Origin of the sequence: Lysinibacillus sp. AR18-8, from assembly GCF_001705465.1 — a bacterium.
In the GTDB taxonomy this organism is placed as follows: domain Bacteria; phylum Bacillota; class Bacilli; order Bacillales_A; family Planococcaceae; genus Lysinibacillus; species Lysinibacillus capsici.
In genome coordinates this window covers 115,343-173,013 of the sequence record NZ_MDGU01000006.1, presented here as the reverse complement: position 1 = coordinate 173,013, position 57,671 = coordinate 115,343, and the positions used below count along the sequence as shown (strand labels likewise).

At 37.0% G+C, this 57,671-nt stretch carries 48 protein-coding genes and 2 riboswitches (1 of these 50 cut by a window edge); of the genes, 33 read left to right on the top strand and 15 right to left on the bottom strand.

Annotation, left to right across the window (positions count from 1 at the left end):
• The first annotated feature begins 203 nt into the window (after positions 1-203).
• The 9 genes from BFM98_RS05525 (at position 204) to BFM98_RS05485 (ending at position 11,874) form a co-directional block, all read left to right on the top strand.
• The gene (locus BFM98_RS05525; protein WP_048392829.1) at positions 204-374 is read left to right on the top strand and encodes a hypothetical protein; all 171 of its coding nucleotides are present in this window, start codon (positions 204-206) and stop codon (positions 372-374) included.
• A gap of 391 nt (positions 375-765) precedes the next feature.
• Complete coding sequence (locus tag BFM98_RS05520; RefSeq protein WP_066036776.1) at positions 766-2,475, top strand: putative bifunctional diguanylate cyclase/phosphodiesterase; 1,710 nt, start codon at positions 766-768, stop codon at positions 2,473-2,475.
• 368 nt (positions 2,476-2,843) lie between these two features.
• A complete protein-coding gene (gene proS, locus BFM98_RS05515; RefSeq protein ID WP_066036775.1) occupies positions 2,844-4,280 on the top strand; it encodes a proline--tRNA ligase in 1,437 nt (478 codons plus the stop codon).
• A 426-nt stretch (positions 4,281-4,706) separates the two neighbouring features.
• On the top strand, positions 4,707-5,780 hold the full coding sequence (locus BFM98_RS05510) for a hypothetical protein (RefSeq protein WP_066036774.1): 1,074 nt from the start codon (positions 4,707-4,709) through the stop codon (positions 5,778-5,780).
• Positions 5,781-5,794: 14 nt separating this feature from the next.
• The gene (locus BFM98_RS05505; protein WP_066036773.1) at positions 5,795-6,481 is read left to right on the top strand and encodes a Dph6-related ATP pyrophosphatase; all 687 of its coding nucleotides are present in this window, start codon (positions 5,795-5,797) and stop codon (positions 6,479-6,481) included.
• 290 nt (positions 6,482-6,771) lie between these two features.
• Positions 6,772-7,098 carry an ArsR/SmtB family transcription factor gene (locus tag BFM98_RS05500; protein ID WP_048392816.1) on the top strand — a complete coding sequence of 109 codons (327 nt, stop codon included), beginning with the start codon at positions 6,772-6,774 and terminating at the stop codon, positions 7,096-7,098.
• Positions 7,095-7,505: an SRPBCC family protein gene (locus BFM98_RS05495; protein WP_066036772.1), complete on the top strand. Its 411-nt coding sequence runs from the start codon at positions 7,095-7,097 to the stop codon at positions 7,503-7,505. The genes BFM98_RS05500 and BFM98_RS05495 overlap by 4 nt, the downstream gene beginning before the upstream one ends.
• A gap of 103 nt (positions 7,506-7,608) precedes the next feature.
• Positions 7,609-10,779, top strand: coding sequence for an ATP-binding cassette domain-containing protein (locus BFM98_RS05490; protein ID WP_066036771.1), 3,171 nt, complete (start codon positions 7,609-7,611; stop codon positions 10,777-10,779).
• 144 nt (positions 10,780-10,923) lie between these two features.
• Positions 10,924-11,874, top strand: a complete 951-nt coding sequence (locus BFM98_RS05485; RefSeq protein ID WP_066036770.1) for a nucleoside hydrolase — start codon at positions 10,924-10,926, stop codon at positions 11,872-11,874.
• Here the strand turns inward: BFM98_RS05485 and BFM98_RS05480 are convergent, their stop codons facing one another.
• The 3 genes from BFM98_RS05480 to BFM98_RS05470 are packed head-to-tail and all read right to left on the bottom strand — an operon-like array spanning position 11,875 to position 15,647.
• A complete protein-coding gene (locus BFM98_RS05480; RefSeq protein ID WP_066036769.1) occupies positions 11,875-12,999 on the bottom strand; it encodes a Ger(x)C family spore germination protein in 1,125 nt (374 codons plus the stop codon). It lies immediately after the preceding gene.
• A complete protein-coding gene (locus BFM98_RS05475; protein WP_066036768.1) occupies positions 12,986-14,107 on the bottom strand; it encodes a GerAB/ArcD/ProY family transporter in 1,122 nt (373 codons plus the stop codon). The genes BFM98_RS05480 and BFM98_RS05475 overlap by 14 nt, the downstream gene beginning before the upstream one ends.
• A gap of 16 nt (positions 14,108-14,123) precedes the next feature.
• Positions 14,124-15,647 carry a spore germination protein gene (locus BFM98_RS05470; protein ID WP_066036767.1) on the bottom strand — a complete coding sequence of 508 codons (1,524 nt, stop codon included), beginning with the start codon at positions 15,645-15,647 and terminating at the stop codon, positions 14,124-14,126.
• 419 nt (positions 15,648-16,066) lie between these two features.
• Between BFM98_RS05470 and BFM98_RS05465 the strand changes: the two genes are divergently transcribed.
• From BFM98_RS05465 to argH, 4 genes are all read left to right on the top strand, one after another.
• A complete protein-coding gene (locus BFM98_RS05465) occupies positions 16,067-16,948 on the top strand; it encodes a GNAT family N-acetyltransferase (protein WP_066036766.1) in 882 nt (293 codons plus the stop codon).
• A gap of 184 nt (positions 16,949-17,132) precedes the next feature.
• Positions 17,133-18,428: a helix-turn-helix domain-containing protein gene (locus tag BFM98_RS05460; protein WP_054550140.1), complete on the top strand. Its 1,296-nt coding sequence runs from the start codon at positions 17,133-17,135 to the stop codon at positions 18,426-18,428.
• Between the two features lie 291 nt (positions 18,429-18,719).
• Positions 18,720-20,291: an APC family permease gene (locus BFM98_RS05455; RefSeq protein WP_048392799.1), complete on the top strand. Its 1,572-nt coding sequence runs from the start codon at positions 18,720-18,722 to the stop codon at positions 20,289-20,291.
• A 32-nt stretch (positions 20,292-20,323) separates the two neighbouring features.
• Positions 20,324-21,640, top strand: a complete 1,317-nt coding sequence (gene argH / locus BFM98_RS05450) for an argininosuccinate lyase (protein ID WP_066036765.1) — start codon at positions 20,324-20,326, stop codon at positions 21,638-21,640.
• Between the two features lie 258 nt (positions 21,641-21,898).
• Here argH and BFM98_RS05445 read toward each other — a convergent pair whose 3' ends face one another.
• Both BFM98_RS05445 and BFM98_RS05440 read right to left on the bottom strand, forming a co-directional pair.
• Complete coding sequence (locus BFM98_RS05445) at positions 21,899-22,756, bottom strand: PhzF family phenazine biosynthesis protein (protein ID WP_066036764.1); 858 nt, start codon at positions 22,754-22,756, stop codon at positions 21,899-21,901.
• 166 nt (positions 22,757-22,922) lie between these two features.
• Positions 22,923-24,131: an MFS transporter gene (locus tag BFM98_RS05440; protein ID WP_066036894.1), complete on the bottom strand. Its 1,209-nt coding sequence runs from the start codon at positions 24,129-24,131 to the stop codon at positions 22,923-22,925.
• Between the two features lie 133 nt (positions 24,132-24,264).
• Here BFM98_RS05440 and BFM98_RS05435 point away from each other — a divergent pair, with 133 nt between their 5' ends.
• Positions 24,265-24,819, top strand: coding sequence for a helix-turn-helix domain-containing protein (locus tag BFM98_RS05435; RefSeq protein WP_066036763.1), 555 nt, complete (start codon positions 24,265-24,267; stop codon positions 24,817-24,819).
• Between the two features lie 380 nt (positions 24,820-25,199).
• Here BFM98_RS05435 and qoxD read toward each other — a convergent pair whose 3' ends face one another.
• Genes qoxD through qoxA form a run of 4 tightly spaced genes read right to left on the bottom strand, consistent with a single transcriptional unit; the run spans position 25,200 to position 28,939 of the window.
• Positions 25,200-25,484: a cytochrome aa3 quinol oxidase subunit IV gene (qoxD, locus tag BFM98_RS05430; protein WP_066036762.1), complete on the bottom strand. Its 285-nt coding sequence runs from the start codon at positions 25,482-25,484 to the stop codon at positions 25,200-25,202.
• Position 25,485: 1 nt separating this feature from the next.
• The gene (gene qoxC, locus BFM98_RS05425; RefSeq protein ID WP_048392792.1) at positions 25,486-26,082 is read right to left on the bottom strand and encodes a cytochrome aa3 quinol oxidase subunit III; all 597 of its coding nucleotides are present in this window, start codon (positions 26,080-26,082) and stop codon (positions 25,486-25,488) included.
• Positions 26,079-28,028 (bottom strand): cytochrome aa3 quinol oxidase subunit I, encoded by a 1,950-nt coding sequence (qoxB, locus tag BFM98_RS05420; protein ID WP_066036761.1) that lies wholly within the window; start codon positions 28,026-28,028, stop codon positions 26,079-26,081. Before qoxB ends, qoxC begins: the two co-directional genes overlap by 4 nt.
• 20 nt (positions 28,029-28,048) lie before the next feature.
• The gene (qoxA, locus tag BFM98_RS05415; RefSeq protein ID WP_054550145.1) at positions 28,049-28,939 is read right to left on the bottom strand and encodes a cytochrome aa3 quinol oxidase subunit II; all 891 of its coding nucleotides are present in this window, start codon (positions 28,937-28,939) and stop codon (positions 28,049-28,051) included.
• A 352-nt stretch (positions 28,940-29,291) separates the two neighbouring features.
• Here qoxA and pdxR (BFM98_RS05410) point away from each other — a divergent pair, with 352 nt between their 5' ends.
• Entirely contained in the window at positions 29,292-30,722 is a 1,431-nt protein-coding gene (pdxR, locus tag BFM98_RS05410) for a MocR-like pyridoxine biosynthesis transcription factor PdxR (protein WP_066036760.1), read from the top strand.
• Between the two features lie 1,021 nt (positions 30,723-31,743).
• Positions 31,744-33,273 (top strand): DHA2 family efflux MFS transporter permease subunit, encoded by a 1,530-nt coding sequence (locus tag BFM98_RS05405; protein WP_066036759.1) that lies wholly within the window; start codon positions 31,744-31,746, stop codon positions 33,271-33,273.
• Positions 33,274-33,401: 128 nt separating this feature from the next.
• On the opposite strand, the gene BFM98_RS05400 is transcribed toward BFM98_RS05405, so the two are convergent.
• Positions 33,402-34,310, bottom strand: a complete 909-nt coding sequence (locus BFM98_RS05400; RefSeq protein WP_066036758.1) for a C40 family peptidase — start codon at positions 34,308-34,310, stop codon at positions 33,402-33,404.
• Between the two features lie 539 nt (positions 34,311-34,849).
• Here BFM98_RS05400 and BFM98_RS05395 point away from each other — a divergent pair.
• The gene (locus tag BFM98_RS05395) at positions 34,850-35,458 is read left to right on the top strand and encodes a DUF4304 domain-containing protein (RefSeq protein ID WP_066036757.1); all 609 of its coding nucleotides are present in this window, start codon (positions 34,850-34,852) and stop codon (positions 35,456-35,458) included.
• 47 nt (positions 35,459-35,505) lie between these two features.
• On the opposite strand, the gene BFM98_RS05390 is transcribed toward BFM98_RS05395, so the two are convergent.
• Positions 35,506-36,108, bottom strand: a complete 603-nt coding sequence (locus BFM98_RS05390; RefSeq protein ID WP_066036893.1) for a YczE/YyaS/YitT family protein — start codon at positions 36,106-36,108, stop codon at positions 35,506-35,508.
• 127 nt (positions 36,109-36,235) lie between these two features.
• Between BFM98_RS05390 and paiA the strand changes: the two genes are divergently transcribed.
• Positions 36,236-36,754 carry a spermidine/spermine N(1)-acetyltransferase gene (gene paiA, locus BFM98_RS05385; protein WP_066036756.1) on the top strand — a complete coding sequence of 173 codons (519 nt, stop codon included), beginning with the start codon at positions 36,236-36,238 and terminating at the stop codon, positions 36,752-36,754.
• 45 nt (positions 36,755-36,799) lie between these two features.
• Here paiA and BFM98_RS05380 read toward each other — a convergent pair whose 3' ends face one another.
• Entirely contained in the window at positions 36,800-37,417 is a 618-nt protein-coding gene (locus BFM98_RS05380) for an FMN-binding negative transcriptional regulator (RefSeq protein ID WP_066036755.1), read from the bottom strand.
• A 166-nt stretch (positions 37,418-37,583) separates the two neighbouring features.
• Between BFM98_RS05380 and pdxR (BFM98_RS05375) the strand changes: the two genes are divergently transcribed.
• Together pdxR (BFM98_RS05375) and BFM98_RS05370 are read left to right on the top strand one after the other, a co-directional pair.
• Entirely contained in the window at positions 37,584-38,999 is a 1,416-nt protein-coding gene (gene pdxR / locus BFM98_RS05375; RefSeq protein WP_066036754.1) for a MocR-like pyridoxine biosynthesis transcription factor PdxR, read from the top strand.
• A gap of 69 nt (positions 39,000-39,068) precedes the next feature.
• A complete protein-coding gene (locus BFM98_RS05370; protein WP_066036753.1) occupies positions 39,069-39,500 on the top strand; it encodes a DUF2935 domain-containing protein in 432 nt (143 codons plus the stop codon).
• A 79-nt stretch (positions 39,501-39,579) separates the two neighbouring features.
• Here BFM98_RS05370 and BFM98_RS05365 read toward each other — a convergent pair whose 3' ends face one another.
• Positions 39,580-39,945 carry a hypothetical protein gene (locus BFM98_RS05365; RefSeq protein WP_066036752.1) on the bottom strand — a complete coding sequence of 122 codons (366 nt, stop codon included), beginning with the start codon at positions 39,943-39,945 and terminating at the stop codon, positions 39,580-39,582.
• 347 nt (positions 39,946-40,292) lie between these two features.
• Between BFM98_RS05365 and BFM98_RS05360 the strand changes: the two genes are divergently transcribed.
• The 4 genes from BFM98_RS05360 (at position 40,293) to BFM98_RS05345 (ending at position 45,534) form a co-directional block, all read left to right on the top strand.
• A complete protein-coding gene (locus BFM98_RS05360) occupies positions 40,293-43,340 on the top strand; it encodes a sensor histidine kinase (RefSeq protein ID WP_066036751.1) in 3,048 nt (1,015 codons plus the stop codon).
• The gene (locus BFM98_RS05355) at positions 43,337-44,443 is read left to right on the top strand and encodes a response regulator (protein ID WP_066036750.1); all 1,107 of its coding nucleotides are present in this window, start codon (positions 43,337-43,339) and stop codon (positions 44,441-44,443) included. Before BFM98_RS05360 ends, BFM98_RS05355 begins: the two co-directional genes overlap by 4 nt.
• A gap of 71 nt (positions 44,444-44,514) precedes the next feature.
• A complete protein-coding gene (locus tag BFM98_RS05350; protein WP_066036749.1) occupies positions 44,515-45,018 on the top strand; it encodes a GNAT family N-acetyltransferase in 504 nt (167 codons plus the stop codon).
• Positions 45,019-45,087: 69 nt separating this feature from the next.
• Positions 45,088-45,534, top strand: a complete 447-nt coding sequence (locus BFM98_RS05345) for a DinB family protein (protein WP_254659989.1) — start codon at positions 45,088-45,090, stop codon at positions 45,532-45,534.
• Between the two features lie 27 nt (positions 45,535-45,561).
• On the opposite strand, the gene BFM98_RS05340 is transcribed toward BFM98_RS05345, so the two are convergent.
• Positions 45,562-46,302 carry a DUF3888 domain-containing protein gene (locus BFM98_RS05340; protein ID WP_066036747.1) on the bottom strand — a complete coding sequence of 247 codons (741 nt, stop codon included), beginning with the start codon at positions 46,300-46,302 and terminating at the stop codon, positions 45,562-45,564.
• Positions 46,303-46,392: 90 nt separating this feature from the next.
• On the opposite strand from BFM98_RS05340, the gene BFM98_RS05335 reads away from it, so the two are divergent.
• Complete coding sequence (locus tag BFM98_RS05335) at positions 46,393-46,812, top strand: hypothetical protein (RefSeq protein WP_066036746.1); 420 nt, start codon at positions 46,393-46,395, stop codon at positions 46,810-46,812.
• 31 nt (positions 46,813-46,843) lie between these two features.
• Here BFM98_RS05335 and BFM98_RS05330 read toward each other — a convergent pair whose 3' ends face one another.
• Positions 46,844-48,325 (bottom strand): Lsa family ABC-F type ribosomal protection protein, encoded by a 1,482-nt coding sequence (locus BFM98_RS05330; RefSeq protein ID WP_054550161.1) that lies wholly within the window; start codon positions 48,323-48,325, stop codon positions 46,844-46,846.
• 564 nt (positions 48,326-48,889) lie between these two features.
• A riboswitch (cobalamin riboswitch) is annotated at positions 48,890-49,069 on the top strand.
• A gap of 174 nt (positions 49,070-49,243) precedes the next feature.
• Here BFM98_RS05330 and metE point away from each other — a divergent pair.
• From metE to BFM98_RS05290, 8 genes are all read left to right on the top strand, one after another.
• Positions 49,244-51,541: a 5-methyltetrahydropteroyltriglutamate--homocysteine S-methyltransferase gene (gene metE, locus BFM98_RS05325; RefSeq protein ID WP_066036745.1), complete on the top strand. Its 2,298-nt coding sequence runs from the start codon at positions 49,244-49,246 to the stop codon at positions 51,539-51,541.
• 147 nt (positions 51,542-51,688) lie between these two features.
• Positions 51,689-51,880: riboswitch (cobalamin riboswitch) on the top strand.
• A gap of 149 nt (positions 51,881-52,029) precedes the next feature.
• Positions 52,030-53,646: a nickel ABC transporter substrate-binding protein gene (gene nikA, locus BFM98_RS05320; RefSeq protein WP_066036744.1), complete on the top strand. Its 1,617-nt coding sequence runs from the start codon at positions 52,030-52,032 to the stop codon at positions 53,644-53,646.
• A 71-nt stretch (positions 53,647-53,717) separates the two neighbouring features.
• On the top strand, positions 53,718-54,671 hold the full coding sequence (nikB, locus tag BFM98_RS05315) for a nickel ABC transporter permease (protein ID WP_066036743.1): 954 nt from the start codon (positions 53,718-53,720) through the stop codon (positions 54,669-54,671).
• A gap of 2 nt (positions 54,672-54,673) precedes the next feature.
• Positions 54,674-55,483, top strand: coding sequence for an ABC transporter permease subunit (locus BFM98_RS05310; RefSeq protein WP_066036742.1), 810 nt, complete (start codon positions 54,674-54,676; stop codon positions 55,481-55,483).
• Between the two features lie 13 nt (positions 55,484-55,496).
• On the top strand, positions 55,497-56,267 hold the full coding sequence (locus BFM98_RS05305; RefSeq protein WP_066036741.1) for an ABC transporter ATP-binding protein: 771 nt from the start codon (positions 55,497-55,499) through the stop codon (positions 56,265-56,267).
• A 9-nt stretch (positions 56,268-56,276) separates the two neighbouring features.
• Complete coding sequence (locus BFM98_RS05300) at positions 56,277-57,083, top strand: ABC transporter ATP-binding protein (protein ID WP_066036740.1); 807 nt, start codon at positions 56,277-56,279, stop codon at positions 57,081-57,083.
• 190 nt (positions 57,084-57,273) lie between these two features.
• Positions 57,274-57,639: a DUF2089 domain-containing protein gene (locus BFM98_RS05295; RefSeq protein WP_004229931.1), complete on the top strand. Its 366-nt coding sequence runs from the start codon at positions 57,274-57,276 to the stop codon at positions 57,637-57,639.
• Positions 57,640-57,651: 12 nt separating this feature from the next.
• Positions 57,652-57,671 carry the start of an SHOCT-like domain-containing protein gene (locus BFM98_RS05290; protein ID WP_016991732.1) on the top strand. Its footprint extends 367 nt past the window's final position, so 20 of the gene's 387 nt are visible here — the first part of the coding sequence; the start codon lies at positions 57,652-57,654; the stop codon falls past the right edge of the window.

The following is a 57,671-nucleotide window of genomic DNA, read 5'->3' as shown; positions in this document are numbered from 1 at the left end:
ATGACGGAAGCCGCCGTGAATATTTTATGAAAAGCCCAGCCATACTAAATAAAATGGTCTGGGCTTTCGTGATTTCAGCAAGAAATTTCAGATAATTCATTGACAAGTACAGTAGTCTGTTATATATTTTTAAACAAATAATATTTCTGTTATATAACAAAAAATCAGACGTAAAATAGGGAATGTGAAAGGAAGTTATGAGGATGACAGATTATCGAGAAGGTTATGAATTTTATCGTCAAGTATGTGAGGAGCATGGGCTAGAGCCTATTAATTTTCACTATTACATTTCAAGTTTATCCCAAGAGCAATTAGATGCCTACAACATGCAGGCGAAATCAATAGGGGGTTCAATAGAATATGAGGTCTCTTAACATATAAAATGCCTTACTTCCTATGTGGGACAGTAAGGCATTTTACTTTAACAAAAATTTTACAAGACACTCAAACATATTATATAAAACTTTTATATTTTGTATTAAAAAGATAAATAGCCTAAATAAACTATTTAATATAGTTCAAAAGTATTGAATAACAATATATTTAGACAATTACAAGGAGGTTATATCCACTAATTTTTGTCTATTTTATTAAAAACTATCAAATGCAGCTTTGAATGTTTTTGAGATTTGGGTTGAATTAACTGCTTTTCTAAGACTATAATATAATTACATAAAAAAGGGCGATATACCACAACTTTATACCTCGCTGTAAGATAAAGCAAAAGTACCAAACCCTTCATATTTTAATGAATGGAGAATGAAAATGATGAATATCACGCCTAGTAGTGTTAATCAAATGAACTACAGTCTAAAAGAATTACAAGATATCTTTTCCGCCATGAATAGTTCCATCATTGTAGCGATTACAGATCGTACCGGAAAAATTACTTTTGTTAATGATCATTTTTGTAAAATTTCGAAGTATACGCGTGAAGAATTAGTTGGTCAAGATCACCGTTTACTAAATTCAGGCTTTCATCCCAAATCTTTCTTTAGAGAGATGTGGAAAACAATCGGTAATGGCGATATGTGGAATGGCGAGGTGTGCAATCGTGCAAAGGATGGCAGTTTATATTGGGTGAAAACAACGATTTTTCCGTTCCTAGATGAACGAGGAAAGCCTTATCAATATATTGCCATTCGCGTAGATATTACAGCGCAAAAGGACATTAAAAAAATTACTCATATTGCCTATCACGATGAACTAACAGGGCTACCAAATCGTCGCAAATTAGAACAGCGTTTAGAAAATGAATTTCATCAATCTCGACGTACAGGAGAGAAGTTTGCGTTATTTTTCATTGATGTGAATCGTTTCAAACACATTAACGACGGACTTGGTCATATTATTGGCGATATGTTTTTAGTGGAAATGTCCAATCGTCTGCGCAATATTGATCATACTTCGAATTCTTTTTATCGCCACAATAGCGATGAATTTGTCATGATTCTAAATGATGTCAATCGCATTGAGGAAATGGCTAAGGAAATTATTGGCGTCTTCAATGAAAGCTTTATTGTCGACACCTATGAATTTTATGCGAGTATTAGTATCGGCATCAGTGTATTCCCAGATCATGCAAACTCTGTGGAAGAATTATTGAAAAATGCGGATATTGCCATGTATGCAGCAAAATCTACACGAGGTAATCAATATCGCCTCTATCGCGATAATATGGACGAGGCTAACGATAAATGGCTTTTACTGGAAACGAAATTGCATCAAGCATTAAAGCAAGATCGTCTAGAATTACATTATCAGCCTAAGATTGACTTAAAAACGGATTCTGTTATTGGTATGGAGGCATTGCTACGCTGGTATGATCCTGAATTAGGTCATATTCCGCCAGATCGTTTTATTCCATTTGCAGAGGATTGTGGACTGATTAATGATATTGGTGTATGGGTTTTACGTAAAGCCTGTGCTCAAGCTCGTCAGTGGAATGAATCACATGATTTATCATTGCGGGTAGCTGTAAATATTTCACCAATTCATATTAGTACAGGTGGCTTTGTAGATATGGTGCGTAGTGTCATTGCAGAAACAGGCATTGACCCTAATTTATTAGAAATTGAAATTACCGAGATGAGTATGCTTGATTATACGGAAGATTTAATTGATACCATCAAGCAATTACGAGAACTAGGTATAACTATTTCATTAGATGATTTCGGGACAGGCTATTCATCGTTAAATTACTTAAAAAAATTCCCGGTGGATGTGCTTAAAATTGATCGTGCCTTTGTCCGTGATATCGTACCTGAGAAGTCTGGAATCGCTATGATTTCAGCCATGATTTCTTTAGCACATGCCTTAAACCTACAAGTAGTAGCTGAGGGTGTAGAGGAGGAAGCTGAATTAAATGTTCTGCGTGAGCATGGATGTGAGTATGTGCAGGGCTATTATTTCAGTAAGCCTTTATCTGTAGGAGATTTTACGAATCTTATTGTTAATACTAAATCCAGTTATTAATTGCTATTCCTGAATGATTTTGCTAAAGTGGGATAAAGTAAAACTGTTAACATGATAAACCATTTGATGATGTGGCCAAGTAAGTAAGAATTGTGAAACAGAAAATATAGCACCTGCTGAGAGCTATATCACCGCTTCTTGACTGAACACCTACCACGGAGATGTTATGCAAACATAACCGAGTCGTTTTCGTTATCAAACGTGAGAGGGCTTTATATTCTACGTAAAGCTAAATCAAGGTGGTACCACGTCATTCCAGCACAAAGACGTCCTTATTCAGAGGACAGCTTTGTGCTTTTTTTCTTGCTTCAGCTAAATCTTCATTCAGGTTGAACAAGTATTCATTTAACAAAATAGGAGGAGAACACATGTCAAAACAACTAGAAGATTTTTCGAAATGGTATATCGAGACCATCCAAAAAGCCGATTTAATGGATTATACACCTGTTCGAGGCTGTATCGCCTTTAAGCCAGACGGCTATGAAATTTGGGAGCATATTCAGGAGGAAATGGATCGTCGCTTTAAAGAGACAGGACATCGTAATGCCTATTTCCCAATGCTTATTCCTGAATCCTTCTTTCAAAAGGAAAAGGATCATATCGAAGGGTTCTCACCTGAGCTTCCTTGGGTAACCGAGGCAGCAGGAGAACAATTAGAAGAACGGCTAGCCCTTCGTCCAACATCTGAGACGATGATTGGTCATCTTTACTCTAATTGGATTAAAAGCTACCGTGACCTACCAGTGCTGATCAACCAATGGGCAAATGTCTTCCGTTGGGAAAAGAAAACACTGCCTTTTATTCGTACCTCAGAATTTTTATGGCAAGAAGGGCATACAGCGCACGTGGACGAAGCAGATGCTCGGCAGGAAACAATGCAAATGCTAGACATTTATAAAGAAGTCGTAGAACAGGTGCTAGCAATTCCTGTCTATGACGGACAAAAAACCCCTTCTGAGCGTTTCGCGGGGGCTGTCGATACGTACTCTATTGAGGCAATGATGAAAAACGGCAAGGCTGTGCAAGCAGGAACATCCCATTATTTAGGAACAAAATTTGCTGAAGCCTTTAATATCAAGTATTTAAATAAAGCGAACCAGCACGAATACGTACACACAACATCTTGGGGTACTTCCACACGTTTAATTGGTTCGGTTATTATGGTGCATGGTGATGAGCAGGGACTTGTTTTACCTCCACGCATCGCACCAACGCAAGTCGTTTTAATTCCAGTAGGGCCATGGAAAAAGAACCCTCAAATCATGGAGCATTTAGATGAGATTTTTGCAGCCTTAAAAGCGAAGGGTATTCGTGTACGTCTGGATGATTCAGACCAATCGCCAGGCTATAAGTTCAATGAATGGGAGCTAAAAGGCGTGCCTGTTCGTGTTGAATTAGGGCCACGTGACCTAGAAAACAAGCAAGCTTTACTGAAAGCGCGTGATGAAGAAGAAAAACAAACTGTTGATTTAGCTACAATCATCACAGCTATTGAAGAAGAATTAACAACCATGCAAACGCGCTTATTAGAAAAAGCTCGTCAATTCCGTGAAGCAAATGCTCACACAACAATTGACACACTTCCACAATTACAGCAGCACATTGACACAGCAAAAGACAATGGCACTATCCCAGGCTGGGTACTTGCTGGATGGTGTGGCGAGGATGCATGTGAGGAAAAAGTAAAGGAAGAAACGAAATACACATCTCGCAATATTCCATTCAATCCACCAACAACGAAAACCACATGTATTGGCTGTGGAAACGAAGCAAAACATACAGTTTGGTTTGCGCAAGCTTATTAATTAACAAAGCATGAACAGAACGCCCGAACAATTATGAGGCACACTAGGTTGTTTTATAATTTAGTTCGGGCTTTTCATGTTAAGATGGTGAACAATAACTCCCTGTGCTTTCTTAATGAGTCGTAAATCTAAATTTAACTCTCTGCTTTGACCATCTAACGCTTATAGTTACCTATTTACCTGTTCTGCTAAAAAGAAAGCTCTTTATACAAAAGATTTCATCTCCATTTGGATAGTTAAAATTCTCGCTCCTTGTTTCTCCATGGCTCCTCCAGATAACCTAAAAATAGGCATTGATTCAACGAGCTGTCTTAATCACTCATAATGGTGTTTCCACCTTAGCATCTATCGCCAAGTTCTCATCATGATTGTGATAAAATGAAGGGACGTTTGCTTCTGAAAAATCCTAAAGAAATGGGGATATGAATGACAGTATTACAAGAAGTATTTGATAACTACCTTAATATCAAATTTAACCGGGGATTACCAGCTGTTCAAATGAAGGACTTCGAATATGTTTTATTAGAAGATACTAGCGCAGAGCTCTTTTTTATTGATCACGAACAGGGGACATTTTTGGAATGGGCAGAGGCATTTCAACCACAAAATCCGCATTATGTTCAAAAGCCAGACTGGCAGCCTATGCTTACATCTTGTTTCAAGCAGCTAGATGTTTATGATGAGCAAGTTTGCTATTATTTGCTCTACACAATAAATGCAACGACTAGAATAATTCCACGGAACCCGTATAACAAGATGAATGATTTTATGAAAAACTATTGCTTCTTTCAGCTTGCTCAATTAGAGCATGTTACGATACTCAGCAAAGAGCAGAAACAACAGTTAAAGGACTTTTTATTCTTTTTCTATCTGTATAGCCATCCAGTGAACGAAGAAACGCTTTATGCTTTTTCGTTCAAAGAAGGAACTTTAATTCATGCTAAAACGAATATCAATATGGAGCAATATTTTTCTCAATATCATGCTTATATTTGTAAGCATAAGCATGACAGAACATTATTAACACCCCATGAGATAAATGCTTGCAAGAAGCTGACAATCGAACTATTGAGAAGCATCGAAGGAAAATCAAAAAGACTCGTTATGCCTTTTGAAGATGGCATAGAGTACCTACATCTAATTAACAATGTAGATGTTTTTTTACATATGTTTAATCAAAATAATAAGGCATTCTATCAATTGCTTCATAGCTTTCTATTCGATCATCAATCGAATCCTTATCGTGAGCATTGCTTTAGTATGCTATTACAGAATTATGTCACTTATATTTTGACTTTTCACTTTGATGACCTTATTCAGTTAATAGCGTATTTCCGTGACTTACCATCAATAGGTAGGATGATTATCAATAAAATTTTTGTCGATACCATCTTTATGCAAAAGATTTTGAAAGAGGCCAATATTAACATTAATAATTATCCATCGATTATAGAGTTTTTTGACGAGGATGCTAGAAGCATATATCTTGATGAACAGTAAAAGGAGACAAGGATATGACCAACACAACAGGCTGGAAACAGAATGCACAAAATCGCACATTTATTGCTTCATTTAGTGGTGGCAAGGATAGTGTTTTAGCTTTATATAAAGCATCACAGGTGGGCCAAGCAATGGGGCTCATAGTGATGCTGGAGGAAGAAGGGAAACGTTCAAGGTCCCACGGGATGCCACCTGCGCTTATCCAGGCACAAGCTGACTCTATTGGGCTGCCAGTCTATACTGCTGCAGCAAGCTGGGCAGATTATGAAGAAGTATTTGTAGGTTTATTAGTAAATGCAAAGCAGCAGGGAGCTGAAGTATTAGTAACAGGAGATTTAGATATGCCTGCACATGGCTGCTGGCACGATAAAGTCACTAAAAAGGTAGGTTTAAAGCTAGGCATGCCATTGTGGGAGATGAACCATCGTGAGGCTGTCGATGAATTTATTCACTTAGGCTTTATTACAATGATTGTCACGGTCAACCTATCCTTGGGCATGACGGAGGACGATTTAGGGCGTGTGCTTACCCCTGAATATGTAAAGGAGCTTGAAGCCCGTAGCATTGACCCATGCGGAGAAGGCGGCGAATTCCATACGACCGTCATTGATGGCCCTCTTTTCCAGCAGCCAATTGCGGTGCGCAAAGGTTCCGTTATAAGAGATGGAGACTACGCCTTTTTACCCTTAGAGCTAGCATAAATTCACATCAGAAAACCTTTATTGGGATGCGCAATTCATGACAATAAGGGTTTTTCTTTTGAGGCGTATTGTTATTCTGTTACATGTCTCCATAACAAATGAAGATACCAAATGAATAATTACCTGAAAGTACATAGGCTCCTCCTCTGTACTTTTTTTGTATTTCAGCTAGTTTTTCCTTGTAGGTATAGAACTCCTATCACTTTGACCAAAATAATATTTGACTGGACACTAATTGGTGTCATATAATTAAGACACCAATTAGTGTCCTATTAGAAAGGGTGGTGGTTTTGAATAACAATCATCAAGAGCGTGACGTTTATGTAGCCATTGCTGACCCTACAAGACGAAAGTTGATCCGTTTATTGGCAGAGGTAGATGAGTTACCGCTTCACGAATTAACCGCTCAATTTGATATGGGGCGTACTGCTGTCTCGAAACATTTAGCCATTCTGAAAGATGCTGGCCTCGTTCTTGCACGCAAGGAAGGTAGAGAGACGAGATATCGATTGAATGCAGCTCCATTGAAAGAAATACAAGATTGGGTATCGTTTTATGAAGGTTTTTGGAAAGAAAGAATTGCGAAATTACATCTATTATTGGAGGAAAAAAAATGAAACCAGATGTATCATTAGATTTTAAATTTACAAGCTCCATCAAACAAGTATGGCATGCTTTAACTGACTCAGATACGCTAGCAAAATGGATCTGGAGCAATGACTTCCAACCAATTGTAGGGCATAAATTCCAATTCCGTGCTGAACCAAATGAATGGTGGGACGGTATTGTAGACTGTGAGGTACTGGAAGTGGAAGAGCCTCACAAATTATCTTACACTTGGACAAGTGCTGGCGAAACAACAACAGTTACGTGGACATTAACAAAGGAAGCAGATGGCTCGACTCAGCTTCATCTTGATCAAGGTGGCTTCAGCGAAGAAACGAAAGCGCGTCAAGGTGCAATCGAGGGAGCAAAATATGCTTGGACAAATATGAGTGCACAGCTTGAAAAAGTATTAGCGTAGTGTAAATTAAATGACAGCAAGGAGAGCGCAATTCCGTAGCAAGAATTGTGTTCTTTCATGTTTAGTCCCATCTTTTAATTTTCTTAAATGGAAGGATAACTAAATGAAAATTAATGAACTAATTGCCAATAATATTAACCGTCTAGATGTCGTTTTATCCGACGATCAATCTTTAGCAATAGCAGGTTTGTCTGGCTCAGGGAAAACGACATTTTGTCAAACGATTGGAGAAGAATCCAAAAAACGTCTTGTTTCTTTATTGCCAAAGGCTGAATATCAATATTTGTTTCCAAACATTATGGAAACGAACTTCAGTGCCATTAAAATGGAGGACATGCCCCTTGTACTTTTTCTAGGAAAATCCTCAATCTCTAGCAATCCACGTTCCACAATTGGTACACATACAGGTGTTTTTAAAGAAATTCGTAATCGACTGGCAGATGAGTTTCAGCTATCTCCAGAGATGTTTTCCTTTAACAATGCGTTAGGCTGGTGTCCTGCATGTAAGGGACGAGGCACGACAAAAAATGTAGAATGTAAAAAATGTTTGGGTAAGCGCTATTGTCCAGAAGTAGAGCAGCATAAAATCACTTTATGGAATGAACCCTATAGTATTTCTGATATTCATCATTTAAGTATAGAGGCCATCTATTCCTTATCAAAAGAATTAAATATCAGTGAAGAAAAACAGCATATTCTGCATAATATTATGCAAATGAATATTGGCTACTTAACCTTAAATCGTATTATGGGGACTTTATCAGGTGGAGAATTAACAAGGCTGTACTTAGCAGAATTCATGGCAACAAGCGAGAACACCGTGATTATTGTTGATGAAATTTCTGTAGGTCTTGACCATAACACCTTACTAAAAATTTTAGAGCAAATTCAACAACTGGGCGTTAAAAACCAAATTTGGTTGATTGATCATTCTGATACGGTGTTAGACAAGGCAGACGAGCATCTATTCTTTGGACCAGGTAGTGGAAAATACGGAGGAAAAATCGTTGAAGAATCTCCACGACCGAAGCCTATCTATTGGGGACGAAATCCAGCAGCACCAACATCCTATTATCAATTCCGAGATTTATATTGCCGTAATATCCAAATGGATGCAATAGACATTCCACAAAATCGACTTGTTACTTTTACAGGAGAGTCTGGTTGTGGGAAATCAACGCTTGTTAATGGGTGTATTGCTAAAGATTTTATCAAACGCTATCCAAAGGACAAACTCGTGATGGTTGGGCAAGATCGTAACCAATCCATTACGAGTCGTTCCACTGTCGCGACATTCCTCGATATTAAAAAGAAACTAACAAAATATAGTGAGGACATTGATGATATTTTCCAGCGCTCGATTGAAGATATAATCAACGAACTACCTAATGAGGATATCGCACATAAACGCTTAAGCTTATTGATTAAGCTTGGACTAGGCTACTTAACGCTTGAGAGAAAAACGCAATCTCTATCGACAGGTGAATTCCAATGTGTGCATCTAGTCTCAGAGTTATTTGCCAACTCTCGTAATCCCCATACATTATTTATTTTTGATGAGCCTTCTAAAGGGCTATCTCAGAACATTTTAAACCAATTCATCGATAGTGTAAGGGACATCCTAGAGGATGAATCTATCTCCATCATCATGATTGAGCATAATGCCTATATGCTGGAAAGCTCTGATTTTGTTGTTGACTTCGATAAAAGACAGCAGGAGCCTGTAACACATCTAAATGTTGTTAGCCATGAAGATTATTTTAATCAGGATAATCATTCAAGGGTTTCAGCTCCATTACAAATCACATCGACGCTCGCATTAAGGAATGGCATTCAATACTTAGAAGACAACCATATTAGCTATTTCAAAAATGCGGAAAATATATATAAGGGTGGTATCTTAAAAAGCTTATCTTCCATGGCTCGTCTGATTTACGGTGAATTTGAATCGAACAAAATTGCCCCAGTTGTTGCCATTGATTTAGAAAGACATTTATATAGCCAATATAGCTTCCTGTATGAAATAGGTGGTCTAATCAATCATATTGTGGCTGCTCATCCAACAAATAAGGATACGAGAAGCTTTGATTTTTATAGCCAAGAAAATCATTGTCCTAGCTGCTCTGGTCGATTGGAAATTGAAAAATTCGATTTTGATCTTGTGGTACAAGACAAAAACGTGCCATTTTGGGACGGCCTACTACATCCCGATATAATGGAGGTTTTAAAATACTATCAACATTCTAAATTAGAATTTCTCTTTGAGCAGATTAAAATTGAGCTGGGTCAGGACATTAGTAAAAGCTATCATGATATGACTGAGGAAGAAAAGCATACATTTTTATATGGTTATTGGGATAAGTCCTTTTATGATAAGGCAACGAAATCCTCGAAAAAGTGGGAGGGCTTTAATTTTATCATTGGTCGTTATATCGTGATTTCAAAATCCATTATTAAAGAGCAAATGAAGGAAACAAGAGAAATGGTACCATGCCCAATTTGTCATGGGACTGTGCTCAACCACCAAAAGAAATTACGATTTGGGGACACAGATATTCGTGACTTAATTCGCCAACCGCTTGATGAAGTCATCAACATTGTAGGCAACTTGCCACAACTAGAAAAAATCAAAGCCATCGTGGGCGGAGACATGTCACTGCTACAGGATGTTTCCTTATTGCCAAGGGAAACACAGGTATCCCTAAAAATGCTGGAATTAGAGCTAGCAAGCTTTGTCGGCTATGAAATCGTACTACAAAACGCTTTTCCTTTTTGGGCCAAAATCAAAGATAATCTAGAGCGCATCAGCCATAAAAATCAAGTGACCATCTGTGATTTTGCCAATATACAGGAGACAAGAGAAACCATCATCGATCAATATTTTACGAATGGTAAATATAAAAAACTAACATATGTATATGAAGCATTTGGCTACAAGAAAATCGTAACCCAAATCAATAAAGTCAAAGCCAGTCATTCCTGTCCATTCTGTAAAGGGAAAAAGGTGCTCTCTGAAGATGGACTGCATGATGGAGTCCATAAATTAACCGTGCCCTGTGTAAGCTGTGGCGCAAGTGGCATTAATGAGGAGGGACGCAAGCAAATCGTTGATGGCATTGATGTAGAAACATGGCTAACTGGTACTGTAAGCGATGTTGTTACAGAGGGCTCCCATCTTGAGGCCGTTGCCAATATTCCTATTTTTAATCGTATACGCGAATTGAATAAACAGGAAATGATGGCAGTCTATCAGTTCCTACAATCAAATAACTAATTCATCAAACTCATGTGCTTCGGCATATGGGTTTCTTTCGTTGGACTAGAATTACTCACTAATTTTTCCACAAAAATTCATAATTCGTGTCATCTTTGATTACTATAAAGATAACAGTAATGGTAGTAAAAGGGAGGACATGGTTTGGTAAAAAAAGTGCTGTTATTCGGGGATATTGGCATTGATGATACGGTGGCATTGATCTATGCAAGGCTTAATCAAGAAATAGAAATTGTGGGACTCGTTGCAGATTACGGCAATGTATCGCGAGAGGATGCTGTGTCCAATATTTATTATGTCATGAAATTGTTCGACTTCCCTCAAGGAATTCCTGTGATTTTAGGAGCAGAAGTACCCTTAACAGGAGAGCAGCCGACCTATTACCCAGAAATTCATGGTGAACGAGGACTTGGACCCATCATACCAAATGATGATCACGAATTAAAAATTGAGAACTTTTTTGAAATCGTCAACATTATTGAAAGGTATAAGCATGATGAGCTAATTATTGTCAATATTGGACGATTAACCTCACTAGCCACGATGCTTATCCTTTATAAAGAGCTTATGAAAAATATCAAGGAATTTTATATTATGGGTGGAGCATTTTGGGTGCCAGGTAATGTAACGACAGTGGCTGAAGCGAATTTCCATGGTGATCCCTTTGCCGTTAATATTGTGCTTACCTATGCAACAAATGTGACCATCATCCCTTTAAATGCGACACAAAAGGCCATTGTCACACCTGGGATGGTGGACTATATTGACTCCTTTGGCAAAACCAAAATTCTAAAGCCCTTAATGGAATACTATACACGTTTTTATAAAGAACGGGACCCCTCACTTCTAGGCAGTCCCGTGCATGATGCGTTAACACTAATGGCGGTCATTTATCCTGACATGTTTATTTATGAGTCCTATCCTGTAACCGTTGTCGACAAATTAGAAGGACCTGCAAGGGGACAAAGTATTGCCGAGACAAGACCTTATGAGAGTAAAAATGGCATAAAAAAGCACCGAATTGCCTTTGATATTCATTATGAACATTTTTTCCAAAACTTTTTATCAGTTATGACAGGGCAACCATTTCACTAGTTATTCAAAAACACCATCCCTTAAAATTGTAAAATCAACATGGACATTTACCTTCATGTCTTTATATATTTTTTGCCATTTATCCTTTGTTAGCTTAGAATGTCTTACTTCGCTTCGATATTTTTCACCAAAGCCAAAAATATCAGACTCAACTTCCTGACTATGAGCAATCACTCTACGTATTTCTTTTGACAATTTTTTCTCGATTGCTTTTTCCAGTGCCGCCACACTTTTTGGGTCCCCTTGATTGATATCAGGGTACACCTCTAATACTCTTGATTTGATTTTGATGTTCAGGTCAAATGTTGGTGTATCCGCATCAACTAACTTCATTTCTCGATTGGAATGGATTGCATCAAAGGCTACCGTTATTTTATTGGCAGGCTTTTGAAGAATCTCGGAAGGTACATCTTCATTTTCAAGAATGGTTTCATATAAGCCTACTTTAAAGGTATCTCTAACAATCTTTACGTAAAAGCTATCTTTAGCTGGAAGGGTACTGACCATTTTGCTGCCTTTAAAAAGAGCTATCCCACTTAATTCCACCAGCTCGTCATCTCTTTTAATAATAGGCATGGCAAATTCTTTTCCAGATGAATAATAATCATGGGCAATTTGATGAAGTGTAGAGGAAATCATATATTCCTGCTTGACATTTTGTTCAATTAACCTAAAAATATGCTGCCCAATATCCTCAATATTTTGATATTCGTATTTCAGTAATGTTTCTGTTTCACCTTCCACAATAGCCATAAAGATTCCATTGCTGACACTTGCATTTTCTAGGTTTGTATCAATATAATAGCGAAGGTCTTTTTTTGCCAGTTCCTCTCCAAATAGGATGACTCTCATTTGACCAACCATGATTTTTTTCGAAAGCTTACGATTGGCTTCCATCCGATTTCCTTTACTTGTATCGTTTTCTGTAGACAGAACTTCCACATTGCTTTGAAATTCGGGATTTACTTCACGAATAACAGCTGTTGTCTTTATTTTATCCTCTGTTCCTACATCATAGCCGACTAAAGTAGTTAATCCAACTTTATCCAAAATATTGGTTTGTGCACATCCATATAAAAAAACAAAGGATAGAAGAATCATCCATCTTCCTCTAAGTTTGTTCATTCTTTTTCACCTTCTTTGATGTGAAGTTCTTCTTTAGTCGTGCTATTGGCCAAAGTAAAATAGGGTAGACAAAGATTACGTAAAAAGCAATCTGTCCAAACACCGTGTTAATTGTATTAATCTGTGTCCGTGTTTGAACCAATAATGTTCCAATTAAAACGATGAATGAAAATAGCCAAACAAATGTCTTTTCACTTATCGGGAATAAACGAATTGCTCCGCGGTACGCAGCCCATAAGTATAGACATAGATTCGGTAAAATGATTAGCATCCAAAAACAAACCGCCACAAATTCAAAGCGTTCCATAAAGGGGAAGCTGATAAAACTAAATAATGTCAAGGTTGCCCATATCGTTTTCAATAGCTTGCCCTCACTATAATAAGCAATGGACACCAGCATCACGGCTAAATAAATGATGGTTGTAGCTAATAGTCCTAAATGAACAGGTTTTCTGATTTTTTTCTTGTCTTTTACAAAGGGGTAAATCACGTTTAGGATTTCAAAGCCGATAATAGTAAAGGTCATTGATTGTGCCCCTTTTAAAACGGAGCGAATATCATTTTCTAAAATAGGGAGAAGACTTTCTACTGTAGCGTATTTCATCGGAAATGCTAGCATTGGGAAAATCCATAAGGAGAGAATGATACTAAAAAAAGACACGCCTACAATGACACGAAGCCCTCCCGTAAAGGCATAAATAATAATTATTAATAAAGTTGCTGACAGGAACCAGGTCTCGATGCTAGGAAAAATCCATGCTTGTATAACTTCAATATAATTTCGTAAAACAGAAAAGAACGCCACGGAGCAATAGATGACATAAATTGCATTTAAAAAATTGCCAATCCATGTGCCCAAAATATCAATTTGAATTCCGTAAAGGTCATCAGAGCCGTAAATTTCTAACGTTTTAATCATACAAAACGTAACAAGATGTGTGGCAATCCCAGCCAGTAGAACAGAAATCCATGCATCCTGTCTAGCATCCTGATAGATAATGCGTTGAAATCCCTGTATACCAACCCCAATTTGAGCACCGTGTACCACAAAAAAAAGCAAATAAGCATTAATCATATCTTTAGGGCTAAGTTGTATAGGTTTTGCCATTTATTTCACCTTCAGTTCAACTTTTATCAGGTTTCACTGGCTCTGGCACAAATTTATGTTCATCCTTTGGTCTTGTCAAAGCAGGTCTTTTTGATGTTAATGGGACAGGCATTCTAATAATACTATCCCGCATTTCCTTCAACCTCGGTGGATAGAAGGGAGACATATACGGAGCACCCAAGCTTGACTGACGTAACAAATGAATCAGAATAAAACAAAAAGCCAACATGATACCATAAAAACCCCAAAATCCTGCAAGTATAATAATAGGGAAGCGAATAAGACGAATCACATTGCCCATCATATAACTTGGCGACGTAAAAGAGGCTAGGGCACTTAACGCAATGATAATCAGCAATATATTACTGGTAATCCCTGCCTGTACAGCTGCTGTTCCAATAACGATACCACCAACGATACCGATTGTTTGTCCAATTTTAGTTGGTAATCTTGCTCCTGCTTCTCTCAGTAGTTCAATAATAAATTCCAGCAGCAAAGCCTCAAATATGGGCGGGAAAGGAACTAAAGCCCTTGATTCACTTAATGGTACGAGAAAGGCTTGTGGAATCACTTCATAATGAAAGGTAAGAGCTGCCACATAAAATGGTGTTAAATAAACAGATAAAAAGAAGGCAGCCAGTCGTAATAAACGAAGAAAAGTAGCAATTTGCCATCTTAAATTTTGATCTTCTTGACTTTGAAAAAACTCAGTAAATCCTTGAGGGGAAACGATAGCCATTGAACTACCATCTACGAGAACCCCAATTTTTCCATCTAAAATGCCATCACAAAATCTGTCAGGTCTTTCTGTCAATAGCATTTGTGGAAAGACAGATAGTGAATTATCATCAATCATTTCAGCTAATACGGCACTATCGATAAGCTCATCGATATAAAGATCTTTGATTCGTTGACGCATTGTTTGAACCATTTGATCATTGGCAATGCCTCGCATATATAAAAGAGAAACAGAGGTACTTGTCCGTGTACCAATTTTTACTTTTTCATTACAAAGATTAGGACTCACTATGTAGCGACGAATCAAGGAAATATTGGTAGATAGACTCTCATTAAATCCAACCTGTGTACCAATTACCTGCGATTCATTCTCAGGTGCTGACAATGCTCTAGACTCTCTGCTAGCGATATTGGCTAAAATAGTCTGCGGGAAGCCACCTATGTGAATCACAACATGACCATTGACCATCAATTCTACGGTTTCCCTTAGTAGACTGGATTGACTGACTTCTGCAATAGAAAGGGCCATCTCAATTGCCTCGGGTGTATCGTGAGGCTTGCTCTGTAAATTAGCAATAATATCATTATTTAAAGTCTGATCATCGATCAAATTATCGATGTAAATAAGGGTGACGTTTGGTGGAAGAGATTTAATGATTAAATCGGCTGGATGATTCGTTGCATTTTTAATGGATTGAATAAAATGATCTGTGGCATGTGCAACTCTCACAAGATTTTCTTTAGGCGCCTCTTGAACTGGTTGTTGTTGTTGTTGTTTGTTGAAAGGTAGTTTAAATTTCATAGTAAATGGTAGGCTCCCTTCATTGCTAACTTCGTTTATAGAATAGGCTTTAAAGGGGTATTCTATACTTATTTCATTTATTTTCATCATGTAGACATATCTAACAAATAACGGTAATATAATAGTAATCTTAAAAACAGAAGGGAGATTAGCCTTTTTTATGCTAAAACTAATTATCGCAAATTAAATTCCAATGAATTTAATAAAGGGGTTATTCTATAATTTTTTTAAAAATTATAGGGTCTATTTAGTAATGCCTTTTGCGATAAAAGAGAAGCATAATGATGTCTAATCCACAGTTATATTTTATATAACAAAGGACTCTATGAGCTTGTTCTCATAGGGTCTTTTTCTGTTTTTAGGAGGTGATGATTCCCACAAAAATTAGCGATTAAAACATAAAATAGGAGGGAATAGACGTGGCAAAATATGAATTAGTTAGTGATTATCGTCACAATGAAAAATTAAAGGCAAGTTTTAATGATTTAGCTATGAAAACATTTGGTTTGGACTTTCGAGGCTGGTATAACAAAGGCTATTGGAATGACCAATATATTCCTTACTCATTTGTACAAGCAGGAAAAGTAATTGCGAATGCTTCTATTTATAAGATGTCGATTCGCGTAAATGATGAGCGATTAAAGGGAATTCAGATTGGTACAGTGATGACGGATGAACATTATCGTCATCAAGGCTTGGCAAAGCAGTTGATGCTGCATCTCATGAAAGAGTACGAAGATGCCTGTGATTTCATGTATCTCTTTGCCAATGAAACAGTACTAGATTTTTATCCGAAGTTTGGCTTTACGCGAATCCATGAAAGTGAATACAGCTTAGATCTTACCACAAGACCTATTCAACCAAAGCAGACCAGCGTCCAACAGCTGACAATTGAGCAGAATCTAGCACTTCTTGAAGAGTATGCAAAAAATCGTTATATCCATTCTAGTATGATTGCTGTTGAGGAAAATGAAAGTTTATTAATGTTTTATTTTACGTTAGTTTTCCCTCATGCTATTTACTATTTAGAAGAATTTGACACAATAGTATTAATGGAGGAGGAGGAAGGGGTATTAAATATTTATGATATCATCTCTTTACAGGCAACCAATGCAGAGACTGTATTAGCAAGCATTATTAAGGATACAACAAAAAAAGTAGTATTCTATTTTACACCTGACTTTACAATCGAAGGTATGACAGCCACCATCACCACAAATGATGACGATGCCTTATTCATTCTCTCGAAAAAGCCCTTCTTACAAGGGCACTTTATGTTTCCTTTAACATCCCATTGCTAAGTTGGGTTTCAGAAGGCTGTATCAGAGCGTTGTGAATTAAAGAATGGGCGCGCTTTTGAATAAAATATGAGCGACTCCTGTCCCCTTGTCCTTTACCAAAACAGACTTTTTTAATTGACACTATAAATATTGGGCAATTCTCTATAGAATGGTATATATAAAGTAATTTTACTAGGAGGAAAAAATGTATACAGTTGGAGTCATTGGCCCTAATTCATCTGTAGAGCGCATCATTCAATTAGGCAAAGAATACGAAATGACTATGAATTTCGTAGCATTTCCCTATCATGATTTTCATGAAACCGTAAATATCGTAAAGGATAATCATCACGCTGTTGATGCATGGTTTTTTTCTGGCCAAATTTCGTATATGGTTGCGAAAAATACGTTACAATCAGGTGAAAACTTAGTTTATATTCAACATACTGAATCCGGCATTTATAAATGTCTATTGCATATGGGCTTTTATCAGGGAGAATTTTTGAACAAGGTAAGCATTGATGAAATCACGACTTCACACTTGGAGCAAGCCGTCAAACAGCTAGATTTTGCGCCTAAAGAAATCTATGTGAAAACCTTTGATGTAAATACCAGTACAAAAGAATTAATGGATTTTCATATCGACTTATGGAATCAACAAAAAACAGCAGGTGCTTTGACTTGCTTTGAAGCTGTTTATCGCGGGCTGAAAGAGGTAGGTGTCCCTGCTTATCACATTTCCACTACAGATATGGAAATCCGCCAAACATTACGAATACTGGAAGAAAAACTTAGAGCCTTCTATTTTAAGGATACACAGATCGGTGTGCAAATTATCGAAATCGAACATTTTGATAAAATCTCTGAAAAAGCGAAGAGCTCCTATCACTTACAGTATTTGGAATTAAAATTAAAGGAAACGTTATTGCGATTTTGTGAGCAACTAGATGGCTCCTTATTAGAAAAAGGAAATGGCCGCTATATCATTTTTAGTTCGAGAGGAGCCATTGAACGTAAAATCAAGGATTTACAGGATACCATCTATCAGCTATCACATGAATCCCATACAACAGTCACTGTCGGAATTGGCTATGGGGTAACCGTTCACTCTGCGGAAATCAATGCGCAGCGAGCCATCCAGCTCTCCAAGGAGAAATCGGAGCAACCAATCGTAATTGTCCAAGAAAATGGAACGATTACTGAATCGGCTGGTGAAGAAGATGAAGTGAGCTTTTCATACCGTATTAATGATGACATTTTATTAGAGAAATTAAAAAAAGCAAAAATTAGTTTAAAAAATTACAGTAAATTATACACACTTATTAAAAAAATGAATTGGCAGGAATTCACCATTAAAGATTTAGCAGCACATCTCTATTGGGATGAAAGTAATGCTAGACGCATTTTAGCCAGTTTATGTGAGGTTGATCTCGTCGAATACACAGGGAAAGACGCACAAATATCCAGAGGACGACCAAGTAAAATTTATCGTTTGAAATAACCATCTAAGTGAGATGGTTATTTTTTTTGTAAAAAAGTGTTGAAAAATTCAAACGATTAAAATAAAATCATTTTAAGGTAAACACCTTTTAATAACCTTTAATTAATGGTGCATGAAAAATGTGTGCAATGTTTCATCATCTAGAAAGGAGCACAATCTATATTAGTCACCTACACTACATTGCACTGCAGAGTAAAATATGTAAATTTTTTCTGTCAAAACGTCATTTTATTGAAGCGTCCAAATTAAAAGGGTCATACCAATATTCTCTTTTCAGAGAGGGGAACATTCATGAGTCAAGAACAATATTTGAAAAAGAAAATGGGGTTTTGGTCACTTACAACATTATCTCTAGGGGGAATAATAGGATCTAGTTGGCTCTTTGGACCATGGGTAGCTGCTAAATTAGCAGGCCCGGCAGCCATACTTTCTTGGATTATTGGTGCGTTTGTTATCACACTCATAGCGCTTGTTTATGCTGAATTAGGAAGAGTAAAACCTGAAACAGGAGGCCTAGCAAGATATCCGCTTTATTCTCACGGAAAAATGCTTGCTACCGTTACTAGTTATTCAATCTGGTTTGGCTATTGTGCTACAGCTCCCGTAGAATCATCAGGTGTTATTCAATATGCCAATCAGTTTTGGCCAGGGTTATATGATGTAGGAAAAGAACAACTGACAACATCAGGTATTCTTGCAGCGATGGTTTTAATGATATTCTTTGTTGTTTTCAATTATTTTGGGGTGAAATTATTCGCAGTCACGAACAATATCATTACAACAATTAAGTTTATAGTCCCTGTACTAACAATCATTGCATTTTTTATGACAGGCTTTCATCCAGAGAATTTTTCAAGCCAAGGATTTGCACCAAATGGCTATAGCGCTGGTTTAAGTGCCATTTTAACAACCGGAATATTTTTTGCTTATACTGGGTTTGGAAACGTCATCATGATGAGTGGGGAAGTCGTCAACCCTAGAAGAAATATTCCACTTGCCCTCATTACATCATTAGGTGTTGCGGCAGTATTATATGTGTTACTTCAAATTACATTTATCGGCGCAGTTCCAACAGAAATGTTAGCGAATGGTTGGAGTGGCATTAAATTTGATTCACCATTTGCTAATTTAGCAATGATGGCTAATATGGTTTGGCTATCTTGGATTATTACAGCTGATGCGATGGTTTCGCCAACAGGTTCAGCTCTTACTTATACAGCTGGTACGTCAAGACATGTATTTGGTATGGCGAAAAGTGGATTCCTACCATCTTATTTTGGAACAATTAATAAAAAATTCGGTGTTCCAACACGTGCACTTGCACTCAATTTCCTAGTAGGATTATTATTTTTATTCCCACTGAAAAGCTGGACAGCTATCGTTGCGATTGTAGGAGCTATCGGTATTTTTAAATATGCTTCAGCATGTGTAACGGTTATGGTTTTCCGTAGAGTAGGTCTGACAAAAAATAATGGGCTACCTGGTATGCAATTCATTGCGCCAATGGCATTCGTTTTTGCCACACTGCTTATTTATTGGACAAATTGGAGTAAGGTACAGCTAGCCATTACTGGATTAATAATAGGTATTGTTTGTTATTTAGTAATTTTCTTTATTCAAAAACACCAATCAGTTGAATTTTTTGGTGGTATCTACATTATTATTTATATTTTAATGCTTGTATTGATGTCTTTCTTAGGGAATTTCGGTGGGAAAGGTATCATTCCTGACCCTTATATGTCCGTAATTGTCGCTATATTTGGCTTAGCCTTTTACTATTTTGCTGTTTACAATGGTGTCTGGTATATGCGTAAAAGAGGAAATATTGAGGAATTACAGGAAAGCATTTCTGAAATATCATAACGTTTAATAGATTGATTGAAGGAGAATGAATGATGAAGCTTTGGGGCGGTCGCTTTAGAAAAGAAGAAAACAAATTAATGGAAGATTTCAATAGTTCATTAAAGGTGGATCAAAGACTTTACAAAGAAGATATTAAAGGCAGTATTGCCCATGTCCATATGCTAGTACAATGCAATTTATTGACTGAGAGGGAAGGTCAAGATATTGAGAATGCACTTCTTTCCATTTTAGAGGATATTGATAATGGCACATTACAAATTGAAGGAAATTATGAAGATATTCATAGTTTCGTAGAGTCGAATTTGACTCAACGGATCGGTGACACAGGGAAAAAACTTCATACAGCGAGAAGTCGTAATGACCAAGTAGCAACAGATATTAGACTTTATGCAAAAAACAAGGCGTTTGAGGTGATTGCCTCAATTGAAGCGTTACAACAGAGCTTAGCACAAAAAGCAAAAGACAATAACGTTATGATGCCAGGATACACACATCTTCAACGTGCGCAGGTTGTAACGTTTCAACATCATTTGATGGCTTATTATCATATGTTAAACCGCGATAAAAAAAGAATTGTGAAAGCGATAGAAATTATGAACGAAAGCCCGCTTGGATGTGGAGCATTAGCAGGAACTACTCATGCGATTAACCGTGAGATGACAGCTAATGAGCTAGGCTTCTCTAAGCCTGTAGATAATTTCTTAGATGGAGTAAGTGATCGCGACTATTTATTAGAGTTAATGTCAGATTTTTCAATCATTATGATGCATTTAAGTAGATTAAGTGAAGAGCTCATTTTGTGGAGTAGTCAAGAGTTTAGATTTATTACGATTGATGATGCCTATTCTACTGGCAGCAGTATCATGCCACAGAAGAAAAACCCTGATGCCGCTGAGCTGATACGAGGCAAAACAGGACGTGTATATGGTTCACTGACTTCACTCTTAACAACAATGAAGGGCTTACCACTTGCTTACAATAAAGATATGCAAGAAGATAAGGAGCCATTTTTCGATGCATTGGACACCGTATTATCTTGTCTACAAATTATGTCAAAAATGATCGCTACGATGAAGGTGAACAGTGAAAACATGAAAAAAGCAGTCAAAGGAGGTTTTCTGAATGCAACAGAGGTCGCTGATTATTTAGTGAGCAAAGGCGTTGCGTTCAGAGATGCACACAGCATCGTGGGTTCCATCGTTATTTATTGTGAAGATCATGACAAAGCCATTGAAGATTTAACAATGGATGAATTGAAAGAATTAAGTTCGTTCATCGATGACGATATCTATGACTATATTGACTATCAAAATATTTTAAATAAGGGGATTAAAGTAGGTTTATTATGATAATGAAGCAGGGAAAACGACTTTGTTGAAATGCATGACGGGCTTCTAGGGTGGAAAAAAGGCAAGGCATTCATTGAGGATGTGCCACTTAAGCAACGGAAACGAATCGGTTATGTCCCACAAGATCATAAAAGGTAGCAGAAATTGAAGACAAACACATTGTTCAATTATAAAAATGTGTTTGTCTTTTTATCTATTTTTCTATTTTTAAATTAAAATTCAAAAAATCTACAGTCTGAGGTTGAGAAATTAAATTGTTCACACCATATCTTCTACATTTAAATATTTTGTTTCACAGTAATAGCCTTTGCCGCCAACATAAACTTTTTCTATTTCATTCTTGCTATTGGTTGCTAATTTAACTAATATTTCGGAAGGAGAGTGTAAAGAATAACCTTGTTCAAATATATAGACTTCCTTTTGTAAGTGGTGCTGTTCATAAAGGTAGCAAGCTAATGCACCGTTAGAAGTTCCAGTCGCTGCTTCTTCATTGATGTCGTATAGTGGAGCAAAATTTCTACATATTATTCGATTGTCATTAAACGTATACAGATGCGTCCCAACAACATGATAATACTCGCTGATTTCTTTTATTTTTTCAAAATTAGGTTGCAGTGCATGTAATTGTGTTTCGCTTGTTATCGGAATTAAAATATCTTTTAAGCCAGTGGAAACAATTTGTATTGGGTATTTATTGTCTATATCTTTAATGTCAAAACAATCGATAAAGTCGTTTGGAGAAATAATATCATAGAATATCGGTTTGTTTTGTTCCATGAAAATGATGTCATCTTTTATGGTAATAGTAAGAACACCGCTGTTTGTTTCAATCGTATAGCGATCCTTGAAAAGTTTATTTAAATGCATCAGTATCGTGAAAGCGCCAATTGTGGCATGACCACATAAATCAACCTCTTCTTTTGGTGTAAAATACTCTAATTTATAATCAGCCATTTCAGATGCTGATATAAATGCGGTTTCCGCATAGCCCAATTCTTTAGCTATCGCCATTTTTTGAGTAGTGGTCAATGTATCCTCATTAAATACCACTCCTGCTTTATTCCCGCCTTGATGATCCTTGCTAAATGCACTTGCAACATAAACAGATATTTTCATAAAACATCTTCCTTCCTCATTTATAGTGAATTGTAGCATAAAAAGAACTACGTAAAAATGTTGTTGGGTAAATTTGCTAAAAAGCAAGAGACAAACTATTTTAGCATCTGACATTTTCAAAAATAGAATGTCTACTGTTTGAAACACGGTTTAAAGACGCCTTACTTCATCTACTAGGAAGAACGCGAATAGTAGCTGATTCCATCTTTGTTTTAACCTTTAACGTCAGCACCATGATAATGATGATGATGAATAATAAGGTGATAAGGGCAACGTCAAATGTATTCGTCATATCTTTGATGACACCAACAAGCATAGGAATGATGCCGCTAATGATATAGCCACCGAATTGAATCATCGCTGTCCATTCACTTGCCTCTTTTGGTGTCGTCGTAGCATCTAAAGGTAAAATCATTGCTAATGGGAACAAACCACCAGCACCGATCCCTGTTAACGTCGCACAGAAAATGGGCGAGATGCCGCCCAGAATTAACATCAAAATGCCAATAAAGGAGCTTGAAGCACACAGTAGCATCCAAGGCTTTCTCTTCATGCTGTTATTAATGATAATGGGAATAATAAAGCTACAAATCATTTGCATGACAGAAAAAATAGTGACCGTTGTTGCGGCGTAGGCATCACTATATCCCATATCCTGTACTTTTGGAGCGAGCCATGTCGCGAGGGAATAATAAACGCCAGATTGTAAACCGAACATGACCATAAGGAGCCAAACATATCGGTTTCCCCAAGGTAGTCGACTTTTTTGACTTGCAGATTTCTCTAATGGCTCTTGAGTTTGTTTGGATTTTTTGATAATTGGAATCCAAACAATAATACCCATAAGAGCGAATACCGACCATATCGCTAAAGCTGCGTTCCAGGATTGATGAAAAGCATGCATAGCAGGCACAACTAAACCAGCACTCAAAGACGCTCCAATTCCCATACCCGCAGAATATACACCAATCATCGTAGAAGAATATTTAGGAAATTCCTTTTTGATATAGCCTGAAATCAGTGGGCCTGTAATAGCAATACCTATCCCACTAAGAATAGCTGTTACTAATAAAAATAAAGGAAAAGTCGCCACTAACCGTAAAGCTGTTGATACACCAATTAATAAAACGGATAGCCCAATCGTCCATTCGATACCCCATCGTTCACTTAGTTTACCAGCCAATGGCGCAAAAATCCCCATACAAAATACAGGAAGTGCTGTTAATAAACTTACAACAACACTTGTCATCTGCAAATCCATTTGAATATTTTTCAATACTGGCGAGATAGATGTGATCGAAGCTCGTAAATTCATAGATAGTATAAACAAAGAAAAAACGCTCCAAATAATCGGAAAGTTTTTTGATTTCGCCATCACTGAAAACACCTCTTTTAGTTATTATTTGATATACTATAGTTAACTTTTAAATTTAAAAATAAACTATAATTAATCGATTCGTATACTATAATATACTATTTATACAAAGTCAATGGGAGGGGTGCGCAGAATGCAGGAGGAAAATATCGACTTATCTGGACAAGTTGGAGGAAATTTGCGAGAAATTCGAAAAAGCAAAAGGATGAGTTTAGAGGAGCTGGCGAAAGTCAGCAATGTTAGTAAATTGACGTTAGGGAAAATTGAACGAGGGGAAACGAATCCGACTGTCAATATTCTTTGGAAAATTTGTAGAGGACTTAATATTCCGCTTGTCGCTTTACTATCTTTTGAGGAAAATATAGAGGTTCATCGTTTTGGCTCAGACTACCAATTCGTAGGTCATAATAACGACTGGTTTGTTGATCCATTATTCAAAACAAATGGGACTGAGTGGTTTAGAGGTCGTCTTGAACCGAATAGTGAATACAGCGAGTGTCACCTAGCAGGCTCCGAAGAAATTGTGCTCGTATTAAATGGGCAATTGGAGCTAAAGGTCGGAGAGAAAACCCATCAGCTAAACCAATGGGATGTCATTAAATTCAAAGGTGAAGAACTTCACACGTATATCAATCACTCGGATGAAAAAGTACATTTAATGCTGTCATTAACGTATACAACCCCATGATTGTTCAACAAAAACCCAGCAGAAGATGATACTATTTTGGGAGGAAAAAATAATACTGATTATCGATTTCATCATTTATTATTTTCATGAATATCAATAAAAGCTTGTAAAGGATGTGCTATACGCCAATCATTTAAAAGAAGAAATCGATAAAATTGGCATTATAAAAATAAACATTGATAAAGGCAATCCTATATTTATCCCATTCAATCAATCTCAACAATGATTACTTGATATCACAATGAATGAAAGTGTGGACTCTTACTTTGATGGTGAAAATTTCAAAGAATTGTTTACCCTCATTGTCTTTTGACTATATATCATGCGTTTCCATACAAAAATCGTCCTTACTAAGTTAAGTAAGGACGATTTTTTTCTATTTAGATATAACCCCAAATCATACATAATAATGTTCCGAAAATGGTCACGAGCGCAATGATTAAGCCATAATAAATATTGGTATAGATGGCTGGTTTATCATTTGTTTCACCAGCATGCATAAAGACAACTAACTGCAAGCCTGCCTGAATAAATGCTGTGACTAATAAAATAGTCATGGTAATTGGAAAAGATAGATTGAAAAAATATACACATGCCGCAATGATCGTAAGGATTATGGACCCACCAAACCCCATGACTTGTTTCATCGGGAATAAATCACTCATGTTACACCATTCCTTTCAAGTAAATGAAGCTGAAAATAAAAATCCAGACCACATCTAAAAAGTGCCAGTATAAAGAGAAGATAAACGATTTATTGGCTGTTTCTGGTGTTAAACCACGTTGGATGAGCTGATAGACGATGAACATTCCCCAAAATACCCCAAAGGTAACGTGTGCACCATGTGTTCCTAATGTTGTTAAAAGGGCAGCCGTAAAGGCACTCGTCTGTAAGCTCGCACCAACATGAATATAGTGCATAAACTCGTAAACTTCAAAACCAATAAATACGACACCGAGTACTAATGTCAAAACATAAAACCATATCATTGCTTTCGTATAGCCCTTACGCATAGCATGTATACCTAAGCCAATGGTAAAGCTACTTGTTAAAAGAATAAACGTTTCAAATAAAACAGGTGTAATTTCAAAAATCTCCGCTCCTGTTGGACCATTCCCAGTACGGTCTACTAAAACAAAATAACCTGCGAATAATGTGCCGAAAAGCATAATTTCAGCACCAATAAACACCCAGAAGCCTAATATATTCAATTGATTTTGCTGAGTACTATATTCTAAAGGAAGTGATTGATCGATTTTCATAATTGACTACCTCGCAATTTCGATTCCGTTGCTTTCACTTTTTCGACAGGTACATAGTGTCCTGGATCTTTTTCCAATGAACGGTGAGCCATGCAGATAAAAATACCAATGGTTGTGAGAATTGTTGGTATCCACATACCAAAAACAAAGGAGAAGCCCCATGCAAAGAAAATACAGCCTAATATAAAAGGTACACCGCTATTATTCGGCATATGAATCTTTTCATATGGCTCTGGGAACAGTTCATGCTGATGATATTTTGCATCCCATAACGCTTCTGTTGAAATTACGTGTGGAACCTTGGCAAAATTATAATAAGGCACAGGGCTTGGTGTAGCCCACTCTAATGTGCGAGCGTCCCATGGATCCGACCCAACATTCCTTGGTGAATAACGAATACTGTAAATAACATTGTAAACAATTAAGATAAAACCAATTGTTAAGCCAATTGCACCGATAAACGAAATCATATTCCACAGCCCGAAACCAGTAGAGGCAGAATAAGTGTACATACGGCGTGCTTGTCCATCTAAGCCAGAGACAAACATTGGCATAAAGGCTAGCAGCGTACTGACGGCAATAATCCAAGCCGTCCACTTGCCGATTTTTTCATTCAACATAAAGCCAAACATTTTTGGCCAATAGTAATGTAAGCCAGCTAGCATAGCAAAGACAACACCAGGAATAATCACCATATGGAAGTGGGCAACCAAGAACATTGTGTTATGGTATTGATAGTCAGCGGCTGACATGCCAAGCATTACACCCGTTACGCCACCTATTGTAAAGGTAGGAATAAATAACATGGAGTAAAGCATTGGCGTTGTAAAAACAATTTTTCCTTTCCAAAGGGTGAATAACCAGTTAAAAATTTTAACCCCAGTTGGGACGGCAATAGCCATCGTTGTAATCGAGAAAATACTATTTGTTAAAGCACCTTGTCCCATCGTAAAGAAATGATGTGTCCATACTAAAAACGAAAGGAAGGAAATGATTACCATGGAGCCGACCATTGATTTATAGCCATAGAGATTGCGTCCTGAAAAAGTAGAAATAATCTCACTGTAGATTCCAAACGCAGGTAAAATCAGGATATAAACCTCAGGATGCCCCCAGACCCAGAAAAAGTTTGCCCACAGCATATCCATACCACCATCGGATGTTGTGAAAAAATTAGTAGCAAATAGACGGTCAAAAGTTCCCATCGTTAAAGCTACCGTTAAAACTGGAAAAGCAAAAACGATAATCACGTTTGCTACTAATGAAGACCACGTAAACATCGGCATTTTCATAAGTGACATGCCTGGTGCTCTCATTTTAAGTATCGTCACAATCATATTAATACCAGTAATTAATGTGCCAAGACCTGAAATCTGTAAGGCAAATAAATAATAGTTTGTTCCTACAGATTGGCTAAATTCATTATTTGCTAGAGGGAAATAATTCGTCCAGCCAGCATCAGGGGAGCCACCTATAACAAAGGATATATTTAGTAGCATGGCCCCCATGAAAAATAGCCAAAAGCTTAATGCATTCAATCGCGGGAAAGCAACGTCTCTTGCACCGATTTGTAAGGGCACAATATAATTCATAAAGGCCATAATAAAAGGCATGGCCATAAAAATAATCATGACTGTTCCATGTGTTGTGAAGATTTCATTATAATGCTGCGCATCAAGTAATGTATTGTCAGGTACAGCCATTTGGGCGCGCATCATAATAGCATCTGCTCCACCACGGAAAAGCATCAGAAGGGCAGAAATTAGATACATAATACCAATACGTTTATGATCAACGGTTGTTAACCATTCACGCCAAAGGTAGCCCCATTTTTTAAAGTAGGTTAAGCCAACTATAATTGCTATCACCGTCAGTCCAATCGCAACCATCGATGCATAGATAGCTGGGCTTGGATGGGGTATAGCAAATCGTTCGAAGTACTCCATATGACTATGTCTCCTTTTAATTAATGATCGTTTTGTTGAGAAGCATGATCTTTAATGTGTGATGTACCATGCTGATGTCCACCATTCTCACCCTCAGGGGCTGGCAGGAATGTTAAATGTGTACCAGTGTAGGTTGATTGGCCAACGTGTCCTGGTTCTAGCAACGTATTAAATTTTTCTTCTGTTAATGGTTCAGCTGTTGCTTTTACTTCCTTCACCCAATCATCAAACTCATCCTGAGTCACTGCTGTTACGTTAAACGTATTTTCAGCGAACCCTTTACCATTAAAGTTTGCATTTCTCCCCATATACTCCCCAGGTAGATCCGCAGCCAGATGCAATGTATTCACCATATCGGCCATTGCATATTTTTGACCACCCAGTTGAGGAATCCAGAAACTTGTAATTGGTCCGTAAGAATAAAGTTTAAATTCGATAGGACGCTCTGCAGGAATATACAAATAATTCACCGTTTCAATATCTTCCTCTGGATAGCTAAAATGCCATTTCCAGTTCGATGTTGAAGCATAAATGATTAACGGCTCTTCCTGTTTGTATTTCTCTGGTGTAGATTCCACCTTATAGTTACTTTCAACAGAAATAAAGGATAGGTACGCTACAATTAAAACGGGTATACCTACACAAATGATTTCCACCTTTGTACTCCCTTTAATGTGGGGAGGCTTATAGTCAGGGCTTTGCTTAGATGCACGAAATTTCACTAACATATAAGCTAACAACACAAAAACAATGAGTACGATAAAGGACATAATCCCTATCGAAAGCATAATATCTTTGGCTTGCACTTGAGCTTGAGGTCCTTTTGGATCTAATACTAACAATGGGTCACAGCCTGTTAGCATAGTGACAATAGTGGAAAGACCAATTAATCTGAGCCAACTTTTTTTCATAAACAAACCCCTTTAACTGTTTCATTGAAGTGCTATAGGCTACTACGGGTTTGTATGGAATTCGATTCACAATTGATTTTTATAATAGGGGGACTTCTTTTGAAAGACAAGGCGTTTTCCAAGATAACACAGAATGTTCTCAAACGAGAAAAATAATTTCAGTATAATTTTATAGAGGGAAATGCGCATCAAATAAGGGCTTTTATCAATTAGAATGGATTGAAATTGAAAGTGGATGGTGAAAGTAATAAGGAAATGGATGGTTAGTTTCAAATATTGTTATAGTATGATTGTCTTTTTAGCTTATTTACTAGAGCTAAGAAAGGATAAGGCATAACTGAGGTGAGTAAACATGGATTGGAAACCTGATCGAACAGTAAAAAAAGCGATTTATAAGCAGCTCGCAGAATACATTGAAAAGGGGATTGCAGATGGGACATTCCCGCCCGATAAACCCTTACCATCTGAGCGCTATTTAGCAAACGCTTTGAGTGTAAACAGAAGTACGGTAGTTAATGCATACGATGAATTGGAAGCAATGGGGCTGATTGAACGAAATCGTGGAAGTGGCACAACCATTAGCAAAGACATCTGGGGCATTACGAGGAAACGAATTCCTAGCTGGAATCGCTATATTGAGGCAGGTTCCTTTTTACCGAACCTTCCTGTTACCCAAAAAATTAGAAAAGAGGCTATTGAACATAAATTAATTAATCTAGCTACTGGCGAATTATCCGAGGATCTTTTTCCCAAAAGCGCCTTGAGAGAAATTACCGCAACGCGTTCATTTATCGGTAGCCTTGGGTATGACCATCCTTTAGGGAGTGACATATTACGGACAACTCTTTCACGGCATATTAAAAAAAGCAGAGGAATTGAGACAAAGCCTTCCTCCATACTGATTACTTCAGGAGCACAGCAAGCCCTACATTTGATTGTCCAATGCCTGTTAAAGCCTGGAGATGCAGTCGCCATAGAAGATCCTTCTTACAACTTTAATCTGCCTATATTTAAAACAGCAGGCTTACAAATCCATTATCTTTCTGTCAATAAGGATGGCATTAACCCGGATGATTTGCAAGTATTATATAAAAAACATCGAATTAAAATGATTTTTCTAAATCCTGATTTTCATAATCCTACGGGATCTTCCTTAGATTTAAAGAAAAGAGAAGCTATTCTAGACATATCCTCTAAACTAGGTATACCAGTAGTAGAAGATGACCCCTATAGCCTAACAGCTTTTTCGGGGGATAAAATGCCTACGCTTAAATCGCTCGATAAGAACGGGAATGTTTTATATATTAGCTCTTTGTCCAAAATTGTAGCCTCAGGCTTACGAATAGGATGGATTGTTGGTCCTACATCTGTAATCGAACGACTATCCGATGCCAAGCAACAAATTGACTTTGGGCATTCTAGTTTCACGCAATGGATTGCCAATGATTTTTTAGAATCCCCTAATTTTAATTTGCATATTAAGCATTTAGTGAAGGAATTAGAAACACGACGAGATACCATTGTACAGAGCCTCGATATGTATTTAAAGGACGAAGTGACGTTTTCCATTCCTCAAGGTGGGATACATTTATGGTGTCATGTTCTCAAGGAATATAACGAAACGCAATTACTTGAGGAATCCATTAAGCGAGGCGTCATTTATGTTCCTGGATCTACGATGGGCTCCAAAAAGGGTTTTGTACGCTTCACTTATGCGAGGGAGGATGTTCATTCAATCAATGAGGGGATTAAAAGGTTTGCACAAGCTCTAAATAGCTTCTAGTAATTTTGTAAATTATAGCCAAGTGGATGGCTGAGAAAGTGCTTAAGTGGATGGTTTAAATTCGCTAGAAAGTATTTAAGATAGAGTCATGGATAACAACTATCCATCAAGGCTAACTACTATCATGGCAGTGTGGATTGATTCACAATTATTCACACAAGTAATGAAATTTTTTATGATCTGGAAGGTGATAGGACAAACCTATTAGTAGCAAGAGAAAGATATCAGTGAAGAGGTAGTTCACTTGATTCGCTATAAAAATAGGCAAACACTTTAATCAAGAGATTTAAAAAATTCACAACAAGTATCGTTGGTTTTCTCAGTTTTACCTGTTCAAACAGTCTCAATCGTTAGCTTTAGGCTGCTGATGAGAAAACATCAAGGCAGTCACACCTTATTATATTTTAATTCCCACAAAGGTATAGTGGGGAAATAGGCACCCCTTCTATACGGACACTTAAATCTTAGTTAAAAAAACACCATCCAGCCACTTAGTCTCGATATTCAATCGATGCTAGGTGGCTGCTTTTTTTCATTAAAAGTAGTTGAGTAGTACAAGAAGACAATTTGGTGGAGCTACCATTAGTGTTTTGCATAATCGCCGCTACACTTACAAGAAGCCGCCACTACATTATGAATTAACACTAGGGAAGGATTATTTAAAAAATAACGCCAATAAAAAAGTCGCATTCCTGTAGTTCAGGGATCGACTTTTTGGGAAAAAATTTATGAGAAATACATTGAAATATGTATAGTCTTGTGATAAATTTATAGAGATAGACACTGTATAATTATTATACCGCGCATTATCCCTATTTTAATTATACAATACAATCTATTGTGTCGTCAACAATTTTAATTTTAATTTTTTTGAGGGGTGGTTGCGATGAAATCAGCAGGGGCAAAACAGCAGATTGGGGGAACAAACACACGAAGAAGCTCCATTGTTTGAGACAATCAAATGGCTTCCTAAACATGTGAATGAAATTGAAAAAGATAAAGAAAGTAGGACTGATACTATATGTCAGAGAAAACCATTTCAGTTGAGACAAAAGCGCCTTATGGCATGATTGCCATTTTATTTATCGGGGCCTTTGTTGCTATTTTAAATGAGACCTTACTCAACATTGCACTACCAGCCATTATGGACGAATTCGATGTGAAAGCCACTGCAGTACAATGGCTTTCAACAGGCTATATGCTAACTAACGGTATTTTAATTCCTGCCAGTGCATTCTTCATTCAACGATTTACAGATAAAAAATTATTTATTACAGCGATGGCTCTGTTTACATTAGGTACATTTCTAGCTAGTATTGCACCTGCATTTGGTGTGTTATTAGCAGCACGTATGATCCAAGCTGCAGGCTCAGCAATCATGATGCCTTTATTAATGAATGTGATGCTAACTGCATTTCCAGTTGAAAAGCGAGGAGCTGCAATGGGGATGTTCGGTCTTGTCATGATTACAGCTCCAGCGATCGGGCCGACGCTTTCTGGTTGGTTAATCGAGCATTATAGCTGGAGAATGTTATTTGATCTTGTGCTACCAATTGCCATTTTAACTTTAATTTTTGCAGCCTTTAAATTAAAGGATGTGACACCACAACGTGCCATTAAGCTCGATGTAATTTCTCTTATTCTATCAAGCATTGGATTTGGCGGCTTGCTTTATGGCTTTAGTTCCGCAGGTGAAAAAGGATGGGATCATTTCCTTGTATATGGAACTATTATTATTGGGACGATTGCTTTAATTACGTTTACCCTTCGTCAGCTACGAATGGATGAGCCCATGCTTGAGTTTCGGATTTTCAAATATCCAATGTTTGCCTTATCCTCAGCCATCTCCATCGTTATTTCGGTGGCGATGTTCTCGGCTATGATTTTAATGCCTATTTACGTACAAACCATTCGTGGTATTTCCCCAATGGATTCAGGTCTACTCATGCTGCCTGGTGCCATAGTGATGGGCATTATGTCTCCGATTACAGGGAAGCTCTTTGATAAATACGGGGCAAGAAGCTTGGCTGTATTTGGCTTGATCATTACCATTGTTACGACATATTACTTCAGTAAAATTAGCATGGATACAGCTTATTCTACATTGGTGCTGCTGTATACATTACGTATGTTTGGGATGTCTATGGTAATGATGCCCGTGATGACAAATGGTTTAAATCAGCTACCAGCACACAATAATCCACACGGTACAGCTATGAACAACACATTACAACAGGTTTCTGGTGCGATTGGTTCTGCGGTGCTGATTACGATTATGAACAATAAAACAACTGCCAAGGCAGAGGAACTGGCTGCAGGTGCGATGAACAATATGAGTGCCAATGCAGCACAGGCTACGACACAGTCTGCCAGCGAAGTAAAACAGCAAATCTTAAACGAAGCCATGCTACATGGCATCAATTATACGTTCTTCCTTTCCACATTGATTGCGGCCATCGCACTCATACTTGCCTTCTTTATAAAGCGAGTTAAACCTAACTATGATAATCACACAGGTGGGGAAGTTGCTGGAAAACAGGTAGAGGAATAATAGTAGACGGGTGTTGCTTCAGTTTAGCAACGCCCGTTTTTTCTTAAGAAATTTTATATAGAGGTGGGGAAACCTAGTAAGACTAAAAAAAGGCATTCCATCCATAGATGAAATACCTATTCTAGTAGTTATTGAGCTAATCGTTGGATAAAGGCTTCTAATTGGACCAATGTGACATTGTCGTTCACACCGAATGTGCTGTCACCTTTACCTACGGTTACTTTATTCGAAGCAAGGATCCCTACATAATTATTTGCCCAATGTGAGCCTGGAACATCAATAAATTGTTCAGCTGTCCCTTGTTGTGTTAAATGAAATGCTTCCACTAAGACTTTAGATAGTTGTCCACGTGTCATTGGAGAACCAGGATTGAACTTTCCATTATCATCACCCGTAAAAACGCCAATTTTTTTAAGTGCCTCTGCAGCACCTGCATATTTAGACGAAGGCTTAATATCTGGGAAACTTGAATTCGTATTACTCGTATCTAAATGTAATTTATTAGCTAATCGAAGAGCTACCTCACCACGCGATGCATATATGCTAAAGTCAATTTCCGCATCTTTTACTTCTCCATAATCTGAGAAGTTGGCAATACGTTTTGCCCCTACATAACGTGAACCCCAATAGTATGGGTCATTCACTGTATCTACCTTAACCCCAGAACTTGTAGTAGCTGAGATAAAATTATTGTCACCTATGTATATACCAACGTGTGAAACACCGCTTCCAGATGTATTAAAAAATACGAGATCACCCGTTTTTAAATTGTCTTTTGCGATTGAAGTACCTTGTTGGTATTGAGCTTTAGATGTACGCTCTAATGAAATGCCTAGCTTAGAAAAAACTAACTGTGTATATGCTGAGCAATCCACACCTGTCTTAATATCCGTTCCTCCATATTTATAAGGAGCTCCTATATATGCTTTGGCTGTATTTGTTATATCAGCTATTGTTGCCGCTTTCGCATCATGAATACCCATACCTGTAAAGAACATAAACGATGCGAAAATGGGTAGTAACCATTTTTTCTTCAAATCAATCTTACTCCTCTCAAAAAGCTTTCGCCTTTGAACTAAAGTAAGAATAGCATGAAATAGGGCAGAGTTATTTTTCAATAATATTACCAATTACCCCTAATCACCAAAATTGAAACCTTAATTTTAATTGTGTAAAACTTTTGCAATAATAATGGGCAATTTTACTAAAAATATATGAAATTAATGGATTTTTAGGGACATAAGTGTTAATTTAAACGTTTTATCCAATTGAAAAATCGTTATTTTAATAGTGGCTTTCCAGCATAACGGTTATTTAAACATTATTATTTTTAGGTGATACTACGTTATGACACTAAGGATAGTGGTAGGAAATTCTGCTTTTATGTAGCTCCCGTAACTGCAAAGTCGTTTACTGTTAGATAGGAAAAGTTAGCCTTAATTTATGTTTTTGAGCAATGGATACGTTAAACTATAATAAAATAAGTAGGTTCAACATGAAGAAATACAGCTGCGAGCTAATGAAATAATAAGGAAACATAAATCGAATGGATACTAAAGGAGAAGGAGGTATTCCATTGCAGCAAATTTTTAATGAATTAATAAAACAGGACATCAAGCCATTTCTAATCAAGCTAGGCTTTAAAAAGAAAGGATTGAATTTCTATCGAACAACTGAAAACCTTATCTATCTGATCAATTTCCAAAAATCCTCTGGTAATACAGCCGACACTATGATGTTTTATGTGAACTGTGGGATATATGCGGCAGAGCTAGCACGGCTACAATCAAGAGAAATGGTGACAGCACCCAAAGAAGCAGAATGTCACTTCCGAGGAAGGATTAACTCCATTGTCGAAGATGCACCTGATCGATTTTCCATCACAGCCACTACAAATTTGGACGAATTAACAAAAATATTGCTGCTGGGGTTAGAGGAGGTTCATAATTTCTATGAAACCATGACTTCTGCAAGATCCATTGTTGATTATTATATAGCAGGGCCATTTTTGCACTTGGGCGAAGAAAGTTTTCATTTTTTATTACAAGCCAATGATGTAACAATAGCAAAGCTCTATTATAATGCATTGCAGAAGAAGCATGGAACCGAACAGAGGTGGTCCATTTTTCAAAATAAATACCAAGCCATTTTCAATCAATACGGTGTGGAATTTGGGGAAAATTAGTCATCAAAACCAGAGCTCATTCTTGAACGAGAATCTGGTTTTATATTTTAGGAGTTGTTCAGTATATTATCTAGTATTCTTCCAGTTATCGGCATAAAAAAATGGAGGATATAGCCACCTAAGCAAACTGTTAATAATGTCCCGACACCGATGGGGCCATTAAAAATGAAAGCTAACATTAAAAATAAAATATAAATAAGGGTTCTTGAGAAGAAAACCGTTTTTCTTGTTAATTCTTTGATGATCAAAGTAAGTCGATCTACAGGAATTGGTGCAAAATTTGTATGTAAATAAGTTGCAGTTCCTAACCCAACCACAACTAATCCAGTGGTAAAACAGACAGATTGGCTAAACCAAAGATCCGGGGATACTATATCATGTAATAAAAATAACCACATATCAATCCCTATGCCAGTGATCAGTGCAGTAACCAACCCTAAAATTTCAGGTCTTTTTCTAGCTAATAGGGAATTACTACCTATTAATAGGAGAGCTAAGATGATTTCCCAACTACCTACAGTTAGCCCCACATTTTTAGATAATCCTACTAGAAGCGCATCGAAAGGTGATGTGCCGAGTTTAGATTGAATCGTGAGCGAAATACCTAGCGTTAAAATTAAAATGCCCACTACATAAAAGACATATTTCAACAAAAAGATCTCCTCCTACTATTTTTATTGCAAATACAACAAAATTGCGTTAAATTGACTATATACTCTTTTTATTGCATTTGCAATATAAAATCCAGAAAGAGTTTACAACAAAGGAGTGGAATCAATGTCTGTTAAATTAGAGAAGTGTGAGCACGCAGATTTAAAACAGCTTCAAGCAATAAGTATTGAAACATTTAATGATACATTTAAAGACCAGAACTCCCCTGAAAATATGAAGGCTTATTTAGAGCGTGCCTTTCATAAGCAACAGCTAGAGAAGGAATTGGCCAATTTGGATTCAGCATTCTATTTTATCTATTATGAGGAAGAAATAGCTGGGTATTTAAAAGTAAATGTCAACGAAGCACAATCCGAACTAATGGGGAATGAGTCATTAGAGGTGGAGAGAATTTATGTTCGACATCAATATCAAGGAAAAGGGCTTGGCAAATACCTTATGAATAAAGCAATAGAGGAGGCTGTGGCTCAAAACAAAAAAAGCATTTGGCTAGGGGTTTGGGAGAAAAATGACAGTGCCATCGGTTTTTATCAGAAAATAGGCTTTGTCCAAACAGGCGCCCATTCATTTTATATGGGTGATGAAGAACAAATTGATCTTATCATGACGAAAACACTTGCCTAAATTTTATGGCAGAAACGTTGATTCACAACATTTCTGCCTGCTATTTTAATGGCTTCTATTTTTCTTCATCGCCTCAGCTAACGCATCAGCATGTGGATTTTCCTCTTTATAAAGTTCCTTTATTATGTTGGCGTAATCACTAGCATTTCGATTTTGACTTAATTTATAGGCTGCCTGCACTTCTTCCACCTTTATTTTAAACCCTTTTATTCCTTTCATTTCTTGCTGCAAAAGCTCAGGAGATAGTTTATCCCACAACACAGGATTTTCACGGAATGACTCATATTTTTCAAGTAAGCTAGTCAAATCTTTTTCTAAAGCTATTCCTTCAATCAGACTTGCCTTTCCATATACATGGACAGCTTGATAATTCCAGGTTGGCACATTTTCATGCTCATACCAAGAGGAAGAGATATAGGCATGTGGACCATTAAATATCACGAGAATGTCTTGTACTTCCTCAAAGGTCTTCCATAAAGGGTTACCATAGGCTAAGTGACCTGTCAGATAATAGTCATCCTCGATTTTTTTCAGCAACACGGGTATATGGGCTGCAATAGGCTTACCTTTTCGAATTGAAACGATTGTTGCAAAGGAATTATGTTGAATAAATTCTTTGATTTCTTCTAAATCCGATACTTTGTAATACTTAGGAACATACATGGAAACCTCTCCTTATACATAAAATCATCGTGAGTTTTTCGAATAAACAAATAATTGCGTAGGCACGTCTTTACATTTTCTACTCAACAATGTAGATTTTATTATAATCAATCACTGGCACCTCATAAAAGTGCCAACAACGCTATTTCTAAAGGAGCCAAGAATCATGCTCGAAATGACACCAAACCTGAATAATGAGGAACCACTTTACCTTCAATTATATAACTATATAAAAGCAGAAATTCAAAATGGAAAGATAAGGGCTCAAAGCAAATTGCCGTCTCAGCGTAGTCTAGCTAAACATTTACAGATTAGTCGCAACACTGTAGATGCAGCTTATCAGCAGCTCCTTGCAGAGGGCTATGTGATAAGTAAAGAGCGAGATGGACTATATGTGGTTGATCTTGAAAAAGGTTATTTTCAAGGAGGCCCTCATCATTTTGAACCACAATTAGCGACTCAGCAGAAACAAGAACGACCAGCAATTAAGTACGATTTTAATTATGGAGATATTAATTTAAAAGATTTTCCGTTTAAAATATGGCGTAAATTATCAATGCAGAGCCTTGATGAAGAACAGGCTCAACTCCTTTTATATGGAGATCCACAGGGAGAGCTGGAATTAAGAAATTATATGGCAAGCTATCTTTATGAATCAAGAGGGGTGCAATGCAGTGCAGAGCAAATCGTTATAGGAGCAGGCTTGCAGTTTCTTCTTGGTATCGTATGTAACCTAATTGGACGGAATGAGCTTTTTGCTATGGAAGATCCAGGTTATTATCGCGTTCGTTACTTGTTTAAAGATAATGGTATAAAGGTGAAACCAATCCCACTTGACGAGCATGGTATTCATATCAATCCGTTAAGAAACAATAACATCAAGGCTGTTTATGTCACACCCTCCCATCAATTTCCCCTTGGAACGGTTATGCCTATCTCAAGAAGATTAGCATTACTAGAGTGGGCTAAGGAAGAAGATGCTTATATCATCGAGGATGATTATGATGGGGAATTTCGATATGCTGGAAAACCGATTCCTGCACTACAGGGATTAGATTCAAGTGATCGCGTCATCTATATGGGCACCTTTTCAAAATCTTTGATTCCAGCCATTAAGCTAAGCTATATGATATTACCTAGAAAATTAATGGATTTATTTCATCAAAACAATTACTATGTTCAAACTGTGTCTAGACTCCATCAGCATACGTTACAGCTATTTATAGAGAGTGGGCATTGGGAGAGACATTTGAATAAAACACGAAATAGTTATAAGCGAAGATATGAGGCATTACTAAAGTCCATTCAACAAACGTTCGGGGAAAATGGGAAAATTTATGGAGCCAGCAGTGGCTTACATATTTTACTTGAACCAAACAATAAGATGACTGAAGAGGAATTGATTGATACAGCAAAAATGGCTGGTGTTAAGGTCTACCCAACATCTATTTTTTATGCAAATCCCTTGGTTGTTCAGCCTGCAAAGGTATTACTTGGATTTGCTAATCTAGCGGAAGATGAGATTGACACAGGCATTAAGCTATTAAACAATGCTTGGTTTAACAGTTCTACTATGACGTGAATCTCTTTCAAAGTTCTATTTCCACATTTCTTGTATATACATAATAGAGATAAGTGGGAGGGGATTTTTATGCAATTTTATTATGGCCATCAAATGCCATTACGTGTATTAGATGAAGCTGAATTTTGGAAACATCAAGAAGAGGAGCATACAGTAGTAATAAGAGAGCTTGTGAAAGATTTGGAGCAGCAATATGTCGATGCGTTAAAGGAATGGGAAAAAGCTTTCGCTCAAACACATCAGCAAGTTGTAAGATATATAGAAACCGTCAATCGTTCCCAGGGACAAGTTTCTCCAGCTCTGTTTCAGGATATTTTACAGCTTACTTCCTTCTGTTTGCAACAGAGTGATCAATTTATCCAGTTTTGCCGAACGCTTATGCAAGAAAGTCAACCGATAAGCGCAAATCCTACAGCTAAAGTTGTATTAAATCATATCATTGTAGAATCCGAATATTTTATCGGAATTGCCCAAACCATTTTATATCAACAGAAATACTAGGTCTAGCGTCTGGAAAATGGAGTTTGGAGAAAAAGCACTTGCCACGCTCCATTTTTAGGACGTTTTCACCATCACAATATTAACTATTCGGAATTTTCTCCTTATATTTAAAGGAAAGGAGACTTAAAGAATAATTTTTAAATGTATCTGTGTGAACAAAGTCATTTAGAATACTTTCAATTGAATGACAATGTTGATTGATTAAATTAATTTCTTCTATATAATTTGAATCAATCAATACTTCTTTTAATGTTTTAAACACTACTTTCTGCTCGTTAAATAAATAAACCAGTTCAAACCTAGTGTTCAATATTAAAGTGGTAATCTCAGGGAAAATAATTCGATCCTTTAGTACTTCAAGAATGGAATTCACGGATTTTACTCCATCAATAGTTTGTAAAGATGAAAAAACACCATTTAATAACTCTTCAAAATCAACCTTCATCAAAATCCTCCATCAATCAAAATCCTTTCTGATAATAACATTTTTTTAGAAAAATTTTAATGATTAATATTTTCCTTCAATAATGTGGAAAGTCTATTTAGACAATAGTAATTTATTGAAAGCAATTCACTTCACATGTTTCCAGAGGCTAATAAAAATTTTTAATCCGCTCACAATCATTTTTTTAAAATAACAACAAACAAAACATCAAGAAAAGTATTATTATTGTTTGTTTAGATTTTGTTCAAACACAGTATGCTACTATCTCAAAAGGGGTTGATTGTAAAAACAGTGAGCAATATGATGTAAAGATACATCATAAATGATCGATCTTTGGGGGCACGAAAATGAAAAAAAATATCATAATTATTGTAAGTATAATCATGCTTTTTGTGATTGTTTTTTTTATTGGTAATTGGCATTATTTCTCCACTAATCAGCCAAAAATTATACATAAAGGTGTAGGAAAGTTAGAGGAAGAGCAATTATTAAAGCCTGTAAAGCTAGAAGGAGAATGGGCCTTTTATCCAAATGTATTAATTTCTTTGGGGGAAAATTTTGATAGCTATCAACATAAAAAACTGAATTTAAATGTACCCTTTAATTGGCAAGCATATGTAGAGCCAAATGAAGAGGGGCTTTCGGTGGGAACCTATCACGTCAACATAGAGGTACCATCAGATGGAGTTTACGGCCTATATATTCGAACGATTCGTCAAGCTAGTCGTGTATTCATTAATGGCGTTGAGGTGGGGGCTAAAGGAAATCCAAGTACTGTTTTAAGCGCGTATGCATCTGAAAATGATGATAAATATACCGTTTTTTCTCCTAGTGTCAATAAAAAACTAGACATTGTCATCCATGTTGCAAATTACAATTATCCTCAGGCTGGCATTGTTTATCCTATTGAATTTGGTACGATGAAGGCTATTCAAAAGCATTATCACTGGAAAGTGTTTTTAGATATAGTAGTGAGTATAGGTCATATTATAGTTGGTGCGATCTATGTCTTTACATTTTTACAGAATCGCAAGCGTAAGGAAGAGTTATTCTTTGGTCTATTTACTATTTCATTAGGATTTTATATGTCGTTTATCAATCAAAAAGTGTTTTTCCTTTTATTCACTGATCTATCGACGGTCAATCAATTACGTCTGCAATTAGGAATCATTCCACTCGCACTGCTTGCTTTAACATTTTTTATAAATGCGATGTATCCACAATTACTAGAAAGAAAAATTTTATACACGCTTGCCATATTACTTGGTATCGTGTTTGTTATGTACGGTATCTATAATCCCTTTACAAAAAATGAAAGGGCCTCCTCAGAATTTGAAATGATTATGAGAAAAATAATCTATATCAGTGTCACGGCTCCAGTTATTTTCTATAATATATGGTTGCTTATAAAGGTCATGCTAAAACGTTTAGAGGCTGTGCGTTATGTGCTAATAGTTATTACAGCGATTAGTTGTTATTCTATTTTACTCATTTGTAACTTTTTATTTGGGATGCCTTTTGACTATACAGAATTTATGTTATTTTTACTAATACTATTTGGCTTTGCCTCATTATTAAATTATCGTGCCAATCAAGCTGTTTTAAAAATAGCAGCATTGTCAGAAGAATTGCTTGAACATAATCAAATGAAGAATGAATTTCTTCTGAAAACTTCGCATGAACTCCGTGCCCCCCTAAACGGAATATTAAATATATCCAGATCCTTAATGGAAGGTGCTCAAGGACCATTAAAACGATCTCAACAGGAGCAAGTTATTCTAATTCACAGCGTTACACAGCGCATAGGTCATTTAGTAGAAGATTTATTGTTTTCTTCTAATCAAATGACAGGAGAAGTAAGGATTAGTCTACGCAGTGTATCTTTATCTGTTATACATGAGGTAGTAGCCGAAATTCGTAGTCTTATGCCCAAAAATAGTCAAGTAAGGGTAACAGCAGAGATAAACTTAGATTTGCCAAAGATCTACACGGATGAATTACGCTTTAAACAAATTTTATATAACTTGCTGCATAATGCGATTAAATTTACACAAAATGGAACAATCATAGTCACTGCGCATGTTGAACAGGAGCAGATGGTCATCCAAGTAAGTGATACAGGCTGTGGAATTCCGACACAAGAATTAGATCGTATTTTTAACGCCTTTTATCAAGGAAACAATCATCATAATAAAGAAGGGCTAGGTTTGGGACTAAGTATTACTAAAAATATTGTTGAAAAATTAAATGGTAACATTTATGTGACAAGCACTGTAGGGGAAGGGACAACATTTACATTTACAATGCCCCTCTCAACACTAGAAAACGTAAGTAATGAACAAGCTATCATTACATCACATACAGATACAGAAATACAGCTTCGACTGCCCCTTATTTATAAAGGAAGCGATAAAAAAATACTGGTGGTAGATGACAACCATGTCAATATAAAAACTTTAACGGAAGCACTAAGTTTAAAGGGATATACAGTGATCGCCTTAGATAACGGCTTTGATGCGATCGATTATATTAAAACCAATCATGTAGATTGTATGTTAATCGACCTAATGATGAATGGCATGTCAGGTTATGAGTTATGTAAACGTGTACGTAAACAATATGATATGCTGGAACTACCAATAATTATCTTAACTACAGTTATGAAGCAATCTGACTTACTGCAAACCTTAAAAGTAGGGGCGAATGATTATCTACAAAAGCCTATTTCTACCGATGAACTTTTTATTCGTATTGAATCTTTATTGGCTGTTCGACAATCATCAATTGATGCAATCGAAGTAGAAATGAACTATTTATATTCACAGGTCACACCACATTTTGTATATAACACACTTAATACGATTATTGGTTTAAGTTATACAGATATGGAAAACACACGTGAAGCTCTTTATTGTTTAGCCACTTATTTCCGTGCAAAACTGAATGTTCATTATCGAAATAGCATTGTCCCTATTGATGAGGAGATGGAGCTTGTAAAAGCCTATTTATCAATTGAAAAAATGCGCTTTGGAGATCGTTTACGTATTAAATATGATATTGACGAATCGATACAATTAGGAATCCCTGCATTGTCCATTCAACCTTTAATTGAAAACGCAGTGTTCCATGGGATCTCTAAGAAAGTAGAGGGAGGGACCATAGAATTAAGCCTACAGAGAGAGGGACAATTTGTAAGAATTAAAATCTATGATAATGGTGTAGGAATTTCAGAAGAAAGGTTGCACCAATTGCTAAATGAAGAAAGTACAAGAATTGGCTTTATGAATCCATTAAAGAAATTTAAATTAATAAAAAATGCTAGTTTACGAATTTACAGCGAAGAAGGAAAGGGAACAACAATTGTCATTTTATTACCAGAGGGTGGTGTCACATGAATATAATGATCGTTGATGATGAAAAATTGGCCATTGATGTTTTATCTATTATGGTTAAACAACTTGCCCAATTTCAGATTAACATTAAGGGAACATTTACAAATCCAACTGAGGCCCTCCAGTTTCTTGAAAAAGAAATAATTGATGTAGTGTTTTTAGATATTGAAATGATTGACACACACGGTATGCAACTTGCAAAGCAACTCCTACACAAGCAACCATCCTTACAAATCATTTTTGTTACAGCTCATACACAATTTGCCGTGGAGGCTTTTGAAGTTGAGGCAACAGATTATTTATTAAAGCCAGTACAGGAAAAACGACTGATTAATGCGTTAACAAAAGCACAGAAAAAAATGGTCGTGACGGTGGCGCCGAGGGATGAGAAGAAAAACTCATTATATGCGCATACATTAGGCAGCTTTTATCTACTGGATGTTCAACATAATGTGATTAAGTGGCGAACAAGAAAAGTACGTGAACTATTTTTATATTTACTATTTCACCAAAAACGGCCTATGTTAAATGCAGTTCTTTTAGAGGAATTGTGGCCAGATTTGAACTTTGAAAAGGCAGCTAGTAATTTACATACAACTATTTATCATTTAAGAAAGATATTAAAGGACAATGGTATTCAAGATCCCATACTCTTGGTCAATAATCACTATAAATTAAATGCGGAAATTCAAACTGATTATGATGAGCTGAATCAACTATTGGAGCAGGATCAACATGATGAGAAATCCATTCAGCAGTTATTGAATTGCTATGAGGGTGATTTTTTAATAGATGAGGAGTATTTATGGGTTAATCAAATCAGGCTCCGCTTAAAGCAATCTGTATTACATGTGCTTGAACAGTATATTGCACGTACAGACGTTGCCCACACTTTATTAAAGTATAATTGCCTACAAAAGCTTTTAGAGCTAGACGAATACAATGAACAGTATATGTTTCAATTGTTAGAATTCTTAATTCAACAAAATAGGAAACAAGAATGTATAAAATTCTTTGAATCTATAGAGGCAAAATTAGCTGAAATTGATCTCGCTGTGCCAGAAAAATTTTATAGAAAATACAACGAGTTCTTACTCAACGTTTAGAAACGATTTCGGAAAAGTAATTTCTGTTTTAATAGTAGGTAATAATTTTATAAAAAGGAGATGCTTTCGGCATGCAAAAGATTGAAATAATTGAGCTTCACCATATTGAGCAAGATTTGGAGAAGCTTACTGAATTATTGATTATGGTCGTAGATGAAGGAGCATCCGTAGGTTTTTTACCTCCACTCACACAAGAACAAGCGATAAAATATTGGCAATCTGTCTTAGCGTCAGATGTCTTACTGTTCATTGCGAAAATAAATAATGAAATTGCAGGTAGTATTCAAATGCATTTAACTAGCAAACCAAATGGCATTCATCGTGCTGAAATTTGCAAGTTAATGACACACCCCAACTTTAGACGCAACGGTATTGGACGAGCGCTGATGCAACAAGCAGAGGAACGAGCAAAACAAGAAAACCGCTCCTTGTTAGTTTTAGATACGAGAGAAGGGGATCCTTCTAATAAATTATATAAATCATTAGATTATCAAGAAGTAGGGAAAATTCCGCAATATACTATTTCACCAGATGGAGAATTAGAAGCAACCGTAATTTACTATAAATTAATTTAATCCATGGTATTGAATATAACTGAAAACGTGTAGAAAGGGAGCTAGTATATAAACGAAGCGCAATTATTTATGCAAATGAAAATGTGGCGTAATTGGACTGTTGAATTTCTACGTACGATCCCTGAGAATATTGCTGATCAGATACCCGCTGGACATCATAACAATATTCGTTGGAATGCTGGTCATCTATTAGTTGGTTGGGATCATACCGTTTTTCCAGCTGTCACACAAGAAAGGCATTTGCCCCTATCCTATCATGTAATGTTTCCTAGTGGCAGTAAACCAGATAACTGGACTGAGCAACCGCCAACAATGGATCAAATAATTATGCTCCTAGAGGAACAACCAATTCTTATTGAACAAACTTGTGCAGGACATCTACATGAACCGCTTAAAGAACCTTTTTTAGGTATGAAAACATTAGGCGATATGGTTGTCTTTCATATGAACCATGAAAATTTTCACATGGGAATTATAAAAAGTATGATGCAAACGCTCTTAAAAAATGAAGCCTAACTGATGGAATCAGTTGGCTTCATTTTTCTATATATACCACGGTAACAGATCCTCCATTTTCCTACCTGGCTTACTTGTTTTATCTGTTACGATCCATGTGCCGTCTTTCTTTTGCAGCTGATAGCTTACATTTGTACCATCCGCCCTTTTAAAGAGCATATAACCTATATTACCCTTGATAAAAGTGACAGGGTCTATGACATTTTTGTAGGGAATCTTTCGCTCAGGAAATAAAATATGGGTCACTATTTCCTCTGCAATCCTAGCAAGGGATTTCATATCATTATTAATTTCAGCTTGATATTGCAATTGATCGTATCGGTAGGAAGTATACGATGCTAAGTCTAGCTTAAAACTCTGCTGTATATCTAACAGTGTTGCCCTATAGAATGCGTTTATTGCTTTTTCTACATCATCTGTCTCATGTATATAGCGAAGTGTACTGACACCAGTTGGACTGACTTCAAACGTAATGATTTCCTTACTGTAGGGTGGGGAATGTGCATGCTCAAAGGTCGTAACTTCCACGCTAACTTTAAAGCTAAACTGACTTTCTTTGACAATTTTTAAAATTTTCACATCATACAAGCCATACTGCTTAGGATAGCCGTAGTAATGATCAATTTCCTTTTCAATAAATGGATTAAGGATTGTAATGAATGTGTCCCTGATTAGTTGCTCATCAGCTTGTTTACTTTGCGCATAAATCTTACATGGCAGAATGAACATAGTGAAGATAGCCATTAAAACATAAGCAAATTTTTTCATGGAATAGTGACCTTTCTGCAGGATGATACTTTATAGAGTGCACCAATCACAGTAAATTATCGAGCATTTTTAAAGAAAGGGAGTTGAACAATGGAAAAAATAATAATGCCCTTTTTATGTATGCTTTTGTTATTTCCAACAGCTACTTCGGGATCAGAACCTGAAGGCTTAAAATGTCCAAATCCAGATGTATTGATGAAAACAACGGAGAAAGACAAAGACGAGCTTAGTCAAGCATTAGCTGACATCATTCCAAAAGTATATGGCTCAAGCCCTGATTATCAGGAGTGGCAAATTGAGGTGATAAAGCCCATGCCCATATTAACTGGCATGGAGGAGAACTACTATAAAATAGCGGTGAACTTCTGTGGAGAAAATGTGGCTAATCACTCCTGGTTTGTTCGATTAAGGTTTCCAAGATTACTGCCAGCGCAAAGTGCATCACTAGGTGAGCTATATCTCGTAAAAGAGACGAATTCTAAATGGATCCATTGGTTTCAATATCATTAAAAAGGAAGAATCCATAAATGGATTCTTCTCTTTACGACATCGCTATCGTTTTCGTTGCTACAGTTTGTTGAAATGCCTGATCATGCTCAACAATCACCATTGTGAGATGAGAGCTTTTTATGAGCTCTTCAATCTGCATGCGTGAATAGATATCAATAAAATTGAGTGGTTCATCCCAAATATATAAATGAGCCTTCTCACACAAGCTTTTAGCAATCAGCAGCTTTTTCTTTTGCCCACCAGAATAATGAGAGATATCCTTCTCAAATTGAATACGCTCAAAATCCATCTTGCGCAGGATTGATTTAAATAGCGTCTCATCAATACCATGCTCTTCAATAAATTCCGATAGCAATCCCTTTAAATGGGATGTATCCTGCTGAACATAGGAAATGACTAGACCTGAAGCTAACTTTATCGAGCCTGTATGTTGGATGGGCTTACCTAGAATAAGTTTTAACATACTACTTTTTCCGCTTCCATTTTTGCCATCTAAAACAACTCGATCCCCTTGTGCCACTTTGAAGCTAATAGGCTTATTCACGATATGGTCATCGTACCGAATCGATACATCCGTGACAACAACCATTTCTTTTGATGGATATGCCAATGGCTCTACTTTCAATGACTCGGTTTTTTCAACATTTTTTAGTAGTTTTGATTTTTCCTCAATAGCTCTTTGTTGTCTGGATTCCAGGTTCTTCGCTCGTTTCATCATCTTGGCTGCTTTATGTCCAACAAAGCCTTTGTCCAGTTTGGAACCTGAATTGGTTGTGCCGTTTTTGGAGGCTTCCACTTGATTAGACCAACCTGACGAACGCTTTGAGGATTGTTTTAATCGGTCGATATCTTTTTGCAGTCGTTGATTGGTTACTTCTTCGTGTTCCTGCTGACGATCAAAATTTAACTTCCAAGAAGAATAGTTTCCACTTTGAACGTCAATATTGGCTCTATTGATCGATAGGATATGGTCAACACAGCCATCTAAAAAGCTTCTGTCATGTGAAATTAAAATAAAACCTTTTTTCCTGCGAAGATAATCGGAAACCGTCTTTCGTGCATCCGTGTCTAGGTGATTGGTTGGTTCATCAATTAATAAAAATTGACCCTCTGTCAAAAACAACGCAGCAAGCAGCACCTTTGTTTGTTCGCCATTGGATAATGTTTTAAAAGGACGATACATGACCTCCGCATCTACATGTAGGTAAGCTATTTCACGTAGACATTCCCAATCTTCTGCCTGAGGACAAATTTCTTCAAATATTTCATGGGTATATTTATTTGGATCAGAAACTGGATAGGGGAAATAAGTGAAGTCTACAGAAGAGATGATTTTTCCGCTATACTCATAATTTCCTAATAACAACTGAAAGAATGTTGTTTTACCTCGTCCGTTTCTACCGATAAATCCAAGTTTCCAATCCGTATCGATTTGAAAGTTGACATTCTCAAAAATATTGTCAAAGCTGCTTGGATAAGAAAAAGTTAGGTTTTGTACTTGTATCATGGACATGATAATTCCTCCTTTGTATTGCAACAGTTTACTTTTCATACAAAGTCGGTCTATCCATCTATGGTTCATTTCTCCGTATAAGCAGATGGATATTAACGACTTATACGGAGTGTTACATGCGTTACAATAGTTTCTGAATCGCTCATATTTTTCCTCTCCTTTATGGGTAAATGAAAGGTACAAAATCAACTATGAAAGCAAGAAAAAAACCCTCCAATTGTACATTGGAAGGATTAGTCTTTCTCTGAATAAATGCGATTTGCCATTTGTGTCATGACAAATAAAATGCAAACTGATAGTTAAAAATGGATAGACTAACCCTATATTTTGTGTTTGAAATCATTCAATTCAAATAAAAATATAGTTTAGTTCTTCATTGTCCATTCATCAGTCCTCTCATAATTGTCTTTTTATAGTAACAAATTTTTTTACAGAATACAATGTAACCTTATTTTCATTTAGTACTATACAATAATTCCTATAATATTTATAGAAATAATTTATATAATAGTTGAAAAATAATTTCTACTATTCTGAAATATGTGCTATAGTAGGAGCATAATTGAATATTGTGTAAGACTTGGTGCCAAATGAAAGTTTGGCTTAAAAGGGAAGTCGGTGCAAATCCGACGCTGTCCCGCAACTGTAATTCGGAGCAAATCACAAATGCCACTGGGGAAACTGGGAAGGCTGTGAGGCGTGTTGATGGAAAGTCAGGAGACCTGCCAATTTCTAGTACACACCAAATACCTACGTGGAAATAGGTGGTGAAAAGTGACCAAATAGGCACTGTGCGATAACGTTTATGCGAAAGTAGATACTTTTTCGTATTGTTTTAGCATTATTAATTTTAACATGCAGCCATTTTCCTAATAGGAGAATGGCTTTTTATTTTTTCTAAAAAAGGAGCTTAAAAACATGAACTATACAAGTACATTGATCGGTTATCCCTATATAGGGGAGGAACGCGAATGGAAAAAAGCACTAGAAGCATTTTGGCGCAATGAACTTTCTGAGGAGGACTTTGAGGAAAAATTAAAGAAAATCCGTTTATCAAGAATAAACAAGCAGCTGCAACTTGGAATCGATATGGTGACAGTTGGCGACTTTACGTTTTACGATAGAATGTTAGATACAGCTTTGATGTTTGGTTTAGTTCCAAAGCGCTTTAACTGGCAAGGTGGTAAAGTCGATTTTCATACCTACTTCAGTGTAGCAAGAGGAGACAAAACAGCCGTAGCTAGTGAAATGACAAAATGGTTTAATACAAATTATCACTACATTGTTCCAGAGTATGAGGGACAAGCCTTACAACTAACAGAAAATAAAGTGTTAGCCGACTTTTTAGAGGCGAAGGAAACTTTCGGTATCATTGCGAAGCCGACACTAATTGGTCCCTATACATTTTATAAGTTAACGAAAGGCTACAACAAATTAACACAGGTTGAGTACTTATTAGCTTTATTACCACTCTATACGCAGGTATTAAAAGAATTAGTGGATGCAGGTGCCACTTGGATTCAGCTAGAAGAGCCATCCCTCGTCTTAACACTTGATCCAGCAGAGATAAAGCTGGTGAAAGAAATGTATGACCAGTTAGCCACTGCCGTTCCTGAGGCTAAAATAATGCTACAGACTTATTTCGAAGCTTTAAGTGCCTATGAAGCATTAAGTACATTGCCTGTTCAAGGATTCGGTTTGGACTTTGTTCATGGCTATAAAGGAAATATGGCGTCACTTCGTCAATTTGGTTTCCCGCAGGATAAAGTATTAGGAATAGGGGTAGTGAATGGCCGTGATATTTGGCGTTCAAACCTGGCGGAGGTCAATGCGACAATTCAAGCCATTGAACAGCTAAGTCATGCTGCTGAACTATGGATTCAACCATCAAGTAACCTACAGCACGTTCCAATCACAACCTCTCTTGAAAATGAACTTGACCCTGTTTTAAAGCAGTCTCTGGCCTTCGCAGATGAGAAAATCGTAGAAATCACGGGGCTGACTAAATATAGACGAGATAAAGATGGTTCCTTACAACATAATTTTTCAGAAAGTATGAAGGCGATTGAGGCTCTAAAAAATCATCCAATCCGCCAAAATAAGTTAATTCATCAAGCCGTTCAAACTGTGACAAAGCAAGATTTTGAACGACACAGTAATTTTACGAAGCGACAAACGATCCAACAACAAGCCTTAGGATTACCGCTGTTTCCAACAACTACAATCGGTAGCTTCCCGCAATCAGATGAAGTGAAAAGAAATCGTAATGCGTGGCGAAAGAATCAATTATCGAATGAAGCCTATGAAACATTTTTAGAAGACGAAACAAAGCGCTGGATCTCCATACAAGAGGAATTAGATATCGATGTACTTGTTCATGGTGAATTTGAGCGTACAGATATGGTCGAATATTTCGGTGAAAAGCTGACTGGCTTTGCCTTTACAGAGAAAGCGTGGGTTGTTTCATATGGATCACGCTGTGTGAAGCCTCCGATCATTTATGGAGATGTTGCATGGGCTTCACCAATTACCGTAAAAGAATCCGCCTATGCCCAAAGCCTAACGAAGCGATTTGTAAAAGGCATGCTGACAGGGCCAGTAACAATATTAAATTGGTCCTTTGTGCGAGATGATTTGTCCCGTAAAGATGTCGCTTATCAAATTGCATTAGCACTCCGTAAAGAGGTGGAAGCACTAGAAAACGCAGGTATATCAATTATTCAAGTGGACGAGCCAGCGTTAAGAGAAGGTTTACCGCTTAGAAAGGAGGAATGGGGGGCTTACTTAGAGTGGGCTGTCAATTCCTTTAAGCTTGCGACATCTAGTGTCAAAGATGAAACACAAATCCATACACATATGTGTTACTGCGAGTTTAATGATTTCATCGAACCAATTAGCGCACTAGATGCAGATGTGATTTCCATAGAAACATCACGAAGTCATGGGGAACTTATTACCTCACTACAAGCACAGCCCTATAAAAAAGGAATTGGCTTAGGCGTCTATGATATTCATAGCCCTCGTGTACCAAGCGAGGATGAAATGCTCGCTATTATGAAAGATAGTCTACAGGTGCTGGACCGTTATCAATTCTGGGTGAATCCAGATTGTGGCTTAAAAACGAGAAAAGAAGATGAAACCGTTGCAGCTTTAGCGAATATGGTTGCTGCTACTAAAACGTTGCGTCAAGCTGTACAGCAATCTACATCAAGCTAACGAAATGATTTTTAATCTACCACATCTACTCTCCAATAACGAAGACTAGGGTAAATCCCTAGTCTTTATATGTTACGTCGATATATATATTATCTTCAGAAAGTAAAATTGACGTGAACATGCGAGCATGTTATGTTTATTACTAATTTCATAGCAATCATTACAAGTTTGAGTGAAATCGTCTTTCATTCAATTAAAAGGAAAATGGGTGAAAATCCCATGCTGTCCCGCAGCTGTAAATGAGGAGTTTTGTTTCAAATACCACTGAGGAGTACTTGGGAAGGTGAAACAAAATGATGATTCATGAGCCAGAATGCCTGCTTGTAAGAAGATTCATTGATGATCTACGAAAGATAGGGAGATGGATGGAGACTTGCTCATCGTGGGTTTTTCTGTCCTTATTCTTTTTTAGAATAAGGTTTTTTTATGCCTTCTCTTCTTCAACAAGTAGATGTATTTGTACTACGAATAGAGATAGGAGACAGAAAATGAGATTGACAAAGTATTTACTTCCTTTCCTGCTTGTCCTGACGTTCAGTTTACTTGCTGGCTGTACAGGCACGGATGAAGAAAAGGAAAAGACCTCAGCAAACCAAACAGATGAAAAAATAATAACGATTGGCTGGCCATTAGATGTCGGTCCATTGAATCCTCATACATATTTACCGAATCAAATGACTGCCCAAGCAATGGTTTATGAATCCTTGGTGGAATACAATGATGATGGTACTGTTACGCCTAAGCTCGCCGAAAGCTGGGACATCTCTGAGGATAAAACTTCGTATACTTTCCATCTAAGAAAAGACGTGAAATATTCAGACGGCACTGCATTTAATGCAGATAATGTCATTCGTAACTTTGACGCCGTTTTAGCGAATCGAGACATGCATTCTTGGATGGGCATGGTTAACCACATGAAAGAGGTTGTAAAAGTAGATGATTTTACAATTCGTCTGCAATTGGATGAGCCTTATTATCCAGTCTTAAACGAACTTGCCTTCGTCAGACCTTTCCGTTTTTTAGGGGATAACGGATTCCCAAAGGATGATATGACGCAAGATTCTATCAAAGCACCGATTGGAACAGGCCCTTGGGTATTAACTGAATACAAAAAGGACGAATATGCATTATTTAGTCGCAATGAAAACTATTGGGGAGAAAAACCACTAGTTGAACAAATAAAAGTAAAAATTATTCCTGACTCAGAATCTATTTCATTAGCATTTGAAAACGAAGAATTAGATTTAATTTATGGGCGTGGCATTATTAGTTTAGATAACTATACGTATTTAAAAGACAGTGGCAAATACAAAACTGCTACCTCTGAGCCTTTATCTACGAAAGCACTGCTATTCAATACACAATCTGGTCCATTATCTGAGCTAAAGGTACGTCAAGCCATTCAATATGCTATTAATAAGGAACAAATGGTCGACAGTATTACACATGGTACGGAAAAAGTAGCGAACACATTGTTCTGGGATGCGATTCCTTATGCCAATATAGATTTAGCACCTATTGTATACAATCCAGAAAAAGCCCAACAATTGCTAGATGAGGCAGGGTGGTTATTACCTAAGGGTGAAAAAATTCGTTCAAAAAACGGACAGCTGTTGTCTTTAGATTTGATTTACATTGCATCCGATGCGATTCAAAAACCAATGGCAGAATTAATGCAAGGTGAACTCGCAAAAATTGGCGTTCAGTTGAATTTAGAAGGGGCAGATGTAATGGTCGGTCTTCAAAAATTGATGGATGACCAGGTGGATATTAATTTCTGGCGTACCAATGGACCACCTACAGATCCACATAGCTTTGCAAATGAATCAGCTACACCAAATGCTAGTGGTGTGTACGAGGCGAAATTAGGCCTAGCAAACGCCAAAGAAATCGATACGAAAATTCACCAATTATTAGTAGGAACAGATGAACAGGAACGCGTGCAGCTTTACACGAATATTTTAACGATGTTTCATGACCAGGCACTCTTTTACCCTATTTCTTACGAAACAAATAATGTGATTTATCAACCATCTCTAAAGGATTTTGCACCACGTGCATCTGAATATGATATACCTTATGCACAAATGGCTAAAGAAAAATAAAAGTGGAGGAGAGAGTGTGTCTAGCAGAGACAGCTCTCTCTTTATCATAGGATTGAGTAGGAAGTGACAGCATGTATGAATCAACATGGATCTTTTGTTTAAAAAGAATTTTAACATTGCCCTTTGTCTTATTAGGCGTTTCCATCCTAACCTTTGTATTTATTCGTTTTGTTCCTGTAGAGCCTGCTGAAGTCATACTACGTTTGGCAAGGGTTGCGCCAACAGAGGAAGCCATTCAGGCATTACGTGAGGAACTGGGAACGGACAAGTCGTTTTTTCTTCAATATTTGCTATGGGGAAAGGGCGTAATCCAGCTAGATTTTGGAACATCTTTTGTTAGTAAATTACCTGTGGCACATGAACTATTCGTGAAATTACCCGCAACCATTGAATTAGCTATTGCTGCGTTTATCCTCATTTTAGGGCTAAGTATTCCATTCGGAGTAATAAGCGCATTGTATAAGCACACCATCATCGATAAAATCATACGATTCTTTAGCATATTGAGTGTGTCGATTCCAGCCTTTTGGTTAGGTTTCCTATTACTCTATTTATTTAGCTTAAAATTAGGACTCTTTCCGACAAACGGGAAGGGCACACCTGCTCATTTAGTTTTACCCGCCTTCTCACTGGCGTTACCAACAATTGGATTATTCGTTCAGCTTATCCGTTCAACCATCCTAGAAGAATTACAGCAGCAATATGTTCAATATGCACGGCTAAGAGGATTAAAAAGCTCCGTGATTCTTATCCGTCATGTTTTGCGAAATGCTGCTATTCCCTTGACTTCCTTGCTAGGCATGACCCTTGGCAATCTTTTAGGTGGAGCCGTGATTGTGGAGCAGGTTTTTAGCTGGCCCGGACTCGGCAGGTACTTAATAGAATCCATTATGAACAGGGATTATCCAGTTGTACAATGCTATGTGTTAATTATTGCGGTTATCTATGTGCTTGCCAATTTATGTACAGATATATTGCATCGTTTATTGGACCCTCATCTAATGATGAAGGGTAGGAGAGATTAAAAATGAAATTTGTACGAACAAAAAGTGGCAACTTAACAGGATTAATCAGTCTATTCCTCCTTGTCATTACTGGCTTATTAGGACTGTTTGCGCCAATTTTAATGCCACACGACCCTTTTGCTGTCGATATTGCTAAGAAATTTTCAGTCCCGTCTTGGGACTATCCATTAGGTACAGATCATTTAGGAAGGTGTATCTTGTCACGCCTTCTTTTAGGTATTCGTTATTCTTTAGGTGCAGCGCTCATCATTCAGCTAGTCGCTATTGTTTTAGCTATCCTACTGGGTGCTTTTGTAGCGTTGAAAAGAGGATTAATTGATTTTCTTTTTATTCGATTATGTGATATTTTATTAGCCTTTCCGACACTCGTACTTGCATTTGGGCTGTTAGGTATATTAGGTCCTAGCTTAAAAAATGTTTTAATAGCGCTCATTTTCACACAGCTTATTTATTATGCAAGAATGATCCGAGGTTTGTTTATTGGCATCAATGAGAAAGACTTTGTTCAAGCTGCTAGGATAACGGGCACTACAGGTATCCAATTAATTAGACGCCATTATATACCCAATCTATTGCCATCTATTGTCACGATTGTCGCATTAGATATCGGGAAGGTGATTTTAGAAATTGCAGGCTTTTCCTTTATCGGACTTGGGGTGCAGGCACCGATTCCAGAATGGGGCATGATGATCAATGAAGGAAAGCAATACATGAGACAGCATCCTGAATTAATGCTTTATCCAGGACTTGCCATCATCCTTGTTGTGTTATTGTTTAATCAATTAGCAAATCGTTTAAAAAGGCTTGACTAGGAAAGGGGAAGTTATGGAGAAAGTTTTAGAAGTGATAGACCTCACAGTCAAAATAGGGGAGAAAAATATATTAACCTCTATCAACCTGACAGCTTATAAAGGGCGAGTCCTAGGAATTATCGGGGAAAGTGGCAGTGGCAAGTCCATGCTTTGCCATGCCATCATGCAAACATTACCGTCCTTTGCCCATGTCAGCCAAGGGGAAGTACTCTATCTACAAGAAAATTTATTAAACGTTTCAGCTGCTAAATGGAGAGCTTATCGTGGCAGACATCTTTCGATGATTTTGCAAAACCCATCCGCTGCATTTGATCATATTCAAACGATTGAAAGTCATTTTCGAGAAACATTAAAAGCACACTTTAAGCTTACAAAAAAAGAAATGAGACAGATCGCCCTTGATGCTTTGAAAAAAGTTCATTTACCTCAGCCAGAGCAGCTCTTGTCCTACTATCCTTTCCAGTTAAGTGGAGGCATGCTACAGCGAGTGATGATTGCTCTGTCAATGGCGATACAGGCCTCCCTCTACATCGCAGACGAGCCTACGACTGCTCTGGATACCATCAATCAGAAACAAGTATTAACACTATTTAATCAAATTCGCTCAGAAACAGATGCTACCATACTCCTTGTCACGCATGATTTAGGTGTCATTGCTGAGCTTGCGGACGATGTGGCTGTGATGTATCAAGGAGAAATCGTTGAGCAAGCAAATGTTTTTGATTTTTTTGATGCGCCTCAGCATCCCTATACCAAGAAACTTTTACAAGCGAGAATGCTATGAGGTGATAAAATGACGCTACTAGAAGTAAAAAATATTGAGAAATACTATGCGCAAAGACCATTTCTATTCAAACGAGGACAGGAAGCCCCTGTATTAGAGAATGTGACATTTTCACTTCAGGAAGGAGAATGTCTTGGCATCGTCGGTCAAAGTGGTTCTGGAAAAAGCACATTAGGGCGCATTATTTTAGGGATTGAACGACCAACAAACGGAGAGCTGATCTTTCAAGGTGTCAATTTATACGAAGCACCCAGCAAAGAGAAAAAAATGATACGAAGAAATTTACAGGCTGTTTTTCAAAATAGTTATCATTCATTTAATCCAAAACAGACGATTTTCGAAATACTCGAAGAACCGTTTTTGAATTTCGAGCATTTTAGCAAAGCAGAGCGACAACAGAAAGTAAGGGAATTACTAGACTGTGTAGAGTTAGAGTGGGCAATGGCTCAAAACTATCCCTCACAGCTAAGTGGGGGACAGCAGCAACGAGTCAACATTGCTAGAGCTCTTGCATTAAAGCCGAAACTGATTGTTTTAGATGAGGCCATTAGTAGTCTTGATATGATTTTGCAAAAGACGATTATAGAGCTACTGCAAAGACTTCAAAAAGAGCTACAGCTTGCTTATCTATTCATTTCACATGATTTACAGGCCACACGTTTTATGTCAGATCGCATCCTTGTGATGCAGCATGGTCAGCTAGTGGAGGAGATAGGCAAGGATGGGACATATCAGCACCCCGCTTCACAAGCGTTATACAATGCAATTTTGCCATCACACCCGCGGGAAAGAAAAAAGAAGGATAGACCCAATTAAACAGAAACGCCATTTTGAGAAATTAAAAATGGCGTTTTCTTAATTTTTAAAGCAATATAGAAACAAAAATAAATAAAATTAATCGAGATATTAATTTTATTTATTTTTTAATTAAAATTATTAATTTTATTATTTACATCTTTAATTTCTTTATTATATAATCAGCTTAACTTAAAGGAAGGAGTTCACTATGGCTTATCAAGTAATCACAAATTGTCCTGTCTGCAGTAAAACATTAAAAATTACGAAGTTACAGTGTTCTCATTGTCACACGACCATTGAAAATGAGTTTGAATTGTCGAAGCTAGCATCCTTATCACAGGATCAGCTTCATTTTGTGGAAGTATTTTTAACCTGCCGAGGAAATATTAAAGAGGTTGAAAAGGAACTGGGGGTTTCGTATCCAACAGTTCGAGGCAAGCTAAATGATATTATTTCATCCCTTGGCTATGCTCAAAAGAAGAAAAATGAAGTAGATGAGAAAAAAATTGTAAGCATGCTTGAAAATGGCGAAATCACAACAGATGAAGCCATAAAGCTCTTAAAAGACGAATAGGGAGGAACGACCATGAAAGAGGAAATTACAAA

Excerpts from the sequence above, each read along its gene's own strand:
- BFM98_RS05525 (WP_048392829.1), top strand. The coding sequence starts at position 204 with ATGACAGATTATCGAGAAGGTTATGAATTTTATCGTCAAGTATGTGAG.
- BFM98_RS05520 (WP_066036776.1), top strand. The coding sequence starts at position 766 with ATGATGAATATCACGCCTAGTAGTGTTAATCAAATGAACTACAGTCTA.
- proS (WP_066036775.1), top strand. The coding sequence starts at position 2,844 with ATGTCAAAACAACTAGAAGATTTTTCGAAATGGTATATCGAGACCATC.
- BFM98_RS05510 (WP_066036774.1), top strand. The coding sequence starts at position 4,707 with ATGACAGTATTACAAGAAGTATTTGATAACTACCTTAATATCAAATTT.
- BFM98_RS05505 (WP_066036773.1), top strand. The coding sequence starts at position 5,795 with ATGACCAACACAACAGGCTGGAAACAGAATGCACAAAATCGCACATTT.
- BFM98_RS05495 (WP_066036772.1), top strand. The coding sequence starts at position 7,095 with ATGAAACCAGATGTATCATTAGATTTTAAATTTACAAGCTCCATCAAA.
- BFM98_RS05490 (WP_066036771.1), top strand. The coding sequence starts at position 7,609 with ATGAAAATTAATGAACTAATTGCCAATAATATTAACCGTCTAGATGTC.
- BFM98_RS05480 (WP_066036769.1), bottom strand. The coding sequence starts at position 12,999 with ATGAACAAACTTAGAGGAAGATGGATGATTCTTCTATCCTTTGTTTTT.
- BFM98_RS05475 (WP_066036768.1), bottom strand. The coding sequence starts at position 14,107 with ATGGCAAAACCTATACAACTTAGCCCTAAAGATATGATTAATGCTTAT.
- BFM98_RS05470 (WP_066036767.1), bottom strand. The coding sequence starts at position 15,647 with ATGAAATTTAAACTACCTTTCAACAAACAACAACAACAACAACCAGTT.
- BFM98_RS05460 (WP_054550140.1), top strand. The coding sequence starts at position 17,133 with ATGTATACAGTTGGAGTCATTGGCCCTAATTCATCTGTAGAGCGCATC.
- BFM98_RS05455 (WP_048392799.1), top strand. The coding sequence starts at position 18,720 with ATGAGTCAAGAACAATATTTGAAAAAGAAAATGGGGTTTTGGTCACTT.
- argH (WP_066036765.1), top strand. The coding sequence starts at position 20,324 with ATGAAGCTTTGGGGCGGTCGCTTTAGAAAAGAAGAAAACAAATTAATG.
- BFM98_RS05445 (WP_066036764.1), bottom strand. The coding sequence starts at position 22,756 with ATGAAAATATCTGTTTATGTTGCAAGTGCATTTAGCAAGGATCATCAA.
- BFM98_RS05440 (WP_066036894.1), bottom strand. The coding sequence starts at position 24,131 with ATGGCGAAATCAAAAAACTTTCCGATTATTTGGAGCGTTTTTTCTTTG.
- BFM98_RS05435 (WP_066036763.1), top strand. The coding sequence starts at position 24,265 with ATGCAGGAGGAAAATATCGACTTATCTGGACAAGTTGGAGGAAATTTG.
- qoxD (WP_066036762.1), bottom strand. The coding sequence starts at position 25,484 with ATGAGTGATTTATTCCCGATGAAACAAGTCATGGGGTTTGGTGGGTCC.
- qoxC (WP_048392792.1), bottom strand. The coding sequence starts at position 26,082 with ATGAAAATCGATCAATCACTTCCTTTAGAATATAGTACTCAGCAAAAT.
- qoxB (WP_066036761.1), bottom strand. The coding sequence starts at position 28,028 with ATGGAGTACTTCGAACGATTTGCTATACCCCATCCAAGCCCAGCTATC.
- qoxA (WP_054550145.1), bottom strand. The coding sequence starts at position 28,939 with ATGAAAAAAAGTTGGCTCAGATTAATTGGTCTTTCCACTATTGTCACT.
- pdxR (WP_066036760.1), top strand. The coding sequence starts at position 29,292 with ATGGATTGGAAACCTGATCGAACAGTAAAAAAAGCGATTTATAAGCAG.
- BFM98_RS05405 (WP_066036759.1), top strand. The coding sequence starts at position 31,744 with ATGTCAGAGAAAACCATTTCAGTTGAGACAAAAGCGCCTTATGGCATG.
- paiA (WP_066036756.1), top strand. The coding sequence starts at position 36,236 with ATGTCTGTTAAATTAGAGAAGTGTGAGCACGCAGATTTAAAACAGCTT.
- BFM98_RS05380 (WP_066036755.1), bottom strand. The coding sequence starts at position 37,417 with ATGTATGTTCCTAAGTATTACAAAGTATCGGATTTAGAAGAAATCAAA.
- pdxR (WP_066036754.1), top strand. The coding sequence starts at position 37,584 with ATGCTCGAAATGACACCAAACCTGAATAATGAGGAACCACTTTACCTT.
- BFM98_RS05370 (WP_066036753.1), top strand. The coding sequence starts at position 39,069 with ATGCAATTTTATTATGGCCATCAAATGCCATTACGTGTATTAGATGAA.
- BFM98_RS05365 (WP_066036752.1), bottom strand. The coding sequence starts at position 39,945 with ATGAAGGTTGATTTTGAAGAGTTATTAAATGGTGTTTTTTCATCTTTA.
- BFM98_RS05360 (WP_066036751.1), top strand. The coding sequence starts at position 40,293 with ATGAAAAAAAATATCATAATTATTGTAAGTATAATCATGCTTTTTGTG.
- BFM98_RS05355 (WP_066036750.1), top strand. The coding sequence starts at position 43,337 with ATGAATATAATGATCGTTGATGATGAAAAATTGGCCATTGATGTTTTA.
- BFM98_RS05350 (WP_066036749.1), top strand. The coding sequence starts at position 44,515 with ATGCAAAAGATTGAAATAATTGAGCTTCACCATATTGAGCAAGATTTG.
- BFM98_RS05345 (WP_254659989.1), top strand. The coding sequence starts at position 45,088 with ATGCAAATGAAAATGTGGCGTAATTGGACTGTTGAATTTCTACGTACG.
- BFM98_RS05340 (WP_066036747.1), bottom strand. The coding sequence starts at position 46,302 with ATGAAAAAATTTGCTTATGTTTTAATGGCTATCTTCACTATGTTCATT.
- BFM98_RS05335 (WP_066036746.1), top strand. The coding sequence starts at position 46,393 with ATGGAAAAAATAATAATGCCCTTTTTATGTATGCTTTTGTTATTTCCA.
- BFM98_RS05330 (WP_054550161.1), bottom strand. The coding sequence starts at position 48,325 with ATGTCCATGATACAAGTACAAAACCTAACTTTTTCTTATCCAAGCAGC.
- metE (WP_066036745.1), top strand. The coding sequence starts at position 49,244 with ATGAACTATACAAGTACATTGATCGGTTATCCCTATATAGGGGAGGAA.
- nikA (WP_066036744.1), top strand. The coding sequence starts at position 52,030 with ATGAGATTGACAAAGTATTTACTTCCTTTCCTGCTTGTCCTGACGTTC.
- nikB (WP_066036743.1), top strand. The coding sequence starts at position 53,718 with ATGTATGAATCAACATGGATCTTTTGTTTAAAAAGAATTTTAACATTG.
- BFM98_RS05310 (WP_066036742.1), top strand. The coding sequence starts at position 54,674 with ATGAAATTTGTACGAACAAAAAGTGGCAACTTAACAGGATTAATCAGT.
- BFM98_RS05305 (WP_066036741.1), top strand. The coding sequence starts at position 55,497 with ATGGAGAAAGTTTTAGAAGTGATAGACCTCACAGTCAAAATAGGGGAG.
- BFM98_RS05300 (WP_066036740.1), top strand. The coding sequence starts at position 56,277 with ATGACGCTACTAGAAGTAAAAAATATTGAGAAATACTATGCGCAAAGA.
- BFM98_RS05295 (WP_004229931.1), top strand. The coding sequence starts at position 57,274 with ATGGCTTATCAAGTAATCACAAATTGTCCTGTCTGCAGTAAAACATTA.